The organism is Photobacterium sanctipauli, from assembly GCF_003026495.1.
In the GTDB taxonomy this organism is placed as follows: domain Bacteria; phylum Pseudomonadota; class Gammaproteobacteria; order Enterobacterales; family Vibrionaceae; genus Photobacterium; species Photobacterium sanctipauli.
The window spans coordinates 519042-576712 of sequence record NZ_PYMA01000002.1 but is presented as its reverse complement, the minus strand read 5'-3'; the positions used below and the strand labels follow the sequence as shown (position 1 = coordinate 576712).

Here is a 57671-nt window from a genome sequence, read left to right as displayed (position 1 = left end):
ACCCGATAGGCTGTAGCTCGACCAATCCCGAGCTTTTCAGCAGCTTTAGTCACAGACAGACCTTCTGTCTTCATCACTCCCTCTATTTCCTCCTTCGTCACAGTGTTAGCTGGTCTACCCATATGGACACCTTTAGCTCTAGCTGCCGCCATACCCTCTGTGCGGCGTTCTGCGATCAGTTCACGTTCCATCTGAGCCACACTAGCAAGGATACCCAGTACGCCCTTCTGAGCGGCTGTCATAGCCCCGTAGAAATGCATACCCTCCTTATGGAAGTGAACCCCAACACCTTGACCTGTCAGCTTCTCCACCAGCTCCACCGCGTCACCAGCACCACTACGACACACACGGTCAAGACTGTGGATGTGAAGAGTGTCACCTTCTCTCAGGTAGTCCAGACAAGCTGCAAGCTGAGGACGGTCAATAGTCTTAGCAGATACCTTCTCACTGAACAGCTTATCGACCTTCACACCAGCCAGCTGGCGATCAGTCTTCTGGTCTACCGTAGACACCCTGACGTAACCAACTTGCTTACCAGCAGGTACAACAGTCTCAGAAGTCGTCTCAGCCTCGTTATCACCTACACAGGTACTCAGAAAAGCGCAGGCATTCATGAAAGCGCCTTTGTTCTTGGTAGCCATGACAGCCTCCAGCTGTAACGTGGTTGTCTCATCAGCAATCGCTTCAATGTCTGTGCGTAGTGCTTCGATCTCAGCCTTGCCAGCTTTCGCTGTTAGGTTAGCGTTAGCGATGTCACTGATTGTCTGCTGTAGTGGGTACATGTCTTGTTGATTCCGTCTCATAAGTTCTTAGTATGAAGAGACTATACCGTCTCTAATGTGGCATTTCAATCTTTAGAGACGATTTTCTTCACAGTCTCAAAAGGAATACTAATGAGACGCATCAACTGACTTGTATAAGGAAGGCTTCACAGTGTTGGCGGTACAGGTAAGATGGGTTGATGAATGACACCCTCTTCTATGTGTACAGCATAGGCTTCACTGGACAGGACGTTATAGTGTGACGTTATCACTGCACCTTCATCACCTAAATTCTTGTAAATCCCATGTACTTTTCTTCATATTTTAGGATTGCAAGCAATTAAGCGCGTGGACAATACCCCTTGCCAAACACCTAGACCTTGTAACTACATATTTCTCAGGTACGAAAAAGGCCACCGTAAAAGATGACCTTTCTGAATTTTGGGGAAAAGTTGAAATCGAGAAAGTTCTAGGACTTCGCGCTGTCAACTATAGCCTTGTCAATTGCTCGCAAAGCATCAATCATTTCAGCATTAGCATCAGGAGAGACCTCGACTTTCTTCCCACTACTCAGGTCTAGAGCATAGTAATTAGTCACCGTAGGCTCTTGTGGTTTAAGGTCTTTTATCTCTTCAGAAGTCCACCCACGATCCACATCAAGAGTGAACTCTGAAACCAAGTCACCGTCAGCTGTCAGCTCTCTAAGATGATAGCAGTCATTCTTACGTGACCACTTAACATACTCCCATACTCTCCCTTTATACTTGATCTTGTTACCGTCTACTGCTAAGTGATACCCAACCTTTCGAAGCAGCTCATTTAACAGATCTGGTTCATCTAGCATCTCACTACCAGAAATTAGCGCATCTGCATATGACGTTTCAGCTGGGTTTCTAAGTTGTAGGAGTAAGTTAGATTCCTCTTCCTGAAGCTCTTCCAGTTCACCTTCCAACTTAGAAACAATCTTTTGAGTTCGCTTTGAACCAGCAGCAACCAATTCAATGAGGTTGTCGATACGTTCCTCAAGTTCAGAGATCCTACCTTTAACAACTGTCAGTTCTTGTTCTGCTTCCTGACTCTGTGAATTGTCTTGAATATGTTGTACAGCTTCACCAAACGTCTCATAACGTATCCAATCTAGCACCTGCACAGGTATCGTTTTACCGTTAGTACACTTGTCTTTACGTTTGTTAGCTACACTGCACAGCATTGCATCACGCGAATGCTTGTTTGTACGCATTGAGAAGTTACCACCACAGCAACCACACTTCACAAGACCACACAAGAAGTGACCTGAACGTGGTGACTGAGATTTGCCGTCTGCTCTTCTAGCCAGTTCCTTTTGCGTCTGGTAGAAGAGGTAATCTGGTATCGCTGCTGGGTATGCGTCAGGTATATCATTCCAGTAACCGATAGATGTCTTGTTACGGAGCCAACGTTTGACTGTAGCAGGATCTGTCGTTCCAAACTTCTCAGGTTGGACTTCACGTAACCTTGCAAGAATTCGTCTTTCACCAAGTCCTGACAAGTACCACTTGAATACATCGTTCAGCAGTTGCTTATCTTCTTCAGTGATAAGGTCATAGCGTTCAGTTTCTTCATTCCATGTGATCCACCAAGGTGCTTTACGCTTCACCCCTTTACCAGATTCAGCATCTTTACGCTTCTTCACCCAAGCAGCACTTACACGCTCAGAAAGTTGCTTAGAATGTTGATGTGACATCTGAACCTTGCCAGCAAGTAAGTAAAGCAGACCGCCATTCGCTGCTAGTGCTTCGTTACTGTACTCTTGCCCATCCTGCAAGGTGATCACCTTCACCCCATGCTTAAGAATGTTGTGTAGGAGCGATATCATCTCAAGCTCAGGCAAACGCCCTAGCCTATCCATAGCTTCAACAAGGATATAATCACCAGCTTTGATGTGTTCTGCTTCGATAGCCTCTAGAAGCTTCCCTAGATCGTTTTCAAGGTGTTTACCCTTGTAGCCTGACAAACCCAAGTCTTGATACTGAAGGCTGCTCAGTTCGACTTCTGGGTGGCTTTTAAGGTAGTCATTAATCAGCTTCTGCTGTCGCTCAAGGGATGAGCCCTTCTGCTGAATGGAAGAACTAAAACGGATGTAGGGTATGGCGTGTGGCATATCAGTTCCAATCTGAAAGAGATTAAAATGGATGATATGAAAAGGGATAATTGATTGCAACAGAAAAGCTTACATTGTGATATTAGCTGTTGAAATCAATGTACTGTTCCAATAATGAGACTAACAGGCATTAAAAAAGCCGCTGTAATCAGCGACTTTTCTTCGAAATTGCGCGAAGTATAACAGAATACGTGACTTACATCACTGATAAATTTTAAGCAACTTATCTCACGTCTCTGCCACTTTAAAACCTGCTAGCGGCGAGGTTTTCGGTTTCTCGACTGGCGGCTTTTATACGATGACGCGGCTTTTGCTTGAGAGGCCAAAATAGATTCAACAGTGAGTTCCATTGGCTCCCTCGGCGTAATGCCAACGGCAAAAGTACGCTGACGAGGCGGGATCTCACGCTCTTCCGCTGTTGGGCGTGGCATACGCTTGAAACGAGACAAATAGAACGCTTCTAGTTTTTCCCTCGCCCACTCCGTTTTGCGTAGGTATTTTAAACTACTCTCGATAGAGGGGTTGGTATGGAAGCAATTAAAGCGCATTGCCGTATCTAAAATTTCCCAACCGTAGTGGTCAACCAACTCCTTCAACAACGTCTCTAATTTCAGACCATGAAGTGGGTTATTTTGCTGTTCTTCTAACATGAGAGCCCTAATGGATAGTATTTAACGGTACTAGTATATATCGCTTACGGGATAAAAAAAGCGGGCTCAAAGCCCGCTTAGTCATTTGTCTTTCAGAACAATCCGGCTCGGATTATTCCCAATCAAGGATTACCTTGCCAGACATACCAGAACGCATCACGTCGAAGCCTTCTTGGAAATCATCAATCTTGTAGTGGTGAGTGATGATTGGCGATAGATCCAGACCAGATTGGATCAGGCTTGCCATCTTGTACCACGTTTCGAACATTTCGCGACCGTAGATACCCTTGATGATAAGACCTTTGAAGATCACCTGGTTCCAATCGATACCCATGTCTGATGGTGGAATACCCAGTAGCGCGATCTTACCGCCGTGGTTCATGCAAGAAAGCATGCTGTTGAACGCTGATGGCACACCAGACATTTCAAGACCAACATCGAAGCCTTCTGTCATGCCTAGATCAGCCATCACATCTTCTAGCTTCTCTTCAGCAACGTTGACGGCGCGAGTCACACCCATCTGACGAGCAAGGTCTAGACGGTATTCGTTAACGTCAGTGATAACAACGTGGCGAGCACCAACGTGTTTTGCAACAGCTGCTGCCATGATACCGATTGGGCCTGCACCTGTGATCAGCACATCTTCACCAACTAGGTCGAAAGAAAGCGCGGTGTGTACTGCGTTACCAAACGGGTCAAAGATTGAAGCTAGATCGTCAGAGATACCTTCTGGGATCTTAAATGCATTGAATGCAGGAATAACAAGGTACTCAGCAAATGCACCGTCACGGTTAACACCAACACCCGTTGTGTTACGGCATAGGTGAGTACGACCGCCACGACAGTTACGACAGTGACCACAAGTGATGTGACCTTCGCCTGAAACACGGTCGCCGATTTCAAAACCGCGAACTTCTTGGCCGATACCAACAACTTCACCTACGTACTCGTGACCCACAACCATAGGTACAGGAATCGTCTTCTGTGACCATTCGTCCCAGTTGTAGATGTGTACGTCAGTACCACAAATAGCGGTTTTCTTAATGCGGATAAGCAGATCGTTGTGACCAAGTTCAGGTTTATCAACCTCGGTCATCCAAATGCCTTCTTCAGGCTGCAGTTTAGACAGTGCTTTAATTTTCATTTTGTTATTCCTACTTCAGGGTGATATTCCACAGGCCGACTTATTCATCCACCCGCCTGTGGCCCTTAGAATTCAATGTAATAGCAACTAAGCGAACTTAGATGATACCCATGTCTTTACCAACTTCAATAAACGCGTCAATCGCCTTATCTAGTTGTTCACGAGAGTGTGCTGCAGACATCTGAGTACGGATACGCGCTTGGCCTTTTGGTACTACTGGGAACGAGAAACCGATAACGTAAATGCCTTTCTCTAGTGCGCGCTCAGCGAACTCAGCCGCTACTTTTGCATCACCAAGCATAATTGGGATGATAGCGTGGTCAGCACCACCCATTGTGAAACCAGCACCTTCCATACGTGCACGGAAGTGAGCCGCGTTTTCCCATAGGTGGTCACGTAGGTCACCGCTCTCTTCAAGTAGGTCAAGTACGCGGATAGATGCGTTAACAATTGCTGGTGCAACTGAGTTAGAGAACAGGTATGGACGAGAGCGCTGACGTAGCCAGTCAATCACTTCTTTCTTACCAGAAGTGTAACCACCTGAAGCACCACCCATCGCTTTACCTAGGGTACCTGTGATGATGTCGATACGGTCGACCACGTCGTGGAACTCGTGTGTACCAGCACCCGTTTTACCCATGAAGCCAACAGCGTGAGAATCATCAACCATAACTAGTGCGCCGTACTTGTCAGCAAGGTCACAAATAGCTGGTAGGTTAGCAACCACACCGTCCATAGAGAATACACCGTCAGTTACGATCAGTGTGTGACGTGCGCCTGCTTCTTTAGCAGCGATAAGTTGCTGCTCTAGCTCTTCCATGTTGTTGTTGGAGTAGCGGAAGCGCATTGCTTTACACAGGCGAACACCATCAATGATAGATGCGTGGTTTAGTGCGTCAGAGATGATGGCATCTTCTTTACCAAGAATGGTTTCGAACAGACCCGCGTTCGCATCAAAGCAAGAGGTGTAAAGAATCGTGTCTTCTTTACCTAGGAAGTTTGAAAGCTTTTGCTCAAGCTCTTTGTGGATGTCTTGAGTACCACAAATGAAACGTACAGATGCCATACCAAAACCGTGGTCTTCCATACCCGCTTTACCTGCTTCAATCAGGGCTGGGTGGTTAGCTAGACCAAGGTAGTTGTTCGCACAGAAGTTCAGAACCTCTTCACCAGTAGAGATTTTAACCGCAGCTTTTTGCTGAGATGTAATAATGCGTTCTGACTTGTAAAGACCTTCAGCCTTCACTTCTTCAATTTGCTGGTTAATTTGTTCATAAAAAGCGGCAGACATGATGTTCCTCTCAATATTATTGTATGTTGAGACCTAACTGCTGAATCAGGCAAAATCCATATAAACAGATTAGGTTATTTGCCTGAAAAAATGTTCGTTTCTCAGGATCTTTGAACTGCAAGCATTCTAATCTAAGGCAAATCAGACTATTATCCCCTCTCCTGGAAAAGGACTATTGAATTATGGACACAAATAAACTAATTGCCCTTATGCCGGAGCTTGCCGCATTCAAAATTGTGGTTGATGAAGGCAGCTTTACTGCCGCCGCAAAAAAGCTTGGCGTCACGCCTTCTGCGCTGAGTAAACAGCTATCGAAACTGGAACATACGCTCTCAACAAAATTGCTTGAGCGTACAACACGAAAGCTGGTTATTACCGAGTCTGGAAAGGGGATTTACAACCAATGCTCTGCATTACTTGAAGCCACAAAACAGATAGTGGAATTCACCAGTTCTGAGCACGAAATTCCTTCTGGCTCATTAACGGTTGCAGCACCAAAAGCCTTTTTAAGCATTGTACTTCAACCACTTGTGAAACCTTTCCTCGATAAGTACCCCGATATTGAGCTCAAGCTAAAAGCGTCTGACGGCGAGATTGACCTGATATCTGAAGGCATTGACATTGTCTTTCGCCTGACTGAAAAGCCAAGTGAAGGCCAGGTGCTTAAGTTGATGGGGAAAGTGAGTTTGACCCTCTGCGCCAGTCCAAATTACCTTGCGAATAGAGGGATACCAATCCACCCTAACGACCTCACAAAACATGACTGTTTATACCTCGGAGAAACAGCAACAGACCATATTTGGGACTTTGAAAAGGGTGATGAAAATCACACCATTGCCGTAAAAGGCCGGTATGCAGTTAACCACTCCCAAATGCGTTTAAGAGGGGTTTTGGACGATCTGGGCATCGGAATTTTTCCTGATTTTGTGATCAAGCAAGCATTGGCAGATGGCTCAGTTACTCAAGTTTTAAGCGATTGGACCATTCGCGGTAACTACCACGGTGATATTGCGCTTCAATATGCCCAAACAAAATTCATGCCTGCACGCCTTCGCGTCTTTATTGACTATGTAGAAGAGCATCTTGCGAAATACACGGTCAACTAGGACCTGCTGAACTTTTTAGCTGATTTTTGCAGTCATTCACCCCTTCTCGCGTTGAATGATTGCAATTCTTCTATACTGAACTAACAGCACCGCTGTTCCATAACGATATCAGCACCAAGGTTTCACTCACATTTGATCCAATCAGACAGGCAAGTCGTTAGTTATTGGCATAACGTATCGGTCTCATGCGCAACGATACGCGACACTTTCATGGCAAATAATGCCTTTGTATGCCGGCCTTACTAGCAGTAAGTAAGGGGATGACAATGATGGTTGGGTTAACGCGTTTCCTATTTATAACTTCTACTGTGCTTGTCACAGTAGCAACTTCTACACTCAGTTATGCCTATCCTCCAGGGTCTATTCACTGGAACCACAGGAGCATCCTTTTCTTCGCGCCGGAGAAAGATCAGCACGTCAATAATTTCATCAAGCAAAGCTTAATGCACAATTGCGAACTGAAAGAACGGGATATCAAAACCATCGTCATTACCCATGATGGTTTCAAAAAACCTGCCAATGCGTTTACTCAGGAAGAAATCAAACACCTTACAACCAAATACAACATTACATCCGACAGCCATACCGCAATCCTGATTGGCAAAGATGGTCTTGAAAAGCACCGTTGGGGAGAAGAGACCAACTGGCATTACCTCAACCAACTCATTGACAACATGCCCTTACGAAAAAAAGAGATGGCCAGCCAATCTTCGAGCCGCTGCTCAATCTAGCTGATGGTTTACTTACCGCATACAAACTGAAAAAGCATAGTAAACTCGACTCATAACGAGATATAGCTTCAACCTTGTGCTACGCCCCCCACTACGCCTCAAAAATTTGCAATGGGAGGATTTTCTTCATACCGAAAACCAGTATGGTGTGCTTACGTACTTACCTTTGATGGCTATTAGAAAAATGATGAAAGTACCTTACCTTTACCACGGACAAGATGCCTTTTGGGTCACCCCACAACAAGACCAGTTATTGCTCAGCCTTGCCAGTGATGCAGACATGCTGATCTCAACCATTTTTGTTCGTTGCGAACCAGACAATGAAGAAAGTCTCATCGACATGGAGCGGGGAGAGCTGAACGGAAAATTGCAATTTTGGCATGCCAAACTGCCTTTAAACCAAGATAAAGCGATCACCCATTACTGCTTCAAAGTCATGCAAAATAGCCGCCAATGGTGGCTACATGGTAAGGGGATTAGCCCCCGGATGCCCGGGCGTGAATATCATTTCAAGTACAATAGCCAGCATCAGCCTCCGGCTTGGGTCAAAAGCCAGGTGTTCTACCAAATCTTTCCGGATCGCTTCTGCAATAGCGACCCTAGCCTCAACGTAAAATCTAACGAATACTACCTACAAGGAACAAAGCGCCCCACCATTGCGATGGAATGGGGAGAAAAGGTTTCCGATCACGGTAAAAATGGACCGAATGAATTCTTTGGTGGGGATCTCGCAGGTATCCACGATAAGTTTGACTATCTACAAAAGCTGGGTATTACGGCACTCTACCTCAACCCAATTTTCAAAGCGCCGAGTAACCATAAGTACGATACCTCGGACTACCAGACTATCGACCCACATCTCGGCACCAATGAGCAGTTTGCCCACATGGTTGAGGATTTGCATGACAGAGGCATGAAGATCATGCTGGATGCGGTGTACAACCATACTTCGGTTGATCATCACTGGTTTGATAAGTACAGCAAAAACAGTGATAACGGACTTGAAACCAAAGGAGCCTATGGCAATCCTGACTCTCCTTATCGTGACTACTACCAGTTCGATGGCGACGGTAATGACTATATCGGTTGGAACGGTATCTCTACCCTGCCAAAATTGAACTTCTCTAACCCTGAAGTTCAAGACTATATCTATGCCGGTGACGAGGCGGTTATCAAAACCTGGCTTCGCCCACCGTATAATATTGATGCATGGCGCTTCGATGTGATCCACATGCTGGGTGAAGGCGCTGGTGCTAAAAACAATGCGCATTATGTCAAAGCCTTCCGCGACGCTGCCAAAAGCGTGAACCCAGATTGCTATGTGCTCGGGGAGCACTTCTTTGAGGCCACCAGCTGGCTTCAAGGCGATCAAGAAGACGGAGCCATGAACTACTACGGCTTCGCCCATCCTATCCGCGCATTTTTCGCCAACAAAGACATTGCCTACCACAACATTCAGATTGAGGCTGAAGAGCTGGTAGATTGGCTTAATGAAGCCCGCAGCAAAGTGCCTTGGCTTAACCAGCTGTCGCAGCTAAACCAACTTGATAGCCATGACACGATGCGTTTTCTCACCATGCTGGATGGCGATAAAGAAACCATGCAATTGGCATTAATGATGCTGTTCAGCTACGTTGGCGCCCCATGCATCTACTACGGTACCGAGGTATCACTTGAAGGCGGGCAAGATCCCGATAACCGTCGCTGCTTCCCATGGGAGCGTACGGAAACACCTCACACCACTTTTGATTATGTTCAGCAGCTTGTTGAGCTACGAAAAACTCGCCCATCCCTGCAAGAGGGCAGTATCCAGTGGCTGTTCGCCGAGCATAAGCACTTCGGTTTTGCCCGTACCCTTAACGGAGAAACCACCCTTTGCTTAATCAACAACGGCTCTCAAGCCAAAACCTTAGAAGTACCGGTTTGGCAGTTGGGGATCGAGCAAGGCCAGCTGACTGATCTACTAAACCAAGACGAATGGTCAGTAAAAGATGGCGTGCTTTCCATCACCCTAGCCAGTAAAGAAGGCTTGTTATTGGCCCATTAATCACCCAATAGCCGCTACAAACATATAGCCCCTCATAAAGAGGGGCTAAAAAGCACTGACTTTACGCTTTTCCCTACTTACGACGTCTTAACCCCAGCCCCAATAAGCTCATGCAAAATAACCCTAAAGTCGCTGGCTCAGGTACGGCTGTAATTACACGGATCCAGTCGCCGGGTTCACGTACTCTCATGTTGACTCGAAGCGTGTTATCGTTGAGTAGCTCGTAGGAGTCCCTTCTTTCAAATCCGCGATTACGGAAACTACCCGGATAAATCGTATCAGGGTGCCCCAAATAATTTGAAATATCCTCACGATTACCATTGCGCTGAGAAATCACACCAAGGATCAAACCGTCAAATACCCAGTCAACATTATGATGGGTGATCCTCTGTCGACCGTCACTGTTTAAGAAAATCATATGGCTACTCACACTCGTACCAGCCGAAATGCTGCCGCCATCCACCTCGAGTAGCTGGGTTAATAGGACATTTTGCCTCTCATCAAACCCTTGCTGAGCAGTATTCTCTTGTCCCGGATTGTCATCAACCACGGAACCTGGTGCCATGGTAAGGATCTCAGCATTACCTCCAGCCGATGATGGACCAGCCTCGGAAACCGACAACAAAGCAGCATTAACTGTCGCTGGTATCCACATTATGAAGAGTAAAGTTGTAAAAGTTAGTTTTTTCATTCTTTGCCCTTAATCACAACCTAGTTGTCTATATACCCAAGCAAATTTCCAGCCAAATGTATTTATTCTTTATAATCAGCGAAATAAAACTGACCAGTTACTATCATGCTGCAAAAGTGTAAAAAAGCCTGACACCTAATCCGGTTAATGAAACCACTTACCAATCAATGCACTGCATTTCTTATCTAGAAAAAATAAGTCCTTCAAAATATTGCTTTCAGTGATAACCATTCGCTAAAACATTGAAGCAGGTCACCTTTCCGCTACGCGCTAGATCACATAATTAACTCATTAATTTTACTAGGATAAAAACCACGCAAACGTTACACTCACCGCCATAAAAATACTATAACAACTGGGTTACATCTCGTTAATTACGGGGCGGCCCACCTCTTCCCTAACGTGAAAGGTCCTAAGTAAAGATGAGTCCGGAAAAATATCTTCTCGACTGGCAAACCAGCCAAACCAACGCTGAATCTATCTCACCACTTCTAGGCCAACTCTATCGCCAAAAAGGCGTTGAAGTTCTTATCTTCGGTCGCCAAATTGTTAACGCATCGGTTATCGACATCATTAAAGCTCACCGTGTTGCCCGTCGCTACACAGGCAGCGAGCTATCTCCAGGTCAAACACTGGCTCTTATCAAAGTATTGAACGAGTTAGACCTATCTCCATGCCGCATTGATGTTGGCCAGCTAGCGCATAGCTACTGGAGCAGCAACGATGACGAAGCAAGCGTTAGCGATTTCCTACAAACGGCCCTGTTAGAGTCGTTGAACAGCACCCAATCGCTTGAAAGCCGTGATGTTGTACTTTATGGCTTTGGCCGTATCGGCCGTTTGCTTGCCCGCCTGCTGATTGAGAAAAGCGGTCAGGGCTACCCGCTACGTCTAAAAGCTATCGTGGTTCGCGGCGGCAAAGAAGGTGATCTTGAAAAACGTGCCAGCCTACTGCGCCGCGACTCTGTACACGGCCAGTTCAATGGCAGCATTACGGTCGACGAAGACCGCAAGGCAATCATTGTTAATGGTAACTATATCCAAGTGATCTACGCCAGCAGCCCTGCTGAAGTCGACTATACCCAGTATGGTATTAACAATGCACTCGTCGTTGATAATACGGGTATGTGGCGTGACTCAGAAGGTCTTAGCAAGCACCTGGAGTGCAACGGCGCAGCAAAAGTATTGCTAACTGCACCAGGCAAGGGCGACCTGAAAAACGTGGTATTTGGTGTAAACGAGACGGTAATTCAGGACGAAGATACCATCATCTCGGCAGCCAGCTGTACCACCAATGCCATCACTCCGGTGCTCAAAGCCATCAACGATAAGTACGGTATCCACTCTGGCCATATCGAGACCGTGCACTCATTCACCAATGACCAGAACTTGATCGATAACTTCCACAGCGGCGAACGCCGTGGCCGCTCTGCATCATTGAATATGGTATTGACTTCAACCGGTGCAGCGAAAGCCGTATCGAAAGCACTACCAGAGCTTGCGGGTAAACTAACGGGTAACGCAATTCGCGTACCGACACCAAACGTGTCTATGGCGGTTGCTAACCTCAACCTGGGCCAAGATGTCTCTAAAGACGAGCTCAACACTTACCTACGCGAAATTGCCCTTAACTCGCCACTATCTGGCCAGGTGGACTACACCCAGTCGACTGAGATCGTCTCTAGCGATATCGTAGGCTCACGCCATGCCGGTGTGGTTGACGGTGCAGCAACCATTGCCCAAGACCAACGTTGTGTATTGTACATTTGGTACGATAACGAGTTTGGTTACAGCTGCCAGGTTGTTCATTGTATGGAACAAATGATGGGTGTGCGTTACAAAACCTACCCAGAGGTGAAGTAAGCCAATCTGGGCTGACCCCAGATTTTAGCGAGTAATAGATTTTAGATATTACAATAACAACTACACTAGTTTCCTAGCTTTTGCCGCCCTCTGGGCGGTTTTCTTTTATGTGTCTTCGCTTTACCTTCAATTAATATACATAAGCAACACTTATCAATTGAGCGCTAACACGCTACTATTTATATGGTTTTTAATTAAATCCACCCTCTTTTTGATTCCTTAGCATACGGCTGCCATGAGCTACTTTTATACTTTTCTCGTTTACTTGTTCTACGGGCTTGCCTTCTTCTCCATAGGCTGCGCCATCTTGTTCCGAAATTTTCGCCACAGTAAGCTCGTGATCTCCCATAGCTTATGGACGCTCGCCGCCTTTGGCTTTGCCTATGCCTTCTACGAATGGTCTGAACTCTACATAAACTTGTTTGGCGACCGGATCCGCGAACCCAAATCCACCTTTATCGAGTGGCTTCGGCTCGTTAAGCTCACTATCGCCTTTTCCTTCTTGATGCTGTTCTCATGGATGGTAACCACTGTCTGCTTACCGTCGCTCAAAAAACAAATGCGCTGGCTGCTTATTACGGTAACGGCCATCTATGGCACCATCTTTGCTTATAGCTTTATCATTTATGACTTAGATAAGAACGTCATCGATAAGCTCGAAATCTACGCCAGATACATACTGGCTTTTCCCGCTGCCTTTATCGCTGGCATCAGTCTAGCCAACTATGGTAAGCAGTTAACCGACGATAAGAAAAGTTACGGCTTGTACTTTCGGCTAACAGGCTACGCCTTTGTCACCCTTAGTATTATCAGTGGATTATTTTCCCGGGATAATCAGGTCATTTTTTTTCTGCAGCTTATTGTTGCCTACCTATTATTGATTAGTCTTTATCTGGCACTCAATGTATTCGACAAAGAAAAACAACGCATCATTACATCTCAACTTCGCCAAGCTTATATTTCTGATAAATATAAAGCCATTGGCCAACTGGCTTCCGGTGTCGCACATGAAATAAATAACCCCCTAGCCTCTTCCACTCTTTCTTTAGATATGTTAGAAAATCGCCTATCCGAAAGTAAGCAACTGGAATTAGCAAAGCGAACCCGATTAGGTATAGAGCGTGCATCGACAATCTGTAAGGAATTATTAGTTTATTCACGCACCAGTGAAGAAAAGCCACACCTTGCATATATCGATGCGATTATCCAGTCAGCATTACAATTACTGTCTCATAAAACCAGAGGGTATGTAATAACCGTAAGTTGCGATAAAGAATCAACACTTTTCACTAATCCAATTAAAATCGAAGAGCTCATTATCAACTTATTGAGCAATGCCATTGATGCATCCCCAGTTGGTAATGAAATCAAAATAACAGTAGAAGAGACCGTCATAGACGGTTGTGAGTATGTGAGTATCTCTGTCTGTGACCAAGGTTGTGGCATGGATATCAGCACACAAGAAAAAGCGCTCGAACCCTTCTTTACCACTAAGCCCATTGGTAAGGGCACAGGGCTAGGGTTGGCAATTTGTGCTGAAATTGCCACCGATCATGGTGGAGAGCTTACTATTAACAGTACACCCAATGTTGGTACTACGATTACCGCCAAACTGGCGAAGGAAATGTAATTTATGACAAGCAAAATCCTTGTTGTCGAAGACGATGAAATGCTAAGAGTAAACATTGTCGATATATTAGAAGCCGCAGAATATGAGGTATTTCAAGTTGATAGTGCTGATCAAGCCATCAACCTATGCCAAACGCATATCTTTGAGGTTGCGATACTCGATTACTTATTACCCGGTATGACGGGCACCGAAGCCATCTCAAACCTAAGGCAGTATAATCCCAACTTGTCAGTGATTTTGGTCACAGCCTTTGCCACTGTGGACATTGCTGTTGATGCAATGCAAAAAGGGGCAAATGACTTTATTCCTAAGCCATTCAGCAGCCAAAAACTGTTAATGACGGTGAAACGGTGTATTGCCGAAAAGGCACTGTTACCTGATACCGCAGGCCTAAACATGGACAAAGTTTACTCTACCCTTTCTAACCCAATCCGCCGCGATATCATCAAACACCTAGCTGAACACCCATCATTAAAGTTCATGGAAATCTGCCGTTTAGTTGAGGTCGAAGACCACACTAAACTCAATTTCCACATTCAACAACTGAAAAAGTCTGAGCTTATTGTACAAGGCGATAATCGAGAATATCGACTTTCAAAAGCAGGTGAGCATATTTTCAGGCACCAGATAATTAGATAGGAGCAAGCTAATAAGGCTAGTTGTCTTTTTTCACTTTTACTCCTTTTACTTGCCCTATCTAAGCCAATAAAAATTAGCTATATAATTCTGGTTATCACTTAATTAACAAGTGATAACTGGATTTATATTTTAATGTTTAACCTACTCTACTCTTTCAATATATTTTCATTCAAGCTGTATTATTCATTATTTCATTTCTTTGAACACCGTGGCATTAAATAGATTATTTGTTGTGGTGATTGCTACTGTTTCATATATTCCATCACTCATTCATCGCCGTATCACAGTCCAGCAAGTGAATAATTTCGATATGAAACGTAAACCTGTTTTTTTGCTCTATCTACATTAATGAGTTTGCTCTTGTTGTCTGGTTGTGACAGCCAACAAAATGAAAACGCCCAAGATCCCATTCGACCTGTTAGGACGACGCTAGTGACAACCAGTCCGTCCGACTTTCAGTATCGCTTTGCTGGTACAACCGTGTCAGCTTCCACCATTAACCTCAGCTTCCAAGTTGGGGGCACCCTTGAGTCTTTCCCCGCAAAAGCAGGCTTACCGCTTAAAAACGGCGAACTCATCGCTTCTTTAAACGATGATGACCTACAGCTTGAGCTACAGAAAAATGAAGCCTTGTTAGAGCAAGCCAAAACCAATTCAGTAGCCAGTACCTCTCGCTACGAACGAATGGCAAGCCTTCACAAAAAACAACTTATCTCAGACATGGACTTCGATGTCGCCCAAGCCGAGCATCAAGTGAATATTGCCAAGGTCGACCAAGCACAGCGCGCCGTTGATCTTAGCCGCCAACAAATTAGCTATGCCTCGCTTTACGCCAGAGGGGATCACTGCTCGATTACAGAGACCCATGCGACAGAAAACGAGAACGTGGCATCAGGGCAGCTTATCGCCGTATTAAGTTGTGGTAACAACATGGAAGTAACGGCAAACGTTTCTGAAGCAACGATTGCAGGTCTGTCAATCGGTCAGGATGTCACAGCGATGATAGGCGCTGTCAGCAAAGAATCAATGCCTGCCACCATCAGTGAGATCGGCTTAAGTACTGGCAATACCGGCACCTATTTCGTTACAGCCACTATCAACTCTGAAATCGAGTCTTTGAGGCCAGGCATGGGCGCAGAGCTTCTGATCAATCGTGAAAGGTTGCAATCAAACCAAAACCTCTGGGTACCAATGAATACAGTTAATGAAGAAAATGGCCAACACTTCGTCATGATTTTCGAGCCAGCTCAAGATAGCCAAGGGGGAGTTCAAGGGATAGTGCGAAAAGTCCCAGTGACTATCGGTAAGTTTATTGCCGGATCCATTGAAGTCACCCACGGCTTAAGTGAAGGCCAACAGGTGATCACCGCAGGGCAAAGCCAAGTATACGATGGCCTTGAAGTGACCTCACTTAACGGTGGTGAACACTCATGAACATGACTGCCTTAGCCCTTCACAAGAAGCAGCTAATGGGGCTCATTGTCCTAGCTGCTATTTTATTGGGAATTTCATCATTCTTATCGATACCACAAGCGCAAGACCCAGGTTTTCCAATCAGGACGGCACAGGTAATCACGCCTTTCCCTGGGGCATCGCCTGAGCATGTCGAAGAACTGGTGACCGACAAGCTTGAAAAAGCAATACAAGAAATGCCAGAGCTTGAAAGCGTCAACAGTATTTCAAAGTACGGTGTTTCCATCATTACCGTTGATATCCAAGACAGGTATAAAGATTTACGCCCAATTTGGGACAGCCTTCGCCGCAAAGTCGATGGCGTACAAAACGAGCTCCCAGCCGCTGCTGGGCAATCATCGGTCAATGACGAATATGGCGATGTCTTTGGCATCGTGCTTTCAGTGGTTGCCAACGATCACAGCTATGACGAACTCAAAACCATCGCCGACCAAGTACGAGACGAGTTCTTACGATTACCGCTAGTAGGCAAGGTCGATATCTATGGTGCGCAACAAGAGCGTATCTACATCGAATACGAAAACACCCACCTGCAAGATTTGGGGCTGTCACCCAATTACCTTGCCCAGTTTTTAGCGAATAAAAACGTCATTCTCAGCGGGGGCGAATGGCAAACTGAGCATGAGGTAATGAGTATCGAGCCGAGCGGTAACCTTGAGTCCGTCGAAGCCTTGCAGCGCACCTATGTGCCCTTGCCAAACTCTACCGAAGTGTTGCCGTTGGGTAATATTGCCAACATCTACCGTGGCTACGAATACCCACCACAGTCGATGGTTACCACCAATGGCGATAACAGCCTGACATTGGCGATTGCGATGATCGACGGTGGCAACATTGTAAAGCTGGGTGAGCAAGTCGAAAACCTCATGGCCCAGCTAAACCAGAACTACCCTTGGGGGGTTGATTTCGAAATTATCGCTTATCAACCTGAGCGAGTAGAAAACACCGTCGATAGTTTTGTGAACAACCTACTTCAAGCCATCGCGGTAGTATCAGGCGTCATGCTGATCACCTTGGGGCTTCGCACCGGCTTGATCGTTGCTAGCCTGATCCCCGTTACCATTGCAGCCACGATCGCCATTATGTATTGGCTCGGCATTGGGTTGGATCAGGTCTCGTTAGCTGCCCTAATGATTGCCCTTGGCATGCTGGTGGATAACTCAATTGTGATGGCAGAAAGCATCATGACCCGCATGCAGCGAGGCCAGAAGGCGTATTCTGCCGCGATCGAATCTGCCAACGAGTTAAAGCTATCGCTACTAACATCATCGCTCACGACATCTGCCGCTTTCTTGCCAATTTTCCTTGCTGAATCAACCACAGGGGAATATACCGCACCGTTATTTAAGGTCGTTTCGATTACCCTATTGGCTTCCTGGTTCTTCTCGCTAACCATGATCCCACTGCTTTGTGTGCTGTTCTTGAAAATCAAGCAGGGCAAGCATGAAGACACGGAGAGTGAGAAGCAAGGTAGTGCTCAAAGTGACAAGCAACAGAAAGCCGAGCGAGCCTATGGTCGATTCCTATCCACTATATTGCACTACCGCTACCCGTCGATGGCAGCAGTGCTAGTGGTATTTTCGGTGGCTATTTACAGCTTTCGCTTTATTCCGGTGATCTTCTTTCCGCCTTCCGAGGATCCTACTTTCAAGCTTGAAATCGAGCTACCTGTGGGTTCGCCAATCAGCAAAACCCAAGCCATAACCCAAGAGATCGATAGTTACTTGGAAACCCTCAAGCCAAGCGCTGATAATGAAGAGGGATTGACCAACTGGGCGGCATTCATTGGTAACGGTGGCCCTCGCTATGTGCTTTCTCACACCACTAAGCCTGCGAGCCCCAACTATGCCGTATTTATCCTCAACACCACCAGTGGTGAAGTCGTTGATAAAATGATGGCTAAAATTGACCAGCATGTTTTTGCCCACTTCCCTGATGTCGTCCACAGCACAAGAAAGATCGAAAATGGCGCGGCTATTAAAAACCCGATTGAAGTCAGGATCATGGGAGAAAGTGTCGAGCAGCTCTACGCATTATCAGATAGTGTGAAGCAAAAGCTTGCCAGTATTAACGGTGTCAGGGCCATTAACGATGATTGGGGCAATAAAACCAAGAACCTGTTCGTTAATATCGATGAGGCACAGGCCCAGCGTCTAGGTATCAACAACGCTGATATTGCCCAAGTGATTCAGGCGAGTACAACCGGTATCCAGATATCAGAATATCGCGAGAATGAAGACATCATTCCGATCATGCTCAAAGCTAGCTCCCAGCAATACAATGGCAACGATCTACCAACCAGCATGAACGTACTGACCCATGATCTTAACTCGGTACCGCTGGGCCAAGTTGCTCAAGCAAACCTTGAATGGCAGCCTGCACTGATACCCCGCCGTGACAGGATGAAAACCATCACAGTATCAGCCAGCCTGGCTCCGGATTTAACAGCTGCTGAAGTTAATCAGGCATTGCGTCCTTGGTTGGCACAAGCGCAGCAACAGTGGCCAAATGGCTACCGTTGGGAATTAGGCGGCGTGGCAGAATCATCGGGGACAGCGAACAAGTCAATCTTCGAAAAGCTACCCGTTGCCGGCGTTATTATTTTGGTATTGTTGATGGCACAGTTTAACTGTATTCGCAAAACCACCATTATTTTAATGACAATTCCATTGGGGTTAATTGGCGTTGCCTTTGGTCTCCATGTCGCCCAGTCCTATATTGGCTTCATGACCTTGCTCGGCATCATCTCTTTGGCTGGTATCGTGATTAACAATGCCATCGTGCTTATCGATCGTATCGATATCGAAAAGCAGCTTGGTCATTCGCATTACGACGCCATTGTGGTGGCAGCCAAACAACGTATGCGCCCTATCCTGCTTACCACGGCTACCACCGTTGTGGGGATGATACCGCTTTGGCTGGGCGGTGGCGTGATGTGGGAGCCGATGGCAATCGCCATCATATTCGGATTGCTTGGCGCAACGGTACTCACATTGGGGGTTGTACCTGTTCTATACGCCATCTTGTTCCGGGTAAGAGCAGAGAGTTAAGCACTTCGTTTCCTTGCTTCCTTTATTGCTAAAGAGCATTAACTTTGCGGTTGATGCTCTTTTTGTTTGTGGGAGCCGGTATAAAAATCAGGCAAAAAAAAGCTTCTCTTGCAGCAATCGAACAAGAGAAGCAGAAATCATTAAAAATGATAAGTTTACATTGGTTTTTGAGTGCTTAGTTAAAAGCAAGGCCATTATGGCAAATACCAAAAACCAATCCAGGTAGAAGTGCTCATCACAATAACCGCCCTATATAAGCCATATTAACAACTTTATTAATTACCTAATTTAAACAATGGGTTGAAGCTATGCCAAACAAAAAAGCTCGCAGTCAAACTGCGAGCTTTTATCTAATCGTAATCTCAATCACGAATAATGGTTAGCAACCTTGGTGACTAACTGCTTTTGTTACCCAAGTGTAGCCAGGTTTCTACCACGGTATCTGGGTTTAGCGAGACAGAGTCAATGCCCTGCTCCATCAACCAATCGGCTAAATCATCGTGATCCGATGGGCCCTGGCCACAAATACCCACGTATTTACCCGCTTGGTTTGCCGCCTTGATAGCCATAGAAAGCATGGCTTTCACGGCATCGTTACGCTCATCGAACATATGGGCAATTTCGCCAGAGTCGCGGTCAAGACCAAGAGTCAGCTGGGTCATGTCGTTCGAACCAATCGAGAAACCGTCAAAATACTTGAGGAACTCTTCAGCCAGAATCGCGTTAGATGGCAGCTCGCACATCATGATCACCTTCAAGCCCTTCTCGCCTCGACGTAGGTCGAACTTAGCAAGCAGGTCGATAACCGAAGCCGCTTCGCTCACCGTACGTACAAACGGGATCATGATTTCAACGTTTTTCAGCCCCATACGCTCACGAACACGCTTGATAGCTTCACACTCTAGCGCAAAGCAATCTTGGAACTGAGGAGAGATGTAACGAGACGCCCCACGGAAGCCAAGCATTGGGTTTTCTTCCGTTGGTTCGAAGTTGACACCGCCAATCAGGTTACGGTATTCGTTCGATTTGAAATCTGACATGCGAACAATGACACGCTTAGGCCAGAAGGCTGAGGCCAACGTCGAGATCCCCTCAGTCAGTTTCTCGATGTAGAACTCAACCGGATCACTATAGCCAATAATGCGCTGGTCAATTTCTGCTTTCAGTTCGTCAGACTGCTGATCGTAGTTCAGCAAGGCTTTCGGGTGAATGCCGATCATCTTGTTGATGATGAACTCCAAGCGAGCAAGGCCGACGCCTTCGTTTGGAATACAAGCAAAGTCGAATGCGCGGTCTGGGTTACCCACATTCATCATGACTTTCAGCGGTAGGCTTGGTAGATCATCAACGGCAGAGCGGCGAACTTCAAAATCAAGCTGGCCTTCGTAGATATATCCGGTCTCGCCTTGGGCACATGAAACCGTCACTTCTTGGCCGGTTTTCAGCAGGTCGGTAGCGTTACCACAACCAACCACAGCCGGAATGCCTAGCTCACGGGCAATAATCGCCGCATGACACGTACGTCCACCACGGTTAGTGACAATAGCCGCCGCTTTCTTCATTACCGGCTCCCAATCAGGGTCGGTCATGTCTGCAACCAGCACGTCACCGTTCTGAACCTGATCCATCTGGCTCAAGTCAGATACCACACGCACCACACCGGTACCGATACGCTGGCCGATAGCACGGCCTTCAATAATCGCCTGACCAGAGCCGTTTAGGTGGAATCGCTCCATCACATTGGCATCGTCGCGAGAACGAACGGTTTCAGGGCGTGCCTGTACGATGAATAGCTCACCGGTGATACCGTCTTTCGCCCACTCGATATCCATCGGGCGACCATAGTGCTTTTCGATAATCAACGCTTGCTTGGCAAGTGATTCGATCTCGTCATCCGTTAGCGAGAACTGTTGGCGTTCTTCGGCTGAAGTATCTAGCACTTCCACCTGCGTACCCAGCTCTTTGCCTTCGGCATAAACCATCTTGATTAGCTTAGAACCAATGGTACGGCGCACAACCGCAGGGTTACCCGCTTGCAGCATTGGCTTGTGTACATAAAACTCATCAGGGTTAACGGCACCTTGTACCACCATTTCACCCAAGCCCCAAGACGATGTGATAAATACCACCTGGTCGAAACCAGACTCGGTATCAAGGGTAAACATCACACCTGAAGACGCCTTGTCTGAGCGAACCATACGCTGGATACCCGCCGACAGTGCCACACCTTCATGGTCGAAGCCTTGGTGAACACGGTATGAGATAGCACGGTCGTTAAACAATGACGCAAATACATGCTTCACCGCTTCGATAACCGCATCGATACCACGTACATTCAGGAAAGTTTCTTGCTGACCAGCAAATGAAGCATCAGGTAGGTCTTCTGCTGTAGCCGACGAACGAACCGCCACCGACAGCATATCGTCCCCTTCGCCCAGCTCTTGGTAGCATTCGCGAATGTCTTGTTCAAGATCCTTCGGCAGAGGTGCCTCTAGAATCCAATTCCGGATAGTGTTCCCAGCTTGTTGCAGTGCATTAACGTCCTCCACATCCAACGTTTCAAGCAGTGCATAAATGCGCTCGCTTAGCGAGTTTGCTTTTAAAAACTGATTAAATGCATACGATGTTGTAGCGTAACCATTAGGCACCTTCACCCCAGCGCCAGCCAGATTTGCTACCATCTCCCCCAGTGATGCATTCTTTCCACCCACTTTATCAACGTCATTCATTGACAAAGCATCGTACCAAACAACATTCTGTTGCACGGCGATTCTCCTTTATTGGATTCACAGTTATTAATGGGCAAGCCAATGGGCAATCGTTTGCTAACACACTCAAAAAAAGTGGCTAGCCCTCAAAAACCCTATCAACATCAAGCTATAGCAATATTTGTGAATAAAGCATAGCCACCCTGTTCAGTTATTGTTATAAGTATTAATGCGCTTAGCGTTACAAAAAGATTTTAAAGGTTCAACTTTTTATGCAAACAAATGCCAATTTTCGTGATGTGTTCTACGTTTCTGACGGTACAGCGATAACTTCTGAAACACTTGGCCATGCTGTGCTTGGTCAATTTGACATAGAAATTCAACAAACCACCCTGCCTTTTGTTGAAAGCATTGAACGTGCCAATTTAGTGAAATCGCAAATTGATCGTGCCTATGAAAAGACTGGGGAAAAGCCGTTAGTGTTCTACTCCATCGTGATCCCTGAAGTTAAAGAGATCATCAACAGCGCCCAGGCGAACTTTTACGATGTACTGAATTTGCTTGTCGAGCCGTTGAAAAATGACCTGCAACTTGAGCCACAACCACAGCTACAGCGCTCACACAGTATCGATAAAGACTCCGCCAGTTATCATGACCGTATTGCGGCGATTGAATACACATTGGCGCACGATGATGGCATCTCGCTTAACAACCTTGAACAAGCCGACATCATTTTGCTTGGCGTCTCACGCTGCGGTAAAACACCCACCAGCCTGTATTTAGCGATGCAATTTGGTATTCGTGCCGTCAACTATCCCTTCATTGCCGAAGACATGGCAACCCTAAAGCTACCGAAAGCCATCGAACCTTATCGCTACAAAACCTATGGATTGACGATTGAACCTGAACGCTTGGTTACCATCCGCCATGAGCGCTATGCCAATAGTGAGTACGCCAGTGAGCAGCAATGTGTTGAAGAGTTAAACAAGGTTGAATCCATGTTCCGTCGCGAGGCCATCCCTTACCTCAACACGACGTCATTATCGGTAGAAGAAATCTCTACCCGTTTGCTGGATATGAGCGGACTAAAACGCAGAATGTGCTGATAGCAAGCCCTTCATGTATCAGCCAGCACTTTGCTGGCTGATTAATTTCAATAGCATGACCTTTTTTTTACTTGGCTGATCATCAATTTCACTGTCTCAGATAATATTCTCATATATAAGAGCAATAAAAATCTAACTTTTCAGTCACTTATTAATTTCTTATTTTTCTCCCTATTATTCGTCAAAAAAATATCAATTCTTGCAATATGCTTAATTTGAGCTTCAGAAATTATTATAACGAGGTTCCTAAATGATTAGGCCAGCGCTAACAATTATTGCCTCAATGATGCTATTTGCATGCGGAGGAGGCGACTCAAGCAGTTCAGAACCAACTATTAATTCAATGGACGAGATCGGTGTAAAAAAAATTGGTATCGATTTAGTGAATGTTGCGAATGAGCCTATTGATTTCTTTATTAAGGAGTCATCTGACAATGCTCAATTGTTTGACGAAGGTAATAATGTTGCGACAAATATAAATAATGAAAATAAATATCATGCCATTAGTTGGACATCTGCATCACCAATGGTAATTGATATTGGTATTCAAGATACCAACTCACAATCGATACAAAGCCAAACCACAGAAATAACATTAAATAATAAACAAAAGCTTTGGGCCATAGGCTGGTTAAATGATACCGACCTCACTGTTTCTACAGCGTTAGAGCAAGTGCAGCCCATTGAAGATAAATATTCAATTCAGATATTTAGCACCAATGATACTGAAATTGAATTAAGACGTTTTTCTAGTACATCACAAGTCACATTAGAGAAAGGTACATTTTCTAACCAAATCATTTTGGATAGTTGTAGCGACATTCTCACAATGGGATTTGGTCTAACCAACCAAACTAATGCTTGTGTATTAGGTTTAGATGTAGGGAAAGCATATCTATTGATTATCGATGGGAAAGATCTGTTGTTAGCAGCAGAAGCAGATAATAACTATAAATAAAACAATAAGTGTTGGGAAAAATAAAAACTATAAACTTTTGTGCTTTAACATTAACGCAAGGAAAGCCTACGAATAATAATAGTGTTTGTCAGCCAGTGTTTGCGCTTTGTACTTTGTACAATTTAGGGGGAGAGAATCACTGGATTAGTCATGAATATGACTTTAAGGGTAAACGCACCAGATTGTAGGCAGCGGTGGCAAAAGCCCCGATATTGATAATATCGGGGCTTTCTTTTATTTAGCAGATGCCGCAACTAACTGCTCTTCATCGGATTTTTTTAAGAAAGCGTAAGTCACACCCGTCACAATAGTACCAGCCGCAATTGCAACCAAGTACATCAATACCGGCGTAATCGCATTTGGAATGAAGAGTACAAACAAACCGCCATGTGGTGCCATCAGTTTTGCGCCAAATAGCATTGATAATGCGCCCGTTAATGCACCACCCGCCATACATGCAGGGATAACACGCATTGGATCGCGGGCAGCAAATGGAATCGCACCTTCTGAAATGAAGCACAGGCCAAGAACAAAAGAGGCTTTACCGGCTTCCGCTTCGCTCGCATTAAACTTACGCTTCGCCAAGAAGGTCGCCAAGCCCATGCCCAACGCTGGTACCATACCCGCCGCCATCACGGCTGCCATCGGCGCGTAAGTTTGTGATGCAAGCAGGCCAACACCAAAAGTATATGCCGCTTTGTTTACCGGGCCACCGAGGTCAAAACACATCATACAACCCAGGATAATACCCAGTAGTACTGCGTTTGCGGAACCCATGTTATTCAAGAACTCAGTCAAGCCCGTCATTGCCGCCGAAACTGGGCCACCAACAACGTAAATCATGATCAAACCGGTGATCAGGCTCGATACCAATGGAATGATCAGGATTGGTTTCAACGCTTCCATCGATTGTGGCAAATTCACCTTATCGGCAACCAACTTGGCACTGTAACCAGCCAAGAAACCCGCCACGATACCACCCAAGAAGCCCGCGCCAGTTGAGCTAGCGAGCATGCCGCCAATCAAACCCGGTGCTAGACCTGGACGGTCGGCAATCGAAAACGCGATGAAGCCTGCAAGCACAGGAACCATAAGGGCAAATGCCGAACCACCACCTATGGTCATCAGTGCTGCAGCCAAGGTGCCTTCTTGTTCAAACGCCTTGATACCGAAAACAAAAGACAACGCAATCGACAAACCACCCGCAACAACCAGTGGCAACATATGAGAAACACCTGTCATCAAGTGTTTGTAGGCGCCCGTTTTCTCTTGCTTCTGCTCGGTTTGAGCCGATGAACCAGCCTGATGCTGATACACAGTAGCTGAGCTAAAGGCTTTATCAAACTCTTCAGTGGTTTTCTTCAGTGCTAAGCCAGTACTGGTTTTATATAGCTTTTTACCGTCGAAGCGGGATAGATCAACTTCGATATCAGCAGCAATGATCACCAGGTCAGCAGCGGCAATTTCTTCAGCTGTAAGCTGGTTTTTAGCACCTACCGAGCCACGTGTTTCGACCTTAGCATCGATGCCCTGACGCTTGGCTTCGTCTTCGATTGCTTCTGCGGCCATGAAAGTATGGGCAACACCAGTTGGGCAAGCGGTGATCGCAACAATCTTCTTAACACCACCAGCATCCTGCTCAGCACCTACTGCTGTAACCACACTTGTCACTTCCGTCAGTGTTTCAGCTTGCGCTGTCGCTTGTTGCAAGAAGGCTTTAGGATCGGCTAGGCAAGCATCAATACCTGCTTGGAAAACTTTTTTACCTTTAAAGCGGTGTGTATCAACGGCTGTGCTTGCTGCAATAATAATGCAATCAGCAGCATTAATCGTGTCTTCTGACAGCGGTTTTACTGGCACTACATTTGACTGACATTCGATATCTGCTGACCATTTCAGCTCAGCAGCCGCTTTTTCAATCAGCCCAGCAGCAATAATGCTGTTTGCAATACCACTTGGGCATGCGGTAATAACGGCAATTTTCATTTTTCTACCCTCTAACCTTTAGTTCTTCACGCTTGTGATCTGGACACTTTCTTTGACTTTCAACACGGTATCGATGCTCTCTACACCAACCCCTACTTGACTTACCGCCAAGGCTGAAAGTGCGGTGGCAAAACCCAGTGTCTCTTGCTTATTCCATTGGTTGAGTTCACCCCAACACATCCCGGCGACAAGGGTATCCCCTGCCCCAACGGTACTCACTACGTCCATCTGTGGTGGCTGTGAGCGAAGCCATCCTTCGCTGTTTAGCCACATCACCCCTTCGGCACCTAGCGAAACCACCACGTTAGCAATCTCTTTGGCTGCTAACTGTTCAGCCGCTTCAATCAGTGCTTCATCTGTTTTAAGCGTTTTTCCCGCCCAATCAGACAACTCTTCATCATTCGGTTTCACCAACCAAGGCGAAGCTTCTAAGCCAGCGGTTAACGCTGCCTTACTGCTATCAAACAGTACCTTCTTGCCTTTCTGGTGCAGTGCTGCCACCCATTTTGCACACTGTTGTGATGACAAACCTTGCGGCAAGCTACCTGCCATCACGAACACATCATGGCTGTCGGCCAGCTCAAACAAGGTTTGCTCAAAGCGGGCAATATCGCTGTCATTCACCACAACACCAGGGAAGTTGATGTCGCTTACTTGGCCACTTTCTTCTACCAACTTGACGTTAATGCGGGTTGCACCAGCGACACGCACAAAGGCATCTCTTACCCCGATTTGTTCGAACAATTGGCAGAAACCTGCTTGGTTATCGGCACCCAGTAAACCCGTTACCGTGACATCGGCACCCAGCTCGGCCAACACTTTGGCAACGTTCACACCTTTACCTGCTGGATGAAGTGTGCCCTTGTTTACCAAGCTAACCGAGCCCACATTCAGTGCATTCAGGCTACCCGTTAAGTCGAGCGCCGGATTCAGCGTAATCGTGACTACTTTTGGTTTCATGGCCATTACTTACCCTCGCCCAAACCATTAGCAATAGCGTCACCAATGGCCGCTAATGCCTGCTCTGCATCATCGCCCTGTGCGGTAAACTGCAGCTCATGACCTTGCTTCACACCAAGGCCAATGACTTTCATCAAGCTCTTCGCGTTCACAGTTTTGCCATCGCCATTGAGGTTTGAGACCAAAATGGCCGACTCGAATTTCTTCGCTACACTCACCAGCATTGCGCCTGGACGGGCATGCAAGCCGTGTGGGTTACGGATCTTAAAGACCTCAGTGCTACCTTCGAGTGCTTCCTCTGTTAGTAGCGATACCACCTGATCGGCACTAGCCGTGAACAATTTGTCCGCCTGCTGCTTATAAAGCAGTTGTGCTAGATGATTCATGTTACTTAAATGAGAGCCGTTGCAAGCCGCTACCATCAATAAGCCTTTCACTGGCAAACCATTCTCTTCAAATGGTTGTGCCGGTGTAGCGAAAGCCAATGCCGTTTTGGTCACCCCTTTGGCACTTTTCGCTAACCACAAACCTTGACCTAGGTGGGTTGCGCCGTTGGCAATGGCATCAGCCACACACTCGGTATCGGCTGCACCGTAGTTTTTGATCAGGCCAGCAGCGACAGCGGTCAGTTGAATGGCATCTGTTGCCGGAAATTGCAGCTGAACCAGTGATTCATTGAAATCAGCTTCTAGCTGAGCTTCACCATTTAAGATGGCAATCAGTTCGTCGGCACTTGTGCTTGCTTTCAGCTTGTCTTCAACCCCATCAGCCGAAAGCACTTTGGTCAGCTGCTTTAAAATGCCTAAATGCTCATCGGATTTCGCGGCAATACCAATCGCTAGGTAAGCCGTTTTACCGTCGCCCCAGCTTACCCCTTGCGGGAAATGGTGCACTCGAACGCCAGTTTTCTTCACCAAGCTGCGGGTATCCGTTGTACCGTGTGGAATCGCAATACCGTTACCAAGAAAGGTTGAGTTTTGTGCTTCGCGATTAAGCATGCCGTTGACATAACCTGTCTCGACTAGCCCCTGCTGTTCAAGGCCCGCTGCAATGGCCTTAATGGCTTCTTGTTTGTCGGTTGCAGCTTGCTGTAGCTGAATATCATTCGCTGATAATGACAACATGGATTCACTCCGCTTCTATAAGTCGTGTAGCTAGGTTGTACTACCCAGTGTTCATTCTAGATGATGCTGAACGTCGTGCTGAACCCTATGCCGAGCAATACTGAATCGATTCAGCAATATCATCAATAAAAGGTTTCAGCATAGAAATTTTCAACTTTTGATTCTTTGCTGAAACCATTCAGCTGACATGCTGAATGGTTTCAGCTAATATTGCAATTGTTCATTGGAAGATCATTTGCGAATATATGATCAAGCGCACAGATTGGTTTTTTCCGCCACACGATTAGGACGTGGTTTAACAACAAGAAGTCAGAATGAAACTAGATGAGATCGCAAAGCTTGCCGGCGTATCACGCACCACCGCCAGCTACGTCATTAATGGCAAGGCAAAACAGTACCGGATCAGTGAAAAAACCCAGCAGAAAGTCATGGCTGTGGTTGATGAACATAATTTTCGTCCAGATCATGCCGCCACGTCGCTACGGGCCGGTAGCAGCCGATCATTCGGTTTGATCATTCCCGATCTCGAAAACAGCAGTTATGCAAAGCTTGCCAAGTTGCTTGAAAGCAACGTACGAAAAGCAGGATACCAACTCATCATTACCTGTTCTGACGATAACCCCGAAACGGAAATGAAAGTGGCGCAATTGCTGCTTGGCCGCCGTATCGATGCCCTTCTTGTTGCCAGCGCCCTTCCGGCCGACAATGGTTTTTATAAGCAAATTCAGGCCAGCGGTGTTCCCGTTATCGCCCTTGACCGCGCGTTAGACGATGAAACATTTGCCTCGGTGATCAGTGAGGATCTCGACGGTGCTTTTGCTTTAACAGAAAGCTTACTTGCCCAAAATATCCAAAGCATTGGACTAGTTGGCGCGGTACCCGAACTGGGCGTATCGAAAGAACGTGAACAAGGCTTTCTATCGGCCATTCGAGCCCATAGTACACGCCACCCAGGTACTCATATCGACAGCACCATTGCCAATGGTGAGCACTTCAGCCAACTAGAAGGCCAGAAACTGGTACAAAGCTGGATCGACAAGGGCACCATGCCAGATGCCATACTGGCAACCTCTTATACCCTGTTTGAAGGGATACTCGATTGCTTATTAGCCAACCCGGATTTAATGGGCAAAACCCAACTTGCGACCTTTGGTGACAATCGGCTGCTTGATTTTCTGCCAATCAAAATCCAATCCCTGCCCCAGCAATTTGAACTGATTGCTGATAACGCACTGGAGTTGACACTGAATGCGATCGCTGGAAGGTATCGTGCAGGGGTCGAGGTGGTGCCGAGGAAGATCAAAAGGCGTTGATATTTAGAGCTGATACGACTGTTATTGATAAACCAACAAACAGAAACCCTAGATTACTCTATAAGTAATCTAGGGTTTTAAATTCAATAAAAAACATTAGTTATTCGTTTTACACTCGTTCTTTCTTCGATCTTATACGCAGAATACCTAGTAAGCCTAACCCCAACAAACCTAAAGTGGCAGGTTCTGATACTGGTGGTGTTGGATCTTCTGGGGGAGTTGGGGTATTAGTTAATATCGGTAATCCTCTTGCCTCATCAGAAAGGTGCAAGCGCATTTGTCCGATGTTTGCTAAGAAAGACTGTGCTTCAGATTGATCGTTAAACGACCACTGCACTTCAATTGAAGCAGTCACTTCCCATGCGTCACAAAATGTAGTTGTACAGCCATTGTCTAATACCCAATCATATGAAGTCGCATGCTTAACATAATTGCTACCAAGATCTTCACTACTACCATCCCAGTGAGTCATGAAGATAGTATCAGCATCATCAGGATCATCGTCAGTTTGTAGCTCAAACAATTCACTTCCTGTCTGAGTATTGTGGCTAAAGTTAATATCACCATGATGGTTATCTTCGTATGCATCAAATACATCAAACACTTCTGGTTCAGTTAACCCTTTACTCATTAGTGCATTTGCAAGTTCTGTACAATTAGAACTATCAAATGTATCGCCCTCATCATAATCACAACCATTTTCCCAAATCATACGACGAGCATGACCCGGTACTTCAAAAAATACATTTAACAAATAAGCACTGTTTGCATCACCATCGACTTCCCGTCCCATCTCCCAATGCAAATCATTAGTTTGATTAGTACCATAATCATAAATAGACTCATGATCGTTGTACCAAGTTAATGTATTTGTGCCGTTTGCATCCCCACCTAAATATTCTCCAGGCATTAATACACCATCAATAGTGGCTGTAAGCGGTGCCGCAGATGTATTTACACTAAATAAGGCTGCAGAAATGGCAGTTAGTAATGCACCGGATTTGATCGTTGACTTTAACATTAGTCATTCCTTTTGTTTGGTCACGTTCTCAATATTGCAACCACTGTGCCAAAACAAAAAGCAATTAAATATCAACAATATAAATACAGGCAATACAGAATGAGTAGTATTATGTAAAAAATCCAGACAATCAAACACAAATAACTGGTCAATAAACAGCCAAATGGAATTTCGGTACTCCCTTTACTCATAATTAAAAAATGGCTATTGATATGCGCAATTGATTTTCATGTTCAAACTGATTTCAAAATGAACAAAAAAAATGATTTTAAGGCCAATTTTTTTCAAACTAAATTTGATATGTAAAATTTACTGACACCAGTAAATAGATATATGCGAGAAGTAACCAGATTCAATTAGCTATTATTGATTTTGTTTAAATAGCACTCAATATGATTAATATGTTTATCATAAAGGCCCCAGCTTTTATATTGGCTTTCAATGTACTCAACAAAGCATTCTAGCGAGCGAAAGCTAGATAGCCGCTCCATTTTAAATAACGCTGCAACCGAGATCAGCAAAGCAAAATAGTCATGTTCGAATTTTGCAACTTCAGCAGGTTCCGGGTAGCGAAATGAGGGGCTATATTGGTTAAAACCGCGTTCTTGCCATGGCTGATCAACCCGCCGCATATTTGAAAAATCGATGAGCGTTGCCTGCCCATTAGCACCAAAGAGGATATTGCCTGGCTTTATATCGCCATGAACCAATCCTTGTTGATGAAAATAGTCCAAGGCATCAAAGGTAGATTCAATGTATGGACGAAGTTGTTCAATGTAACTAGGGGAGTTTTGATGAGCCAACAACCAATCCGATGCAGAGCTGCCAGAAAGATAGTTTGTTATCAATACACACTGGGTTCCATTGCGATAGAAAGTTACGCATTGGGGGATATCGACGTTTAAATGCCGCAGCCGATGCAGCCACTCCGCTTCCCGCTGAAGCACATAGGCATCTGCTAAGGTTTCGCCGTATTTTACCCGAAGCTGCCCAGGGGTAGCTTCAAGATTGTTGTTACATTTGTCAGATTCAACAAGCAAGCAACGCCGTCCAATCACTGAGCGAGCTCCAGCTGGTAGCTGGGCTTCGAGCCATGGAGGATAAGCGTTGTCTTGGCTGGCTCTATCTCTATTTAATCTGACTTTACTTGAACAATCTTTATTTGTTCTGGCTTTACTTAAGTTCTGCGTGCTTGCTCTAACCATGACTCTAAGCCTTCATGTTTAAAGCTTTTCAGGTAGCGCTAAACCTTGGAAAAACCTTGGAGAAAATGGCTGCTCCCGCCCGTTAGATTTCACCACAAGATCCACATAATGGTTATCAGCCAAGTACTGCCAAGCAAGGCTTTCCGTACCGACAATGCTACTACTCTGCATCTTATCTGCCACCCTAAACCAGCCCCACTCCCCTGTAAGTTTTTCACGCGTATCAGCACCGCTACCATCGGTGGTCACAATTGAAATATCATTGATACGATTGCTCACAATCGGCCAACTTTGTTTGCGCCATAACAATGGACCATTGTTGTATTCAAACAGCTTGTTGCCAGATTCTATTGAAAATCGGGTTAAGGCCGGCGACATACGATCCGCTTTTAGCAAAAACTCAAAGCCGATTTTGTCATCCGAAAAGATCCCTTGTTGTACCCGCTTAACTGTTTTCTCAAACGCTCGGTACTCCCTCGATACAATCATGTCTTGATGGGGAATAAACCCGCGAATAACCGTTTCACCAAAACCGCCAGCATCGAAATAATCATTGTACTTCTGGGTAAACCCATCAAATAACCCACCACGTTTAAAGAAATCTTCAAAGTCAGCCAAAGACGTGTCGAACATCGACTGCTTATCAAATGGATAGCGGCCTTTAAAACGCTTGTCATAAAAGCGGTAAATATCTCCCCACTCTTGATTGATAGCGCCGCGCGAGGCACTTAAGGCTAGCTCATTGATAGTTAACGCCTGTCCCCGCATTAAAATCGGCAAGATTGGATCATCATAATTGCTGGAAAGCTTGTACAAATACGCAATGGGGGTACTGGTATCAGCACTCTTTAACTGTTCAAGATAGTATTCACCACGACTTCTTGCTTCCTTAGCACTTTCAATCCACTCCAGCGATAACCTTAACTGCTTCAATGCCACCGCCAATTTACTTTGCCCCGTTTCACTTTCAGCCAATAGGTGGTGCAAATTAGAAAATGGTATCGCAATGGATTTAGCCACACGCTCAATGGTATCGCTACGCAGTGCGTTAGGATTCTCAGCTTGGTCTGTTTCCCCTTTATCGCTTGCCGCCGCGTTATCAATAAGGCGGGTATGAATATCAACCAATTGGTAAAGCTGTACCAATGGTGAATACAGAGGGTCGGTCGCAACTTCAAGCTGTATGGTACTTTCACCCCATGTGCTGACCTCAACCCAAAGTATATTGGCGGTTAGCGATTTCCAAAACTTCACGTAATCGCTTACGTAACGCTCTCGAAGCTGACGGTTAATCCGGTTCATCTCGGCTTCGCCGCTGATCCGCCCCATCACCCCCTCATAGGCTTGGGTTGCCTCTGAGGCCAACTGCAAGCCAGTTTCGTTGGTGAGCTCTTCAAAGCCTTCACGAGTAAAGACATACGGCACTAAGTAACCGCTGAAATCGTCAGTAAACTGGAAGACTGATTCATAAGCTGGCGATAGTTTTTTTCGTAAATCGACCCGGCGTGAAAAATTAGGGTGCTGCAAAATATGCTGGTACAGCAGTTCGCTCATATCATTTAATGACAGCGATGAGCGTACTAGCGCCAGTAGTTCTTGGTCCGACTCGGGTGGTACAGCCCCGCTGTTTAGCACATCCATTGCCAATAATTCGAAGCGTTCGAGTAGGTCGGCATCCCCTTCCCCTTCTTCTTTCAGCGCGGCAATATAGTAGTTAATTAGCGAGCTGACATCATGGCGGTCTGGGTTGTAGAGCAGCTGATGATAGTTGAGCAACTCTAAAGTTTTCACTTTGTCATCAAGCGAGTTATAGACGAACATATCTTTTAATATATAGTCCCTCATGATCGTCAATAGCACCGAGTTCAACTCTTGATAGTAGGCAGTTTTGACATAGGTTTTTATGCTTGAATCAGGCAGCCAATGAGACAAGTCATACCAAGCCGTTTCCTCACCATGATAGAGCTGATTAATCGCCCTTAACTCAGATAAACTAAATACGGGTGAAGAGAGGTCGTCAGGCACAATCACATCGTTACTCAAATTTTGCTTGTACCTTTCCAGCATCGCCAGTGCCTGATTATCCACTTGTTGTTGCTGGTCGTAGTGGGTTTTCAGCACCAAGCCAAAGCCACAGAACAGCAAGGCTAAACTGCCCAGGATTGCCACCCGTGAACAGCGATAGCGCCACTCTTTGGTTGGATGTACCCCAACCAGATCCGCTTCTTTTACAATACAGTCTCTAAATAGCTTTTTAATGAACAAGCTCAAGCTTGTTTCTACATTCGGGCTGGCTGTTAACGCCTCCATCCCCAACTCGGCGGCATTGATAAACGTTAATAAATCAGCCTTGGTATTCTCTCCGCCAGCATTGAGGAAAAAGTAGCCCCTGAAGTGCAACGAAATATCATCGAACTGGTGATGATTGAACGTAGAAGCAAGGAAATCCTCGACATCAAAACGCAGTGCCGATAACTGAAAAATGCCCGAGACAGAGGACTCTCGATATTCATCACTGAGTTGCTGCTGCAAAGACTCGCTCATCGTGATTGATAGTCGCTGCAACAAATCATCGAATGAAGCGTCAAACCAGCCTTTATCGTACCCTTTACCCTGTATCGCTGGCACTAAGGCGCCAAAAGGTTGCTCACGTTCGATTTCGTTCAGTGTCGAAAAAATCTCGCAACAGTCTTTAACCCCTGCCAACTGGGTAAATAAGCAATAGGTTGGCAAAGACAGCCCCGTTCGCTGGTTAAAGTCCGCTAAATAACTTCGATACTTAAGGCTTAGCTCATTGGCAGTTAGCTCATCGCTTTGCACCAAGGCTGCTAGATTTACCGCGCACAAAACCCCGTTGAGCGCCTGTCGCTCACGCTTTTTCATCAGTAAGGCAAACAACGTGTCGATGCTATCGTTCACCAACGCTTGTGGGTGGCTTAAATCAATGGCGATTAGCACGGCATTTTCCGCCGCCCAGAAATGAACGGGACAGATAGTATCCGAGGGCATTTCCGCTGTTTCGACCATCTCGAAGCCCAGCTGGCGCAGCAACGTGGTGTCTTGCTCGATGTTATTGGTTAAGTGAAGGTACCAAGGTAAATGATACGGGTTGGCACTCGATGCTAACTGCTTCTTCCAAATCACCGCAAAGCGATTTTTGATCAGCTGGGCGAGTCGTTGCTGCTGTACGATTTTTTCTTCGTCTACTACAGGCTTTGGCCGGCGCAACAAATAATATACCCCCCAAGCAACCAACCCAGCTTCCATCAGCAAGGCGATCACCTGAGCTGCAAGCAGCCATGAAGGCGTAACGGTATACCAATCAAATAGCCATAGCACCAAGCATGTTAAGCCGACGGTGACTAATGCTAGCAAACAAGAAATAATAATAGCTTTGCTCTTTCCCATCACATTACCTATCAACGCTTCTCGCTAAAAATGAAGGCATCTTTGATCCCTTGTTGATTAGCGGTCGCAAGAGTTTGAATTGCAGCGTCCCTGTTGCTGCCAATACTCAGAAGTCGGTACTTACCCTGCCACTCATCAACAGAGGTATTGGGAATGGCTTGGCTGTAGCGAGCTTGGAATTTTTCGACATTTTGCCTGGTGTTAAAAGTGGCGAGCTGAACAAACCAGACTTGGCCGCTCGCTGGCTGGTTTTGGTTATTTGTTGGCATTACCACCGATGGCTTTGATGCTGGTGTGGCTGCAAAGGAGGCGTTGATATCGGCAGGCATGCTGGTATAAACGTATTCGTTGTCTTGGCTGCTTTCTACACGGTAGATGCTATCGGTAAAGTCGGTCAAATTGACAAACGGGGCGGCCTTTATTGGGGCCGAATTTTGGTACCAGTACTGTAATCCTCCCCACGTGCCTAGGGTAAGCAAAGCAAACAGCAGCACAAAGCGACCTGTTTTCAGCGGCCTTCGTGGTTTCTGCTGCTTTAATGGTTGCTCAATTTCGACTAATACCTGAGCGATGCGGTCCGATTGTTTATACATCCGCTGCTTTGCAAAAACCGCTTCTTCCAAGCGCTTTAAAATCGTTGTGAATTGCTCCCTGCCTTCAACTCGATAGCGCCCTTTGAAGCCGACTTTGAGCAAGATATAAATGAGCTCCAGCATATCGACCAACAACACAGGCTGCAGCAATGCCCTTTCTGCAACGATGTAAAACTGCTCGCCGCCGTTTTTGATGCCAAAAAGCTCGCTGACTAACGTTTGGTTTTCCCAGCCAGCTGCCTCCCCCCAGGTCGAGTGAACAATTTGCTCATCTAGCATTGCAGCAAATAAGAAACAGGTTTTATCTGCCACTGATGGTGGGTATTCAAGCTTGGCTATATCGTATTTCAGCTCGGTGATCGCCTGCTTGATACCGGCACGAAAGGTAAATAAATCCTCTGGGCACTGCATCCGCTTGACTGTGACCGACAAAGAAAGCAGTCTCTTGCTTACATTTAGTAGTCGATTTTCAAACGGCTGGCTCGCTTGCTGAGCCAGTGTATATCGGGCTTTATTTTTTAATAAGCTTGAATGCGATAAGGGGATCCCCTGCCTCGCTTGCCCATCCGCAGCAGGCTTACCCTCTGTTCGCGTAGCGACGGCAACCGTTTCTTCATCAAACAAATCACTCATAATCTACCCCAATGCATACAGTTTGAGGCTCAATTCAGGAATACGGCTATCGATATGGAGCGCGATAGGCTCCCGGTTCGTTTTAAGTTGTTGCCAATAATCGTGAGAGACATCGACTTCAAAATACGCCACATCCGCTTGTGCTTTTAACTCTGTCGGAGCGACGGGGAGAGCATGGACACTCACCCCTGATTGACCATTTCTCACCAACTCTACTATTTGGCTCAAACCACTTAAGGTACAACAGCTTGGGAATGTGTTGGCGAGTTCAGCCGTGCCTATCGATGATTGCACCGATAAGACAAACCGCTTACCGTCCAATTGGTGGATATTAGGTAGAGAAAGCCTGAGCAAACGGCGCTTGCTAAACAGGGCTTTATCCCAATCAAACTCGGTGACGTTGTCACTCTGCACCATGGATAGCTTGTCACGAAGTTCTGTAAACAAACCAGCAAAGACACTGGCTAAATGATCACGCGCCAAGGACTTCGGCTCTGCTGCCATCACGGGCGTGAAACTGTCTAGCTCAGCAGAATAGGCAATCAGGCCTTCATACAATTCTTCGATGCGGGTCTCTGGGTGTTCCAACTTGATATGTAACCAAGGTAGCCAACGGTTCAAGGTTTGCAGCCATAGGAATTCACGCATCAAGCTCAACTCACTTTTGGCTTTTTGCCCAGCCCCAATACGTTCAACCACATCTTTGGCCCGTACCTGGCTCAAGATATACAGCTCTTTTAATCGCTCCTTGAGTAGCAATGAGGCACCATATTGCAGGCAGGTAGGGATAAAGCTCTTATCAAGCAATACCTCACCGTCATCCTTGCGCTCTAAAATGCGGGCGATAGGGATTAACGCCAAACCCGTCACGTCTTCGCCTTCAATCACAAGGCGGACATTCGGCTCTGCCAATTGCGCTTCTATGGCGCTCTGGCCTGCATCGCTCACATCGAATAAATTGTTATTCGAAACTGCGTAGCGACGCAGTTCAATCACCTCACCATATTCATTTTCACCATCAACTGACAATGGCAGCGCAAGGTATACCTTTTGGTTTAAGGTACCTTCCGGCACTTCAAGTAACAGCTCTTTGGCACTGTTAAACAAGGTGCCGTCGGGAAAAATCCCGCTACAGTTAGCCACCCCAAACTTTCCTAGCTTGAGGTAATTGGGCTCCACATCCAGCGTCGAAACCCCGTAGCACTGACCGCCCGCTGTCAAAGAAACGTATTTTTGAACATACTGACTGGTGTGGCGATCTTGCTGTTGAAAGTGTTGTGGGGCAATAAACATGCCCTCTTTCCATACAACTTTATTTTGACGTTTCAAAAGTTCTACTCCTTAGAACACATTCCACCAGGCATCCTCAACCGGTTGCGATATTTCAACCTTGTTGCTGGTGATACGAATGATCAGCGGATAATCTTCAGGCTCTTCGACAATGGCGGTATACGCCTTAGGTGCCGCCGATTCATAGTCGGCAAATTCCGCAAGTACCGCGATAAACTTGGCCTGCTGCTGAATTTCTAATTGAAAAGTGCGCTGCTCCCCTGGGATCACTGGTGCAACCGTTGTTGAATCCACCAGCGAATCAGCCAATACGCTCTTATCTGACTCATAGAGGGTAATAAAGTCCGATTTTTGAAAGTTACCCGTATCGACCAATTGATATAGGCGAATAATCACCGGGCGAGACTGACCATCATCAAAGGTATTAATATCTTCTGAGGCCGCGAGGTTAACAGAAATATCCATTGCCGGGACAAACGCCGTATTGTCATTACTGCTACAGCCTAATAATAAACTGCTTATTACCCCTATTGCGCTATATATTAATGCGCCTCTATTTATGAATGGTCTACGTTTCATCACTTTTTCTCACTTAGTTCTTCAAACAAAATGGATGAAAACAAACGGTAGAAATCACGACGTTCATGTTTGCGCTGAAATTGCTTTTTATAAAGTGCCCAATATTTTTTATCTTTGTTTCCCCACCCAGTGATGTAATCGTCATATTCATCTTCAAGCTGTGCTGGGTTTAGATGTTCAAGAAAGCGCTCCAATGTCGCTTCTATTGATGCAACCAACCGCTCTCTGTCAATAGAGGCAGAAAGGCTTCGCTCTTGTTGTTCGATAATGGCATTTAAACGGTTTAAACTGTCACGCAATTCATCGGCGTGCTCGTTGTCAGCAATGGTTAGCGCTTGCGAACTGGGTAAGATAGGCTCTGCATCTTCTTCAAGCATCACCACATGATCAGATTGTGCTTGCTTTGACTCTGTTTGCCACTCTTCTTCGTCATCGAAAGGGTCATAGCCAAATACATCGTCAGCTAAAACATCCTCACTGGAAAAAGGCGCGGTTTGTTTTTTGGCCTCAATATCATCCTTTAGTTTTACATGGCTATTTATCGCCAGTGCTATATCTTGAAAATCTTCATCAACACGGCTGAAATTAAACGCAGAGGTGGACGCTTCAGGGTTGTTAAATACTGCATCCGGCTTGTCTTTGCGACTATGACTATTTTCACCACTATCACTATTAAAGAGCGCGTCAATATCACTGACTAATAACGTATATCCGCCTAGCTTTATCTTATCGCCATCAGATATTTTTTGGTTTACTCCTTTACCTTGTAGCACATCATTTACCAATAGACCATTAATACTTCGGTCAATAACTTGATACCCACCTAGAGGATGCGGTCGTATTTCGGCATGGATCCTTGATAATGTGCGGTTGAAATCAGGTAACTGAATAGTGCATTCATAAGAGCGCCCCAATGTGCCGCCACTGGCAGGTAGTGATACCTGACGACTATCCACTTGCTCATTGTCTGGAATATCGATTAATTGGAAGCTAATAGTCATGACATTATTCCCTCATTATTCACTTGCACTGTTCCATGGCAAGGTTAAAGCGATTCAAAAAGCCTGGGGTCTCGGCCAAAAAGGCTTTTGAAAAGTGCACCATCAAATCTTGTTTCTTGGTTCTAATTTTCTTGAAATAATCACGGGGAATATCGGCTTTCTCCATCGCCTCTTCAAACACCAATTCATACTCATAAGCAACATCCAACTCGCCTTGCCACAGCATCTGCAATAGCGCATCGGCATCCCTTGGTTTTTTGATTACGTTATATCCCTCTCTCTTTAATGATAACCATTTATTTGTATTGTACTTAACGCCATATCGTAAACTGTACTTCGACGTCTCGTCGTTGAGGTCTTCCCTAACCCCTGGGCTGACAAACCACGCAAGGTTTTCAGACACTATCGGGTGTGACGGTTGGGCGTATGACGCCCGCTTGGCATTGGCCGAGCCAGAAAAAAAGCCTGCGACTTTCCCTGTTTCAACCAACAACTGCGCCTTATCCCAACGCATCATTCGAATTTCATAAGGCTGGCCCATTTGCCTGAACGTGCATTTCACCCGCTGTACTGCCACACCGCCAATCGTCCCGTTTTCATCAACCGTTTGATAGGGTGACCAATTTTGGGTCGCCAATACCACCCGCTCTACAGCCAGCGCTGTAGAGCAAGTGAATAACATCAGCAATGCAGTGATTCCCTTCAACATGCGTGTTCGTTCCTATTAATGAATGTCCAGTGCCAACTCACCTGAGACACTGTCTGCACTTACCGTTACCTGTTCGATCGGCAATCCCTCACTGAGCCGCTGGATACATTCGACGGCTAATTTAGGCATCAGAGAACGGTTAATTATTTGCTCGATAGCACGGCCACCAGTGGTTGGGTCGGTATTGCGAGAGACGACAAAATCAATGAACGCCTGATCCCAAGTAAAGCTCGCCGCATATTTTTCGTGAATTTTTTTGCCGATTCTTTGAAGGCTGATCTCGGTTATCTTGCCCAACTCCTCTGCATTGAGCGGGTAATAAGGCACGATTGTCGTCCTTCCTAGGAAAGCTGGCTTAAAGAAATGCTGGAGCGCTGGTCGAATATCTTCAACCAAATCTTCCGTCTCCGGCCGCTCATCGCTCTGGGCGCATATATCACAAATCGCCTGATCAGCCGCGTTGGACGTCATAATGATAATGGTGTGCTTGAAGTCGATAACCCGGCCTTCACTGTCTTTGATATAGCCCTTATCAAACACCTGGTAGAACAAATCATGTACGCCTGGGTGAGCTTTCTCCATTTCATCAAGTAACAGCACCGAGTAAGGGTTGCGGCGTATGGCTTCGGTTAATACTCCGCCTTCACCATAACCGACATAGCCAGCAGGCGAACCAAGCAACATTGAAACCTTATGCTCTTCCTTAAATTCCGTCATGTTGATGACGTTAAGGTTGTTGTCGCCGCCAAACACCTCATCAGCCAGCGCCATCGCTGTTTCGGTTTTACCGACGCCACTTGGGCCACACATCAAAAAGACGCCGACCGGTTTGCGGCTATCGGTAAGCCCGGCACGTGAAATGCGGATACTTTTCGCCAGCTCGCTAATGGCGGTTTTTTGGCCGATTACGCGTTGATGAAGGGCATTTTCTAGCGAGAGCAGTTCGGCTACTTCCTCTTTCACCATGCTGCCCGCCGGAATGCCTGTCCACGCCGAAATCACTTCCGCGATGACTTGCTTATCCACCATCGCGAACACCAAAGGCTCTTCAGCCTGCAATGTGCCGAGCTCCGTTAGCTTATCTTGCAGTGCTGCTTGGCTTTGCGACACATCGCTATCGGCCTGATGATCGGCCTCAATGGTTTCGGTTAACTGGGTTATTTCAGCTACCAAGGCTTTTTCATGCTCCCACTTCGCCATCAAGCCCTGAAGCTCAGCCTGTTTCTCGGCAAGGCTGTCACGTAGTCCGGCCCTGTTCTCGGCCTGCTCAACAAGCACAGTATCTTCAACGGCATACGCGTCCAGCTCGTTGTTCAAGTAGCGTATTTGCTGCTCAAGGTATTCGATGCGCTCAGGCTTGGCGCCCTGGGTTAATGCGATGCGCGCACAAGCCGTATCTAACAAGCTAATTGCTTTATCTGGGAGCTGGCGTGAAGGCAAGTAACGAACCGAAAGCGACACCGCCGCTTCAAGGGCATCTTCACGAATAAAGACGCCATGATGCTGGCGAAGAGACACTGCCACACCACGCAGCATCTGCAATGCATCCTCTGTACTTGGCTCTTCAACCTTCACCACTTGGAAGCGTCGGGTCAACGCCGGATCTTTTTCGAAATACTTTTTATATTCCGCCCAGGTTGTCGCCGCAATCGAACGGAATTCACCACGGGCCAGTGCCGGTTTAAGCAAGTTTGCCGCGTCGTTTTGCCCCGCAGCCCCACCAGCGCCAATCAAGGTATGCGCCTCATCAATAAACACGATAATGGGGGTTTCTGAGCTTTTGACTTCATTGATGACATCTTTAAGGCGATTTTCAAACTCACCTTTAATGCTCGCCCCTGCTTGCAATAAACCCAAATCTAGCGAGCGGATCTCAACACCTTGTAACACCGGCGGCACTTCACCACTAACAACACGTAGCGCAAGTCCTTCAACCACTGCTGTTTTGCCGACACCCGGCTCACCCACCATGATTGGGTTGTTCTGGCGCTTACGGCAAAGAATATCGATGGCATAACGTACCTCACTGTTGCGGCCTGAGATTGGGTCTATCTGCCCGTCTCTTGCCTGCTGGGTAAGGTTCACCGTGTATTTGTCCAAAGCACCACCCGCGACGGCCTCGCCCAGAGCTGTTTGAGTGGCTGCATGACCAGAGCCAGTTGCGGCTGAAGGTGCGCCTGTAGCCAGTTGGGTAATTTGCGAAGACAGTGCTTCCAGCGATAAATCTTTTAGGCTTTCTAACGCGAGTCGTTTCACCCCGAAATTGTCGGCCTGTTGGAGCACCAACAACAAATGCAGACTCGTTATCTGGTGATGACCATAGTTTACCGAAGCTTGTAACCAAGCCTCTTCCATTAGCTCACTTATACCACGGCTAATGGTTGGCTGGCCATTCGAACCTTTGACCAAGCGCTCAATGCGTATTGTCAGCTCATTAACAACGGCATTCGCATCAATATTCTGTCGTTTCAGGCAAGCGGTAAGATGCGCGTCTTTTGCCGCGAGTAATTGCACCAACCAATGCTCAACTTCAATGGCTGGCACCGTCTGTGACATCGCGGCGGCGGCAGATTCTTCCAACGTTGCTTTGAGCTCTGGCGTGAGTTTCCCTACTAGGTTGCCCAGTTTTACCTGTGTCATACATTATTCTCCGGCAATAATAAAATTTTCCGATAGCGGCTGCTCTTTCTTTCTGGAGCAAGGCAATTTGCTTCGCCAAGACGTACGCTGCTATTACCGCTAGAGAGCACTGGCGAGTCGATATATTCGCGTTTCACATAGAGGTAGAGCTTTGGATCACTGCTTTCCCTAAGGTAAGCGCGCACCAATTGCTTCATGGCATTTGCCATATGGGTATTTTTTAAAAGATTCAGATACTCATCTTTGTTTCTTGGGGTGATGAATATTTCCAGTGACTTGAAAGCCTGCTCACCCTTAGCTCCCAGCACCACACCCTTACCTAATTGATGATTTTGGCCTTTATCCCAGCCAATTTTGGTTTGATGCGCAGAGCGGATCCGGTACAACGCCGATGGCAAGACTTGAGGGGAGATATCTAACGAGAAGTAGTCACACAACAAACGCTTTAGCCCAGACAAGCTGCGGCTTTTATTGGCCAGTGCCAAGCCATAACGAAGAAAGCTGGCATCATGATGATGAGGGGGCAGCGCGAACATGCTGGCCAAGGCTGAACGTTGGGTTAAACGAGCGGCATTGGATGAAGAAGCGACGTCTTTTTCATCCCGCAGTAGTAAGCTGCCGGCCTGCTCAACACTCGCCAGCAATTCGTAGTAGAGAGAATTAAAAACCCCCAGAAACTGCTCCAGTGCCTGATCATCCTGATGGAGGCTATTGAGCATCTCTGCATACAGGTAATCTGGGATCACCCCTTTGCAACCCGACAATGCTTCAAGCCCCAAGCGAAGTTTTATCTGATCGTTGGCTTTTTCTAATCCGGTCACTTCAGAGGGCATCCCCTTCGGCATGGGATCGGATGCCATCTTGATAGAAGACGGGTTTGGGTTAACACCATCTTGTTGAGCTAACTGATTTAAAATCCGCACAGCTTGGATAAATTCAAATTGCTCTGGTTGGGCATACAGATGACTAGCTACAGACATATCTGGCTCCCGTGGCATTTATCAAACTGAATACCCGGTTCGTCACTGCCAAAACGCTCGACGCTGACTTGAATAAAGCGGTCAAAACTACAAAACTGCTGGAAATAGACATTCAGGACTTCGCTTACAACCGCGAACTCAGAATCAAGTAGCTCATTGTCCAGCAGCAGCGTAACTTCTGTACCGGATGAAAAAATACTCTGGCGACCAATGGTGACGGGGGCAACTAAGTGGTTGTACGACACCTTCTTGATAGAATCTGCGACATTACAATGAATACTATGACTGCATAAACGAATCGCGTCTTGCAGCGCCCTTGTTGGATCCTCAGTTTGGATCAGGCCAGAGAAATTGGCATTGATTAAGGCAATAAAGCGCCAACTCAAGTTGTTTTCTAATGCCGGATACTGCGGTGCCGTCGGTGTTTTTAGCACCCGAAGAGTCCCCGGTAGATCGATCGCAGCCAGTAACTCGGCCTCACTATGACTTGGGATCAAACAAGGCAGCCGCCCATTACACACACTGAGCAATAACGACAACACCACATCCCCTTTATCAGCGTTGAGTTGATCATCGCTGATCGCAATATCCATCAACCTCCGCCCCTTTTCATCCCAATGCTGGCGAACTTGCCACTTGGGACTTTGCTCATCTAGCCAGTACCCCCCCTCATAAATTGGCATAAGTGGCTTATCGCCTGTCGGCAACACCTCGCTTACCGCATCCACTGATACCACAGCCAACTCGCTGTCCATTTGTACATCCGCGATCACCGGCATCGATAACTTGGTGAAGCCGTACCGGATTGGCTCGCCGTGCTGCTGGTACAGGTTTATTGCAGGTACGGTATTTAGCGCAAACACCTGCTTGGTAAACAGGCGAAGATACTCTGTAGGTAGTTGCTGGACGAAAAAATTAAGGGTGACTTTATTGGTAGAAAAGCGCATCAGCTCTTTGCCTAAATCTTCAATCCTCAAATAGGCGGCTTTATCCGGAAAGGCAAAGTAGTCCCGAAGCTGGTCAAACCCACTCAAGTGGTTACCGTATTGCGGCAACCAATTGAATCCCGGCTCTGCAATGCGCGAGCGGAAGCGTTTGACGTCGACGGAGACCTGATGCCCCGAGTCATCAGTCAATGAAAGTGCTTCGGTATTTAACAACAATAAATCAATCAGCCCTTTTGAGCTGTTTTCAAAACCGCGAACATAAAAATCAAAGTGATGCAGGGTCAATTGCGAAAACAAAATCGCCGGGTCATCACAAGCCAAAGTGACCTGAATGACAGTGTCAGCGCGTCGTAGCGAGACCGGGGTCGGAAAATTAAACGGTGCGGAGGTCGCTGTGATATCTTCAATCGCAAACGGCATGATTTGAAGGTCATCGACCGAAGTAAAAATACATTCCGTTTGATTAGCCATCGCCGTCATTTCAGCCCCTTTGGGCAAAGTAACGGGCTCACTCCCCGCATCGCCTTCAAGGCTTAAACAAAACGGTGCGTAGCTCGGAATAATTTGCAAATAACCAGGATAAAGCACGTTAAACAGATCTTGCAGCACTTCTGGGAACTGCTCATCCATGCGCTTTTCTGTTTTTGCAGTCAGCAAAGCTACCGCATCGATTAAACGGCTAATATTGGGGTCTTCCTGGCCACTTTGGTTCAGCCGCATCGACGCGGCATGATCAGGAAACTGGCTGCCAAAGCCTTCCAGCGCACGCCGGACATAAGCCAGCTCTCTTTCGTAATAGCTTAATAGTTGATCAGACAACTTCCTGCCCCTCCATTTTCGCGGTTTGACTAGACAGGCTGATGCTGGAATCAAACAAGAAGACGTGTTCACCATTGCGAACATTGACCCGTGCCATCAAGGAAAACTTCATGACATTTTTACTTGGGTCTGTTTCGTTCACGACAACACTCACCTCACTCAACCGGGGTTCAAAGGTACTTACCCACTTTTCAAGAGAACGGGAAAATTGGTCTTTATTGACCTGGCTACTGACGCTATAAGCCGCATCCAGGCCAAAGCAGAAATTGGATAATTGCACCTCTTTAAACTGCTTCGGCAAGGTACGCATTGGGGCTTCCGAGTTCAGTAACGCAGTCAGTTGATAACGGATAGACTCCAGCAGGGCTTCATCACTGCTGATAACCCGCCCACTTTCAGTATCACGCTGGGCAATAAATGTTCCCCAAAAGCTCATCATGCACCTCCTACTGCTTGGCCACTGGCCTCAATACCCAAGTCCGTAGAAATGAGCACTTCACCACAGGCATTATCAAACTGGTATTGAGGCTGAACGAGCACATCACAGGTGTAGCGTCCGAGTTGGCCTTCAATCTCCCGTACCTCCACTCGCCCCTTGCTCAAGGGGTATTTTGCCAATGTGGTTTCGTCGGCATCGGATAAGTTGCTGGCATATTTATCCAGCCAGCCATTAAGGAAATTTTCACATTCTTGCGCGGTCTGGAAGTTGCCCATCATTCCCCTGATTTGCACCTTGAGGTAATGGGCAATCCGGCAAATCATCAGCGTGGTTTGGATCTGCCCCATCACGGCTTCAGCGTCGTCTTTGCCGTGGTTCCAAATCGAGGCGTTCCCCCGAAAGAAATACTTATCCGTCGTGAGGCTGTGACATAGGGGGATAAAGCCGCTGTCGGCGTAAAACCCGCCCATCTCGGTGATAAAGCGAATATCCGGTGACGGCTGGTGTGTCGCAGTTGTCCCGCTACCACTGGTCGGTAAATTGACTAAAGAGCCACAGTATTTGTCTTGCCAGCGAGACTTCATGAAGCCAAACCAGTTAATTCGGTTAAATTCTCGTATGGCAATAGAAGCAAAAAGAAAGGCAGAGTTCCCCAACAAGCCTTGTACCGCCCCTCCTTGCCCAGACATACCTTGCCCCGACACACTAGCCCCAGACGCACTAGGCCCAGAGACATTAGAGTTAGCATCTTGGTACTCGGTAAACACCACTTGCCTTGCTGAGTGGTTGGAATAAGGGCGGCGTAAACATACATTGGGGAGTGTTAAGCCGATAAAGCGCGAAATAGATAGGCTTCGTAGCCGCTGCCAAGAGATAAACTCCGGCCCTTCTAAAATCTTATTGACCCGTGCCGTATCTGATAGCCAGTCGGCACCAGACTCACCAAAAAAATCATCGGCAGGGGAAGTAATAAACGGGCACAAACATAAATCGCCCATTTGAGCTAATAGCTCCAAGGTATATAAATCATCAAAGTCTGTTTCAAAGTTCATCGACACTTTGTGATCGACAACGATCATGCCGTAGGGTTGGCCTCCTGATGTATTTAACTCTCTATTTCCAATCAAGTTATATAGTGAAGTGCGTTTTAATGAGACCGCAGTGTTAAGCTCGTAAGAGAGCCCATCCCACGATAAATCCAGCAACTTCACTTTTATTTTTTGGTAGTTAACGGGTAGAGAGACCAATGTCTCTACCCCTCTCCAACTGGACTCCAATTGGGTAAATTCAGGATGATGGATCAACGCAGATAGCTGCTCAGATACCGCCCGGTCAATTTCAGCAATCAAACGATTGACCGATGCCCTCAGCGCCTGCGGGCTCTCGAGCATTCCCTCGTCAAATTGCGCCAACAACGATAAGGCATCTTTCAGGTACGCCTTGTCTTTGCTGTCTAGCTGATTAAGCTGCTGTTGCAGTTCTGCGCCAATCATCCTGATAGCACCCCTTTCGTCCGTTAATTACTGATCCCAATTAGGCTATGTGTATAAACAGAATTGCTTACGAACACCTTGCTTAGCCTGGGATCTTGGCAACCATACGTACCGATGTTGTTAACTCTTCCATCTGTAGCCAAGGGCGTAGATGGGCAACCGCAGAGTAAGCACCCGGACGGCCCGGCTGTTCAACTACCTGGATCTGAGACTCACACAACGGCGTTTTCGAGCGCTCAGCATTGCCCACCGCTCCCGAGTTGGTGTATTGGTCAATCCACGTTTGTAGCTGCTTCTGGATGTCATTGGCCTCAAGATTAGAGCCCAACATGTCACGCCCCATTACCTTCAGATAATGGGCAATTCGGCTACTCGCCATAATGTATGAGAGGCGGGCTGAGATTGCCGCATTGCTTGTCGCATCAGGGTCGGCATAGGTCTTCGGTTTCTGTGCCGTCTGGCTACCGATAAATACGCCGTAGTTAGCGTTTTTATAGTGAACCAAAGGCAGCATGCCGAGATCGCTCAGCTCTTTTTCACGCTCATCGGTTAAGTTAACTTCGATAGGACATTGCTGTTGCAGATCACCCGCTTCCGACTTGAATGTCAGGTTAGGCAAGTTCTCGACCTTACCACCGTTATCCAAGCCACGGATTGCGGTACACCAGCCGAATGCGGTATGAGATTGGGTCATTTTCAGACCAAGTTCATAGGCAGCGTTCGACCAAACCAATTGCGAGTTATCAATCGGTTTAGGGTTACCGTCACTGTCTGTCGCCAGCTCTTCATATTCAAAAGCATTCGTCGAGCTGCCCTTGCCACCATACGGCAAGCGAGCTAGGGTCTGTGGCAGTGTCAGAACGACATAGCGCGAGTCATCACTTTCACGGAACGCATTCCATGACGCATAGGCCGGTGAATCAAACCCAGCCGCGACTGGCTTACCTTCATTGAAGGTCTCGAAGCTATCTAGCTCGAACATCTGCGGGTTAGCTGCCGATACAAATGGCGCATGGCTGGCTGCGGCGGTTTCGCCCATATAGCGCAGCAAGGCGACATCTTCATCCTTATGGCTAAAGGTGTAGTCACCAATCAACGCACCGTAGGGTTCACCACCTGCAGTACCGAACTCTTTCTGGTAAAGCGCGTCAAACAACGGGCTGCGATCAACAGCTGGCGCATCTTCGAACTGGTCTAGCAGCTCTTCTTTACTGAAATCCACCAACTTAATCTTGAGCGACTGGCCCGTGTCACTTTCCCGCACCAGCTTGTTCAAACCACGCCAAGAACCTTCCAAACGCTGGAAGTCATCTTGCTGCATGATGGCCGAGAGTTGCTTCGACATTTGCTTGTCGATTTCGGCAATCGCATTTTCGATGGTCTTAGTCAGGTTCTTATCCCATGTCACTGTACCGCTGAGCGCTTGCTCTGCCAGCACCGAAAACAGTTCCTTGGTGGTGTCCGCCGGTGTTTGCGTGGTTGCAGAAATCGCCCTATCTAGCAGGCTTACCGAACCAGCTTCGGCTTCTGCCCCTGCTTGTGTTTCTAACTCTGCACTCATGACTCTTCCCCTTTTGTCTCAATACCCAACTCACTGGATAGTGCATTGATTTGATCTGCGCTTTGCAGCACCTCCTTGAGTAGCTTCTCTAAATCACGAGAGCGATCAGCTTTCGAAAGCAATGTTTTTAGCTGCTGACGGGTTTCAGCGAGCTTTTTCAACGGATCTACCTGTTCGATTAATGCGTCCGGCTCGAAGTCTTTCATTGAAGAGAAAGACAAAGCAGCTTCAAACTGACTGTCATCATCGGCAAGCGTGTTATCGACTTTTAGCTTCAGCTCCGGGCCGACACGATTTAACACCGTATCGAAGTTATCCTTGTCGATTTGATAGAACGTGCGATCTTCAAGTTCTTCACGATCCTCTTTATGGGCAGAGAAATCGCCAATTACGCCTACAACAAACGGCAACTCTTTGGTTTCAACAGCACCATTTGTTTCAACATCATAAGTAATGCTAACGCGGTTCTTACTCACGCGTTTATGCTGGGAATTTAAGGCCACGTGGTATCTCCTTCCAATCTAATTAGCTTGCTTTTGACTCTAACTTGCCTGTTGTACAGTCAAACTTGACGGTATCGCCTTTCTCGATTTTGCCGGCATCGTTTTCTTGGTAGTACACCTTGGTTAACGTGGTATAAGTCAGACTAAAGTCCTCGGCTGGCAGGTTGCCGTCAGAACCACTGATGTTGTAGCCGGCAATACGTGCCTTCTCTAACGTCATGACCAAATACGGATCGGCGCCTGCACCGTCACGAGATGGTTTGGTCATTAGAATTTCAACCGTTTTACCTTCGGCACCCGGTGCGAAAAGGAAGGTCGTTAAATGTGGCGAAGCACCATCTGAGATTCGTGAGATATTAATGGCATCAAGAGAAACCATCCCTTTATCAGCATTGTTTGCGTTACCCACATCAACAGTGACGCCACGGTTTGCCCCCCAGCTCATGGTGTCGAGCGCAAAAAAGCCTTTTTTGCCACCAATATCACCAATGGTTGCTGCACCTTTAATATCATTCAGTCCGTCGATTCGCATAAAAATAGAAGCCATTTCTTATCCCTCTTTCTTGACCATGGTCATGCATTAAAAATTAAAGATTTGATTACCATTCAATCTCGGACAAACCACCGCTTGGGGTGTTGTCGTTTGCCGTTACTGAACTTTGGGTTGGTTCCTCAAGTGGCATCGAAACAGCGGATGACGCTTGAACTTCGCTTGTTGCAGCATCAACGTTGCTCGGGCTATTCACGCCACTGTGCACATTCATGCTTGTTGCTGTATCCACAGGCACAAGTTCCGCCTGATGGTCGGCACTTTCCAGCCCGGCCAGTTGTTGGATCCTTTGGTTAACCGATCCCTGCTCACCCACCAGCTCCTGAAGCAAATCAGGCAATGACATGCCCCCCCAGCGAATTGCCCGTTTTAACAATAAGTAGATAGGGCTATGGGGTTCCGTTTGCTGGAAGTAATCTGCGATTTTTTGTAGCTCCGCCAAGGCATGATCCCGCGATGCCAATGCGTTGGCATTGACGGCAACTGGCTGAGCTGCTGGCTGTATATCAAGTTGGGCTGTTTGTTGTAAGTTGGGTGTATTTCCTCCCTTTAGGTTTTCACCAAGCCTTTCACCAGAATCAGCCCGGACAGCTGGCGCAGGCACACCTGTCTCGGTATTCGTTTGTTCTGGTTGTGACTCTGCCGGTTCTGGATCAAGTGGCCAGCGTGAAAACTGATCACCGACGAGGTATTGCATCGCATTGATCAAACGCTCAATACTTTCTTTGGCAAAACGAAAGCTCACGCCCGTCGTCCCGGCAGCAATACACTTCTCGCCAATGGCCTTTTCCAATGACTGCATCGCATCATGCACCTGACCTAGGGCGATGATTTTCGTATTGAGCTCGGCCTGCTCTGAGCTAAAAAAGCCAACGGCCTTTTGTTGGAGCTCTGCCAGACTACCGGCCTTTTCCGCAGCAAAGAAACTGCCGTAATCAATGTCACCAACCAGCGGTAGCATTTGCAGCGGCATATAAAGCAAGCCACTTTCGGCAGTATCACCCACCAGTTGCAACAGAGGTTTAACCCGATGCTCGGCCACTTCTTTGGCCTGCTCTTGTTCACTTTCTCCCTTGCGCTTTTTCTCGGGCAATATCGGCTGCAGGCTATCCCAATGCTGATTAACGACTTGCTCGAAAGTCAGTAAGGCAATGGCTAGGTTGCTGATTGGCTCTGCGGTAAACAGCTGGGCAACCGTGTACCAAGAGAAAATCTCGACATCTTTGGAGTGTTCTGACAAACAACTTCGGCAATCCGCAGCGAGTTGATTCCAGTTGTCGCTGTTGGCATTTACCGCTTCTACATCCTCTAGCGCGTCTGGTGTTTCGATAAGCTGGCGGAACGATGACTGTGCAATATTGAACGCATTACGGTACGAGCGATATAAAGCACGGTTATCCTTGAGGTACTCCCCGCCCGGCTGCTCTGGCGAAATTGGCTGAAGTAATTCATCGAACATAAATCTAAATTCCTTTTCTGACGCTAGACGCTAGCTCTAACGCTTCAAAACGCTAGTGCTCTGCAAACCAATTGGCTGCGGTACCCGTGACACCCGGCTTACGTTGGAACGCGGTAAAGTTCCCCCATACAAAGCTCGACAAATGATTGATTGCCCACGCCTGTGCCGCCCCTGAATCCTGGTTTGCCGCGGTTGACGGATCATAAGGGCCACAACGGATCACCAATGGGGTCGTGCCGTTCTCGTAAACGTTATGCTCGACTTTTTTGCCTGTTACGCGCTTATCGAGCAGTCGCAAATTATTGCTCAGCAGCTTCGAGAGAATATTGGTGGCCAGTAAGACCTTCTCATCACCCAGCGCCATACTGCGGCACATCACGATGGCCGTTCTTAACTTGTTACCGACATTGCCCTTTTTGGCCCCCGGTACGGTGATGACGCAGTTAGGGTCGTTCCAAACAAAGCGGTCACTACCATTAATCTTGGCGAGACGGGAAAGGTTGTAGAAGGCATGGCCATAGCTTTTGCCACGCGCCATTTGCGCCACATTGAGCTGCAATTCAACAATGTGAGGGATAGTCCGTTTTTCAGGCGGGCGGTTAGTCACTTTGCCCGTGAATTCAATGTAAACCTCAAGGAAAAACTTCACATCCTTGTACTGGTCATCAATCCCCTTGGTCCAAAGATCTTTCACCGCAGGCGATTGTTTATCTTTGATATTTTGGTAGTTCGGGGTGGTGTATATGTAATTTCTGAATGCCATCATCTGTGCAATGGTGCTGAACACTATGGTTGCACGAGCAATGTCCTTAACCTCCAGCGGAGTCTTCACCCCGGAAGTTTGATCCGTACTCGGATCATCCCAAATAGTAATGCCGCATTTTTCTGCGATACGCTCACGGGTTTTCAGCGGACCGCGAGAATACTTAATCGGCTTACCGCTTTCATTTTTAACGTTCCTGGTCAGATCCAGCATGAACTTATGAAGCTCCTTGTTGGCAACCTTGGCTTGCTCAACCAGTTCTTCAATCTGCTCACGTTTGTGGTAGGTACTCCAAAACGTGGTTTGCGAAATAATGTCTCCACGGGTGTAAGTCGGCATAGCTCTCTCCACTAAGCTTTTCGTTCCAAATTAACCACCAATCTGTACCGTCGGGGCACCTACTACGATTGAACCGCCATGGGCTGTGGTATCGCCCATTCTTGCTGCTGGCATGTTACTGATGAGCACAGTTGCACTGCCTTTGGTAATACTGTCTGGTGGGCCGACGCACGTAACCGTGTCGCCCATTTTGGCTGCTGGCATATAGCAAATCAGCACCGTTGCCGCTCCCGGCCCAACAATGGGGCCGCCTACATGCGGGATTGGCGGCGTGCCTGGTGTTTGCATCGGGCAAGTATGCATGTCCATTAGTCTTGCAGCGCTTGGCATGATGCTTCTCCTTGCTCTGCACTCCCTTTGCCACCATTGGCAATATCAAAGGCAGCCTTAAACACGGCTTGGTAAAACGGCTTATGGCCTTGCCATTCCGGCAGTACCGCAGCGGTATTCACAGCACCGGCGACTGCTTTGGCATAAAGGTGTTCAACGGGCATAACGACGGGGTTGTCTGCGGGGGCAATACTGCCCGTCCCGCTCCAGAACACAGCCAGCCCCAACCATTTCGGTGCCCGATCATCGGCCAGTGAGGCTAGTTGTTGCTCTATTTCCCGGCGTGCCCGTTCATTTGGCTCTCGCACCCAGAGTGTGCAAGCTTCAATAAGTTGAGCCTCGATTGCCGTCCACGCTTGCTGGCGCAACTTTAACGCTTGGATACACCACCATATGGCCTCTCGCATTGGTAAGGCATGGGCATAAAAGTTGGCGAGCTCAATGAAGTAACCTTCCTCTTTCAGTTGATTCACCAATGCTAATGGCGCAGCATCCGGGTTAATGGACGCCATCACCTCAGGCGAGAAATCACAATGGGCCAAAATGGGCGCGGCGCTGTTGTACGGTATTTTTTTCATCATCAGTTCACCATCACAATCCCGCCTTTAACGGCTGTTTGCCCACTCGAGCTCACTTCAGTCTTGGCCGTGCCTTTCACTGTTGCGCCGACATCCCCTTGCAACGTAGCATTCAACCCTTTTACCGTTACGCTACTGGTCGCCTTCGCCGTGAGGCTGCTGTTCGCCTGCAGCGACATCGAACTGCCCGCCTTGGCACTTAACGAACCATCCGATGACAAACTCACCGAGCTACCCGATTGGCTGATACTGCCACCGTCGATAGCCACTTTAGAGTCACCCGCGATCGAAACCTGGCTGCTAGATAACTCTATCTTGCTGCTGCTCATCACAATTTTGCTGTCGCCCACTTTCAAGGTCAGCGAATCAGACCCTGTAATGGTGATGGATTTGGCTTGAGCCGTGATTGCTTCATCGGCCTTCAAGCCATAGTTCTTGTTGGACGTAACGGTAATGCCTTCCTTGGCAGTGAGGGAAAATGCTTGCTCAACACTTTGGGCAATATTTTTGGTTACGGTCAGTTTCATCTCGCCACCCACCGTTTCTTGATGGTCATTCACCACTTCGCTGGTGAAATCCTTGGCGGCATGTAGATAAACCGCTTCGTTGTCTTTCTTATCATCGAAACGTAATTCGTTAGACTCCCCGGTAAGCTTGGTTTTGATCCCGCTCTGGGTGGTGTTCGCGGTAGGGTAAGGTGGTTTGTTGCCACTGTTATACACGCTCGATACCACAACAGGCTGGTCTGGATCGCCATTGATAAAACTCACCAACACTTCCTGCCCCGCCCTTGGCAAAAACTGGGCGCCATAACTACCACCAGCCATTCCTTGGGCCACCCGTACCCAGCAACTGGTTTTATCGCCGGTTTCACTGTCCCAATGAAATTTGATCCTCACCCTGCCTAATGCATCATTGGCGGGTTCGCCTTCTTTGCTGCCCGCCACAACGGCAGACTGAAGGCCGTGCAGCACCGGTTTCGTTTTCATCTCGGGGTAAAAATCTTGATCGTCGGGAATACAGGTAAAATCAGCTTGTACGCTGAACCCATTGGCATCGTTACTGGCAAAGGTGTAGCTCAGCTCAGACACTAGATAATTGCCCTCCTCGCCGCTTTGGCTATGCGATGCCAGTGCAATGTAATGGCCAACGCAAACATCAGCCGACGTTGTTTTGGCATAAACACAGTGGTAGTCAGAGTCCAGCTGGGCACGTTGTACATCGGCCAGCGAGGAAGCTAAGTCCGTGTAAGCCCCAGTAAGACTAGCTGCCGGGTAGCGGTAATCCGTAAGCTTGGTATTGCCCGATACCGTGTACTTCGTCTTTTTCGCCTTGCTGGTAATTAACTTGGATTGGTTATAGTCATAGCCCGTTATTTCAAGCGAGGCACTGTGGAAAGCATGCTCGCGCTGCCAGCTATCGATAATGTCATTATCGCCAGTGGGGGCCGACGCATAATCCAACTTGACAGAATCGTCCTTCGAGAAAGCATTCGAGGCTTGTTGCAGGTAGAGCGTGCCTGCATTCTTATCTTTGCCGTAATAAAAATGCACCCCTTCTTCTGCCAGCAAGCGTGTCACAAAATCAAAATCAGACTCATTGAACTGCACGCAATACTCGCGCTTGGTTGACGGCATGCTCTTGACGCTGTAGCTGCCTTTGAAGCCCAGCTCATCAAAAATAGAGGTGACAATCGCCTGAGTTGTTTGGGCTTGAAAAACGCGGCACTGACGTGAATAACGCAATAGATAGATCCAAGGTTTGACGGTCAATGTAATACCGAAATAGCTTGAATCAATCCGCTGTGATTGCGCCTGTGCTTTAACCACCACCCCCTGGAACTCACGAAGACTCGTGCGGCTCTCGCCTAGCACATTGTAGACATTACAGCTTAGCGACTCCCCCACCCAAGCAGATGGCTCTGACTTAGATACCAAGACATCAACGCTCCATTGGTATTCGCCACTGAGAGATTCTTTCACCGTAAGGTCAGAAGCAACAAACTCCTTGTTGCTGGCGTCCTTGATCACGAGGAAACTGCTTTGCGCATCCAGTAATTCATTCATCGTTGGCAACCTCTCGAGTCATCCTTCTCATGTGCCACTCCCTTACTTCCCTTCCGCGGTATTGACTAAATTGGCGAACCGCACCAATTGAATTGGCGGATACAGCGACATCTGCCGAGCCACAGCCATGTTGATTGACATCGAGTAGCGGCTTAACTCTGCGATGGGAAGATCGCCCGGCGCTACCCCTTCAAATAAAATCTTTGCGGCTCGGTTGGCGGCCAGCTGACCGACCCGGTAATACTTATTGGAGACCGAAATCAAGGCCGAGGATCCTGTCACCATCGAGTCGTAGGCACTGGCAACAGGCAGGCCGTATTTTATGGCGGCTTCGGTGAAGGCATCACTATTGGCGAGGTTGTAAGAGCTAGAGCCAACGTACACCACATCCACACCTTGCTCGGCCAGCTGGCTCATCCGACTTTCAAATTGCCCAGGCAGTGGCTTGCCGTTTTCATCCAATTCGTAGCGTTGCTCCACAACCTCAAATTGCATATCTAGGCCCAACGCTTTGAGCTTCTCAGTATTAAGGACTGAGTTAAGCTCAGCCTCGGAATACACCACACCCACTTTGTTAACCGGGAAATACTCCCGCATAGCACGGATTTGCACGTCTTCACTGATGCGGTTTCGAATACCCGCTACGGTTGGTCGGCCAGTTTGGTGTTTCTCTGTAATAATGTTGGCACCGAGCGGGTCGGCAACAATCATGAACAATGCAGGAATGTCACCCAGCTTGGTCGCTTGCCCATACTCGTCATGGGTACCAATCAAGGCCTTGGTGACGCTAGTGCCCCAGGTCACCACCAAATCAGGCGAAAGCGTTTTTGCCTCTTCTAACATGCTTGCGAGCTTTGAGCGGTCACGGCCGGCATCGCTAACAATCACTTCAACTGGATAACCATTGTTTTTCAGATAATCTTTAAAACCCTGGCAGGCCTCCTCACATCCTCGCCATACCGCCATATACACAGTGATTGGCTGGTTAGCCTTAGCAACCGAAGTCAGGCCAAGCAAGATTGAAAAAGCAGCAATGATTAACGGATGGACGATTCGCTTCATGCTTGCGCCTCCTTGCTTCGCTGTGTCGATGGCATGTTCAAGAAGACCAGCATTAATAAGCCACTGGCGATAATACCTGCACCAACAATAGCCATCGCCATGCCATAGTTACCCACAGCCAACAGTGCAGCCACGAGAATTGGTCCCAGCACACTACCAATACGCTCTGCGGTACGGAGTATGCCGAGCACTTCGGTACGGCTCACTTCTGGTGTGGCTTCGGAAGCTTCCAGTGCACAAGCAATCAATGGCGCTTTGAGGATCGAGTGGGCAATGCCCATCAGGGTAACCGCCAAGATGATCTTGAACAGTGAAGCCTCCCCATAAAGCGACAGCAAGATAGCCCCAGACAACACGGTGCCAAGCACTATCAGCTCACGGGTTTTCTGGGTCTTATCGGCAATACCCGAGGCAATAGGGCTTAATGGAATGATCACCAACGAGTAGATCATCATGATGCGGCCAATCTCAGACTGGCTGGCATCAAGCGACACCAAATAAAGCGGGACAAGGAAATACAAGAAGCCAGTAAGCACTATCTTCGCCGGGATCGCACAGCACACAACGATGGCAACAAACTTAACGTTGCGCGCCAATTGCATCAGCCCACCCTTTTGTTTCACCTGCTTATTGCTTGCGGTATCCAACTCACCGGTGAACATGCGCCATGTGAGAAGGCCAGCAAATGCGGCAAGTACCGCCGATAGCAAGAACACTGGCTGATAGCCAATACGGTCAGCGATAATGCCACCCAATGCGGTTCCGCACATGGTTGCGGTCATCAGCACCCCAACAAATATCGACATCCCCTTGGCACGATTTCCTGCTGTGACTACCGCAGCAATATAGCTCTGGCAGCTAATGGTGATGATCGCATAGCCAAACGCCGTCACGCCCCGAGAGATAACGATATCCATACTGTTGGTTGCAAACGCACAGCCGAGATAACCTGCAATCGCTGGAATAAGGCCAACAAGGAACAACCTTTTTTGTCCCCAGCGCTCAACCCACTTAGCGGCAAAAGGCGTAAATGCAGCGATGACGAACATAAACACCGAAATAGGTAGCCCAAGCATGACATCTTTCGAGATCCACGACGTTGGCTCGTAGAATTCCGCCACGTACAACGGCATGAATGACTTTTGCAATTCCTCGCCAAATGAGAAAACAAACAGTGGGATGCGCGCATCAACAATATCGCCCTTACGCACTTCCAACTTGTTTTGCAGGCGGAATTTTTCCGCGATTTCCTTTAAGCGGGCTTTAAAGCTTGCCGACTCCGCTTGGCCTTGGCTGCCAAACAGCTGACTGAATTTATTTTGGAGTTTACGTG

General features: G+C 47.2%; 44 protein-coding genes (2 of these 44 cut by a window edge). 11 read left to right on the top strand and 33 right to left on the bottom strand.

The genetic code is table 11. The annotated features are described in order from the left end of the window. The 5 genes from C9I98_RS05705 to C9I98_RS05685 all read right to left on the bottom strand — a co-directional run. Window positions 1–803: the 5' portion of a recombinase family protein gene (locus tag C9I98_RS05705; protein ID WP_245907093.1), read on the bottom strand. The gene continues 13 nt to the left of window position 1, outside the view; the window shows 803 of its 816 coding nt (coding positions 1–803); its start codon is at window positions 801–803; its stop codon lies off the left edge, out of view. A 427-nt stretch (window positions 804–1230) separates the two neighbouring features. Continuing rightward, the gene (locus tag C9I98_RS05700) at window positions 1231–2901 is read right to left on the bottom strand and encodes a recombinase family protein (protein ID WP_051902146.1); all 1671 of its coding nucleotides are present in this window, start codon (window positions 2899–2901) and stop codon (window positions 1231–1233) included. A gap of 254 nt (window positions 2902–3155) precedes the next feature. Beyond that, window positions 3156–3551 (bottom strand): VF530 family protein, encoded by a 396-nt coding sequence (locus tag C9I98_RS05695; RefSeq protein WP_036821523.1) that lies wholly within the window; start codon window positions 3549–3551, stop codon window positions 3156–3158. A 112-nt stretch (window positions 3552–3663) separates the two neighbouring features. Further along, complete coding sequence (tdh, locus tag C9I98_RS05690) at window positions 3664–4695, bottom strand: L-threonine 3-dehydrogenase (RefSeq protein WP_036821520.1); 1032 nt, start codon at window positions 4693–4695, stop codon at window positions 3664–3666. 97 nt (window positions 4696–4792) lie between these two features. Next, complete coding sequence (locus tag C9I98_RS05685) at window positions 4793–5986, bottom strand: glycine C-acetyltransferase (RefSeq protein WP_036821515.1); 1194 nt, start codon at window positions 5984–5986, stop codon at window positions 4793–4795. Window positions 5987–6168: 182 nt separating this feature from the next. On the opposite strand from C9I98_RS05685, the gene C9I98_RS05680 reads away from it, so the two are divergent. The 3 genes from C9I98_RS05680 to malZ all read left to right on the top strand — a co-directional run bounded on the left by C9I98_RS05680 (window position 6169) and on the right by malZ (window position 9870). Beyond that, on the top strand, window positions 6169–7092 hold the full coding sequence (locus tag C9I98_RS05680; protein ID WP_036821513.1) for a LysR family transcriptional regulator: 924 nt from the start codon (window positions 6169–6171) through the stop codon (window positions 7090–7092). A 230-nt stretch (window positions 7093–7322) separates the two neighbouring features. Next, on the top strand, window positions 7323–7823 hold the full coding sequence (locus tag C9I98_RS05675; RefSeq protein ID WP_342749923.1) for a DUF4174 domain-containing protein: 501 nt from the start codon (window positions 7323–7325) through the stop codon (window positions 7821–7823). 187 nt (window positions 7824–8010) lie between these two features. Further along, window positions 8011–9870, top strand: coding sequence for a maltodextrin glucosidase (gene malZ / locus C9I98_RS05670; protein WP_107271690.1), 1860 nt, complete (start codon window positions 8011–8013; stop codon window positions 9868–9870). Between the two features lie 73 nt (window positions 9871–9943). Here malZ and C9I98_RS05665 read toward each other — a convergent pair whose 3' ends face one another. Beyond that, window positions 9944–10435 carry a PEP-CTERM sorting domain-containing protein gene (locus C9I98_RS05665; RefSeq protein ID WP_158262661.1) on the bottom strand — a complete coding sequence of 164 codons (492 nt, stop codon included), beginning with the start codon at window positions 10433–10435 and terminating at the stop codon, window positions 9944–9946. 548 nt (window positions 10436–10983) lie between these two features. Here C9I98_RS05665 and C9I98_RS05660 point away from each other — a divergent pair. The 5 genes from C9I98_RS05660 (at window position 10984) to C9I98_RS05640 (ending at window position 19215) form a co-directional block, all read left to right on the top strand. Further along, window positions 10984–12423 carry a glyceraldehyde-3-phosphate dehydrogenase gene (locus C9I98_RS05660; RefSeq protein ID WP_107271689.1) on the top strand — a complete coding sequence of 480 codons (1440 nt, stop codon included), beginning with the start codon at window positions 10984–10986 and terminating at the stop codon, window positions 12421–12423. A 235-nt stretch (window positions 12424–12658) separates the two neighbouring features. Continuing rightward, complete coding sequence (locus C9I98_RS05655) at window positions 12659–14053, top strand: sensor histidine kinase (RefSeq protein ID WP_036826416.1); 1395 nt, start codon at window positions 12659–12661, stop codon at window positions 14051–14053. 3 nt (window positions 14054–14056) lie between these two features. Then, the gene (locus C9I98_RS05650) at window positions 14057–14692 is read left to right on the top strand and encodes a response regulator (protein ID WP_036826418.1); all 636 of its coding nucleotides are present in this window, start codon (window positions 14057–14059) and stop codon (window positions 14690–14692) included. A 432-nt stretch (window positions 14693–15124) separates the two neighbouring features. Further along, on the top strand, window positions 15125–16126 hold the full coding sequence (locus tag C9I98_RS05645) for an efflux RND transporter periplasmic adaptor subunit (RefSeq protein WP_036819282.1): 1002 nt from the start codon (window positions 15125–15127) through the stop codon (window positions 16124–16126). Then, complete coding sequence (locus C9I98_RS05640) at window positions 16123–19215, top strand: efflux RND transporter permease subunit (protein WP_036819284.1); 3093 nt, start codon at window positions 16123–16125, stop codon at window positions 19213–19215. The genes C9I98_RS05645 and C9I98_RS05640 overlap by 4 nt, the downstream gene beginning before the upstream one ends. Before the next feature lie 395 nt (window positions 19216–19610). Here C9I98_RS05640 and ppsA read toward each other — a convergent pair whose 3' ends face one another. Further along, complete coding sequence (ppsA, locus tag C9I98_RS05635; protein ID WP_036825330.1) at window positions 19611–21980, bottom strand: phosphoenolpyruvate synthase; 2370 nt, start codon at window positions 21978–21980, stop codon at window positions 19611–19613. Window positions 21981–22195: 215 nt separating this feature from the next. On the opposite strand from ppsA, the gene ppsR reads away from it, so the two are divergent. Continuing rightward, window positions 22196–23029, top strand: a complete 834-nt coding sequence (gene ppsR / locus C9I98_RS05630) for a posphoenolpyruvate synthetase regulatory kinase/phosphorylase PpsR (RefSeq protein WP_036828460.1) — start codon at window positions 22196–22198, stop codon at window positions 23027–23029. 250 nt (window positions 23030–23279) lie between these two features. After that, on the top strand, window positions 23280–23987 hold the full coding sequence (locus tag C9I98_RS05625) for a hypothetical protein (protein ID WP_146153856.1): 708 nt from the start codon (window positions 23280–23282) through the stop codon (window positions 23985–23987). A 234-nt stretch (window positions 23988–24221) separates the two neighbouring features. Here C9I98_RS05625 and fruA read toward each other — a convergent pair whose 3' ends face one another. From fruA to fruB, 3 genes are read right to left on the bottom strand one after another with little or no spacing between them, the layout of a single operon-like run. Next, window positions 24222–25973, bottom strand: a complete 1752-nt coding sequence (gene fruA / locus C9I98_RS05620; protein WP_107271687.1) for a PTS fructose transporter subunit IIBC — start codon at window positions 25971–25973, stop codon at window positions 24222–24224. An 18-nt stretch (window positions 25974–25991) separates the two neighbouring features. Beyond that, window positions 25992–26933, bottom strand: a complete 942-nt coding sequence (gene pfkB / locus C9I98_RS05615) for a 1-phosphofructokinase (protein WP_420848073.1) — start codon at window positions 26931–26933, stop codon at window positions 25992–25994. A 5-nt stretch (window positions 26934–26938) separates the two neighbouring features. Further along, window positions 26939–28057, bottom strand: a complete 1119-nt coding sequence (fruB, locus tag C9I98_RS05610) for a fused PTS fructose transporter subunit IIA/HPr protein (protein ID WP_036817890.1) — start codon at window positions 28055–28057, stop codon at window positions 26939–26941. A 314-nt stretch (window positions 28058–28371) separates the two neighbouring features. Between fruB and cra the strand changes: the two genes are divergently transcribed. Further along, complete coding sequence (gene cra / locus C9I98_RS05605; protein ID WP_036817892.1) at window positions 28372–29370, top strand: catabolite repressor/activator; 999 nt, start codon at window positions 28372–28374, stop codon at window positions 29368–29370. Window positions 29371–29479: 109 nt separating this feature from the next. Here cra and C9I98_RS05600 read toward each other — a convergent pair whose 3' ends face one another. The 23 genes from C9I98_RS05600 to C9I98_RS05490 all read right to left on the bottom strand — a co-directional run. Beyond that, window positions 29480–30391: a PEP-CTERM sorting domain-containing protein gene (locus tag C9I98_RS05600; protein WP_036817893.1), complete on the bottom strand. Its 912-nt coding sequence runs from the start codon at window positions 30389–30391 to the stop codon at window positions 29480–29482. A gap of 356 nt (window positions 30392–30747) precedes the next feature. Then, entirely contained in the window at window positions 30748–31596 is an 849-nt protein-coding gene (locus C9I98_RS05595; protein WP_107271686.1) for a protein kinase domain-containing protein, read from the bottom strand. A gap of 18 nt (window positions 31597–31614) precedes the next feature. Next, window positions 31615–35004, bottom strand: coding sequence for a type VI secretion system membrane subunit TssM (gene tssM / locus C9I98_RS05590; RefSeq protein ID WP_245907092.1), 3390 nt, complete (start codon window positions 35002–35004; stop codon window positions 31615–31617). A gap of 11 nt (window positions 35005–35015) precedes the next feature. Further along, window positions 35016–36230 (bottom strand): type IVB secretion system protein IcmH/DotU, encoded by a 1215-nt coding sequence (gene icmH, locus C9I98_RS05585; protein WP_036818996.1) that lies wholly within the window; start codon window positions 36228–36230, stop codon window positions 35016–35018. A gap of 3 nt (window positions 36231–36233) precedes the next feature. Continuing rightward, window positions 36234–37559, bottom strand: coding sequence for a type VI secretion system baseplate subunit TssK (tssK, locus tag C9I98_RS05580; protein WP_036818998.1), 1326 nt, complete (start codon window positions 37557–37559; stop codon window positions 36234–36236). 12 nt (window positions 37560–37571) lie between these two features. After that, window positions 37572–38099, bottom strand: coding sequence for a type VI secretion system lipoprotein TssJ (gene tssJ, locus C9I98_RS05575; RefSeq protein ID WP_036819000.1), 528 nt, complete (start codon window positions 38097–38099; stop codon window positions 37572–37574). Then, window positions 38099–39100 (bottom strand): FHA domain-containing protein, encoded by a 1002-nt coding sequence (locus C9I98_RS05570; RefSeq protein ID WP_036819003.1) that lies wholly within the window; start codon window positions 39098–39100, stop codon window positions 38099–38101. The genes tssJ and C9I98_RS05570 overlap by 1 nt, the downstream gene beginning before the upstream one ends. A 19-nt stretch (window positions 39101–39119) precedes the next feature. Beyond that, the gene (locus C9I98_RS05565; RefSeq protein WP_051902015.1) at window positions 39120–39809 is read right to left on the bottom strand and encodes a substrate-binding periplasmic protein; all 690 of its coding nucleotides are present in this window, start codon (window positions 39807–39809) and stop codon (window positions 39120–39122) included. A 15-nt stretch (window positions 39810–39824) separates the two neighbouring features. Continuing rightward, window positions 39825–42449, bottom strand: a complete 2625-nt coding sequence (gene tssH, locus C9I98_RS05560) for a type VI secretion system ATPase TssH (RefSeq protein WP_107271684.1) — start codon at window positions 42447–42449, stop codon at window positions 39825–39827. Further along, window positions 42446–43429 carry a type VI secretion system baseplate subunit TssG gene (locus C9I98_RS05555; RefSeq protein WP_036817815.1) on the bottom strand — a complete coding sequence of 328 codons (984 nt, stop codon included), beginning with the start codon at window positions 43427–43429 and terminating at the stop codon, window positions 42446–42448. The genes tssH and C9I98_RS05555 overlap by 4 nt, the downstream gene beginning before the upstream one ends. Beyond that, window positions 43420–45195, bottom strand: a complete 1776-nt coding sequence (gene tssF, locus C9I98_RS05550) for a type VI secretion system baseplate subunit TssF (protein ID WP_036817817.1) — start codon at window positions 45193–45195, stop codon at window positions 43420–43422. Before tssF ends, C9I98_RS05555 begins: the two co-directional genes overlap by 10 nt. After that, entirely contained in the window at window positions 45188–45631 is a 444-nt protein-coding gene (gene tssE / locus C9I98_RS05545) for a type VI secretion system baseplate subunit TssE (protein WP_036817819.1), read from the bottom strand. The genes tssF and tssE overlap by 8 nt, the downstream gene beginning before the upstream one ends. Further along, on the bottom strand, window positions 45631–47127 hold the full coding sequence (locus C9I98_RS05540; protein WP_036817820.1) for a type VI secretion system contractile sheath domain-containing protein: 1497 nt from the start codon (window positions 47125–47127) through the stop codon (window positions 45631–45633). The genes tssE and C9I98_RS05540 overlap by 1 nt, the downstream gene beginning before the upstream one ends. An 82-nt stretch (window positions 47128–47209) precedes the next feature. Beyond that, entirely contained in the window at window positions 47210–48688 is a 1479-nt protein-coding gene (gene tssC, locus C9I98_RS05535; protein ID WP_036817821.1) for a type VI secretion system contractile sheath large subunit, read from the bottom strand. Continuing rightward, entirely contained in the window at window positions 48685–49191 is a 507-nt protein-coding gene (gene tssB / locus C9I98_RS05530; RefSeq protein ID WP_036817822.1) for a type VI secretion system contractile sheath small subunit, read from the bottom strand. The genes tssC and tssB overlap by 4 nt, the downstream gene beginning before the upstream one ends. Window positions 49192–49213: 22 nt before the next feature. Then, a complete protein-coding gene (locus C9I98_RS05525) occupies window positions 49214–49738 on the bottom strand; it encodes a type VI secretion system tube protein Hcp (RefSeq protein WP_036817823.1) in 525 nt (174 codons plus the stop codon). A 52-nt stretch (window positions 49739–49790) separates the two neighbouring features. Next, window positions 49791–51200: a type VI secretion system protein TssA gene (locus C9I98_RS05520; protein WP_107271683.1), complete on the bottom strand. Its 1410-nt coding sequence runs from the start codon at window positions 51198–51200 to the stop codon at window positions 49791–49793. 52 nt (window positions 51201–51252) lie between these two features. After that, entirely contained in the window at window positions 51253–52302 is a 1050-nt protein-coding gene (locus C9I98_RS05515) for a hypothetical protein (RefSeq protein WP_107271682.1), read from the bottom strand. A 30-nt stretch (window positions 52303–52332) separates the two neighbouring features. Beyond that, on the bottom strand, window positions 52333–52632 hold the full coding sequence (locus C9I98_RS05510; RefSeq protein ID WP_036828439.1) for a PAAR domain-containing protein: 300 nt from the start codon (window positions 52630–52632) through the stop codon (window positions 52333–52335). Next, window positions 52611–53213 (bottom strand): DUF6931 family protein, encoded by a 603-nt coding sequence (locus tag C9I98_RS05505; RefSeq protein WP_036828440.1) that lies wholly within the window; start codon window positions 53211–53213, stop codon window positions 52611–52613. The genes C9I98_RS05510 and C9I98_RS05505 overlap by 22 nt, the downstream gene beginning before the upstream one ends. Beyond that, window positions 53213–55276, bottom strand: coding sequence for a type VI secretion system Vgr family protein (locus C9I98_RS05500; protein WP_107271681.1), 2064 nt, complete (start codon window positions 55274–55276; stop codon window positions 53213–53215). Before C9I98_RS05500 ends, C9I98_RS05505 begins: the two co-directional genes overlap by 1 nt. A 42-nt stretch (window positions 55277–55318) precedes the next feature. Further along, the gene (locus tag C9I98_RS05495) at window positions 55319–56338 is read right to left on the bottom strand and encodes an ABC transporter substrate-binding protein (protein ID WP_107271680.1); all 1020 of its coding nucleotides are present in this window, start codon (window positions 56336–56338) and stop codon (window positions 55319–55321) included. Beyond that, window positions 56335–57671: the 3' portion of an MFS transporter gene (locus C9I98_RS05490; RefSeq protein ID WP_036824519.1), read on the bottom strand. It continues 778 nt past the right edge of the window; only the last 1337 of its 2115 coding nucleotides appear in the window; the start codon falls outside the window, past its right edge; its stop codon occupies window positions 56335–56337. Before C9I98_RS05490 ends, C9I98_RS05495 begins: the two co-directional genes overlap by 4 nt.

Excerpts from the sequence above, each read along its gene's own strand:
- C9I98_RS05700 (WP_051902146.1), bottom strand. The coding sequence starts at position 2,901 with ATGCCACACGCCATACCCTACATCCGTTTTAGTTCTTCCATTCAGCAG.
- C9I98_RS05695 (WP_036821523.1), bottom strand. The coding sequence starts at position 3,551 with ATGTTAGAAGAACAGCAAAATAACCCACTTCATGGTCTGAAATTAGAG.
- tdh (WP_036821520.1), bottom strand. The coding sequence starts at position 4,695 with ATGAAAATTAAAGCACTGTCTAAACTGCAGCCTGAAGAAGGCATTTGG.
- C9I98_RS05685 (WP_036821515.1), bottom strand. The coding sequence starts at position 5,986 with ATGTCTGCCGCTTTTTATGAACAAATTAACCAGCAAATTGAAGAAGTG.
- C9I98_RS05680 (WP_036821513.1), top strand. The coding sequence starts at position 6,169 with ATGGACACAAATAAACTAATTGCCCTTATGCCGGAGCTTGCCGCATTC.
- C9I98_RS05675 (WP_342749923.1), top strand. The coding sequence starts at position 7,323 with ATGCCGGCCTTACTAGCAGTAAGTAAGGGGATGACAATGATGGTTGGG.
- malZ (WP_107271690.1), top strand. The coding sequence starts at position 8,011 with ATGAAAGTACCTTACCTTTACCACGGACAAGATGCCTTTTGGGTCACC.
- C9I98_RS05665 (WP_158262661.1), bottom strand. The coding sequence starts at position 10,435 with ATGGCACCAGGTTCCGTGGTTGATGACAATCCGGGACAAGAGAATACT.
- C9I98_RS05660 (WP_107271689.1), top strand. The coding sequence starts at position 10,984 with ATGAGTCCGGAAAAATATCTTCTCGACTGGCAAACCAGCCAAACCAAC.
- C9I98_RS05655 (WP_036826416.1), top strand. The coding sequence starts at position 12,659 with ATGAGCTACTTTTATACTTTTCTCGTTTACTTGTTCTACGGGCTTGCC.
- C9I98_RS05650 (WP_036826418.1), top strand. The coding sequence starts at position 14,057 with ATGACAAGCAAAATCCTTGTTGTCGAAGACGATGAAATGCTAAGAGTA.
- C9I98_RS05640 (WP_036819284.1), top strand. The coding sequence starts at position 16,123 with ATGAACATGACTGCCTTAGCCCTTCACAAGAAGCAGCTAATGGGGCTC.
- ppsR (WP_036828460.1), top strand. The coding sequence starts at position 22,196 with ATGCAAACAAATGCCAATTTTCGTGATGTGTTCTACGTTTCTGACGGT.
- C9I98_RS05625 (WP_146153856.1), top strand. The coding sequence starts at position 23,280 with ATGATTAGGCCAGCGCTAACAATTATTGCCTCAATGATGCTATTTGCA.
- fruA (WP_107271687.1), bottom strand. The coding sequence starts at position 25,973 with ATGAAAATTGCCGTTATTACCGCATGCCCAAGTGGTATTGCAAACAGC.
- pfkB (WP_420848073.1), bottom strand. The coding sequence starts at position 26,933 with ATGAAACCAAAAGTAGTCACGATTACGCTGAATCCGGCGCTCGACTTA.
- fruB (WP_036817890.1), bottom strand. The coding sequence starts at position 28,057 with ATGTTGTCATTATCAGCGAATGATATTCAGCTACAGCAAGCTGCAACC.
- cra (WP_036817892.1), top strand. The coding sequence starts at position 28,372 with ATGAAACTAGATGAGATCGCAAAGCTTGCCGGCGTATCACGCACCACC.
- C9I98_RS05600 (WP_036817893.1), bottom strand. The coding sequence starts at position 30,391 with ATGTTAAAGTCAACGATCAAATCCGGTGCATTACTAACTGCCATTTCT.
- C9I98_RS05595 (WP_107271686.1), bottom strand. The coding sequence starts at position 31,596 with ATGGTTAGAGCAAGCACGCAGAACTTAAGTAAAGCCAGAACAAATAAA.
- tssM (WP_245907092.1), bottom strand. The coding sequence starts at position 35,004 with ATGGGAAAGAGCAAAGCTATTATTATTTCTTGTTTGCTAGCATTAGTC.
- icmH (WP_036818996.1), bottom strand. The coding sequence starts at position 36,230 with ATGAGTGATTTGTTTGATGAAGAAACGGTTGCCGTCGCTACGCGAACA.
- tssJ (WP_036819000.1), bottom strand. The coding sequence starts at position 38,099 with ATGAAACGTAGACCATTCATAAATAGAGGCGCATTAATATATAGCGCA.
- C9I98_RS05570 (WP_036819003.1), bottom strand. The coding sequence starts at position 39,100 with ATGACTATTAGCTTCCAATTAATCGATATTCCAGACAATGAGCAAGTG.
- C9I98_RS05565 (WP_051902015.1), bottom strand. The coding sequence starts at position 39,809 with ATGTTGAAGGGAATCACTGCATTGCTGATGTTATTCACTTGCTCTACA.
- tssH (WP_107271684.1), bottom strand. The coding sequence starts at position 42,449 with ATGACACAGGTAAAACTGGGCAACCTAGTAGGGAAACTCACGCCAGAG.
- C9I98_RS05555 (WP_036817815.1), bottom strand. The coding sequence starts at position 43,429 with ATGTCTGTAGCTAGTCATCTGTATGCCCAACCAGAGCAATTTGAATTT.
- tssE (WP_036817819.1), bottom strand. The coding sequence starts at position 45,631 with ATGAGCTTTTGGGGAACATTTATTGCCCAGCGTGATACTGAAAGTGGG.
- C9I98_RS05540 (WP_036817820.1), bottom strand. The coding sequence starts at position 47,127 with ATGATTGGCGCAGAACTGCAACAGCAGCTTAATCAGCTAGACAGCAAA.
- tssC (WP_036817821.1), bottom strand. The coding sequence starts at position 48,688 with ATGAGTGCAGAGTTAGAAACACAAGCAGGGGCAGAAGCCGAAGCTGGT.
- C9I98_RS05525 (WP_036817823.1), bottom strand. The coding sequence starts at position 49,738 with ATGGCTTCTATTTTTATGCGAATCGACGGACTGAATGATATTAAAGGT.
- C9I98_RS05520 (WP_107271683.1), bottom strand. The coding sequence starts at position 51,200 with ATGTTCGATGAATTACTTCAGCCAATTTCGCCAGAGCAGCCGGGCGGG.
- C9I98_RS05515 (WP_107271682.1), bottom strand. The coding sequence starts at position 52,302 with ATGCCGACTTACACCCGTGGAGACATTATTTCGCAAACCACGTTTTGG.
- C9I98_RS05510 (WP_036828439.1), bottom strand. The coding sequence starts at position 52,632 with ATGCCAAGCGCTGCAAGACTAATGGACATGCATACTTGCCCGATGCAA.
- C9I98_RS05505 (WP_036828440.1), bottom strand. The coding sequence starts at position 53,213 with ATGATGAAAAAAATACCGTACAACAGCGCCGCGCCCATTTTGGCCCAT.
- C9I98_RS05500 (WP_107271681.1), bottom strand. The coding sequence starts at position 55,276 with ATGAATGAATTACTGGATGCGCAAAGCAGTTTCCTCGTGATCAAGGAC.
- C9I98_RS05495 (WP_107271680.1), bottom strand. The coding sequence starts at position 56,338 with ATGAAGCGAATCGTCCATCCGTTAATCATTGCTGCTTTTTCAATCTTG.